54 protein-coding genes (2 of these 54 cut by a window edge) are annotated in these 56,477 nt (G+C 66.0%); 13 read left to right on the plus strand and 41 right to left on the minus strand.

Annotated features, from left to right (window positions below; genetic code table 11):
• Positions 1–95: the final stretch of an asparaginase gene (locus tag CIMIT_RS07965; protein WP_038591450.1), read on the plus strand. The gene continues 832 nt to the left of window position 1, outside the view; 95 of the gene's 927 nt are visible here — the last part of the coding sequence; its start codon lies beyond the left edge, outside the window; the stop codon is at positions 93–95.
• Here the strand turns inward: CIMIT_RS07965 and CIMIT_RS07970 are convergent.
• The 22 genes from CIMIT_RS07970 to CIMIT_RS08075 all read right to left on the minus strand — a co-directional run bounded on the left by CIMIT_RS07970 (position 92) and on the right by CIMIT_RS08075 (position 26,739).
• Complete coding sequence (locus tag CIMIT_RS07970) at positions 92–1,480, minus strand: DNA polymerase IV (RefSeq protein WP_038591452.1); 1,389 nt, start codon at positions 1,478–1,480, stop codon at positions 92–94. The two genes, CIMIT_RS07965 and CIMIT_RS07970, sit on opposite strands and share 4 nt — an antisense overlap.
• A gap of 30 nt (positions 1,481–1,510) precedes the next feature.
• A complete protein-coding gene (gene ileS / locus CIMIT_RS07975) occupies positions 1,511–4,696 on the minus strand; it encodes an isoleucine--tRNA ligase (protein ID WP_038591455.1) in 3,186 nt (1,061 codons plus the stop codon).
• Positions 4,697–5,024: 328 nt separating this feature from the next.
• Complete coding sequence (locus tag CIMIT_RS07980) at positions 5,025–6,074, minus strand: DivIVA domain-containing protein (protein WP_038591458.1); 1,050 nt, start codon at positions 6,072–6,074, stop codon at positions 5,025–5,027.
• Positions 6,075–6,338: 264 nt separating this feature from the next.
• A complete protein-coding gene (locus CIMIT_RS07985; RefSeq protein ID WP_284838689.1) occupies positions 6,339–6,602 on the minus strand; it encodes a YggT family protein in 264 nt (87 codons plus the stop codon).
• Between the two features lie 54 nt (positions 6,603–6,656).
• Complete coding sequence (sepF, locus tag CIMIT_RS07990) at positions 6,657–7,139, minus strand: cell division protein SepF (protein WP_038591464.1); 483 nt, start codon at positions 7,137–7,139, stop codon at positions 6,657–6,659.
• A 144-nt stretch (positions 7,140–7,283) separates the two neighbouring features.
• Positions 7,284–8,006 (minus strand): YggS family pyridoxal phosphate-dependent enzyme, encoded by a 723-nt coding sequence (locus CIMIT_RS07995; protein WP_038591468.1) that lies wholly within the window; start codon positions 8,004–8,006, stop codon positions 7,284–7,286.
• Positions 8,007–8,735: a peptidoglycan editing factor PgeF gene (gene pgeF, locus CIMIT_RS08000; protein ID WP_038591471.1), complete on the minus strand. Its 729-nt coding sequence runs from the start codon at positions 8,733–8,735 to the stop codon at positions 8,007–8,009.
• 23 nt (positions 8,736–8,758) lie between these two features.
• A complete protein-coding gene (ftsZ, locus tag CIMIT_RS08005) occupies positions 8,759–10,009 on the minus strand; it encodes a cell division protein FtsZ (protein WP_038591474.1) in 1,251 nt (416 codons plus the stop codon).
• A gap of 142 nt (positions 10,010–10,151) precedes the next feature.
• Positions 10,152–11,054, minus strand: a complete 903-nt coding sequence (locus tag CIMIT_RS08010; RefSeq protein WP_231910281.1) for a cell division protein FtsQ/DivIB — start codon at positions 11,052–11,054, stop codon at positions 10,152–10,154.
• Between the two features lies 1 nt (position 11,055).
• On the minus strand, positions 11,056–12,528 hold the full coding sequence (gene murC, locus CIMIT_RS08015; protein ID WP_038591477.1) for a UDP-N-acetylmuramate--L-alanine ligase: 1,473 nt from the start codon (positions 12,526–12,528) through the stop codon (positions 11,056–11,058).
• Positions 12,529–12,561: 33 nt separating this feature from the next.
• Entirely contained in the window at positions 12,562–13,656 is a 1,095-nt protein-coding gene (locus CIMIT_RS08020) for a UDP-N-acetylglucosamine--N-acetylmuramyl-(pentapeptide) pyrophosphoryl-undecaprenol N-acetylglucosamine transferase (protein WP_038591480.1), read from the minus strand.
• 16 nt (positions 13,657–13,672) lie between these two features.
• Positions 13,673–15,256: an FtsW/RodA/SpoVE family cell cycle protein gene (locus CIMIT_RS08025; protein WP_051904892.1), complete on the minus strand. Its 1,584-nt coding sequence runs from the start codon at positions 15,254–15,256 to the stop codon at positions 13,673–13,675.
• 102 nt (positions 15,257–15,358) lie between these two features.
• Positions 15,359–16,759 carry a UDP-N-acetylmuramoyl-L-alanine--D-glutamate ligase gene (murD, locus tag CIMIT_RS08030; protein WP_038591483.1) on the minus strand — a complete coding sequence of 467 codons (1,401 nt, stop codon included), beginning with the start codon at positions 16,757–16,759 and terminating at the stop codon, positions 15,359–15,361.
• Complete coding sequence (gene mraY / locus CIMIT_RS08035) at positions 16,759–17,865, minus strand: phospho-N-acetylmuramoyl-pentapeptide-transferase (RefSeq protein ID WP_038591486.1); 1,107 nt, start codon at positions 17,863–17,865, stop codon at positions 16,759–16,761. Before mraY ends, murD begins: the two co-directional genes overlap by 1 nt.
• A 40-nt stretch (positions 17,866–17,905) precedes the next feature.
• Positions 17,906–19,459 (minus strand): UDP-N-acetylmuramoyl-tripeptide--D-alanyl-D-alanine ligase, encoded by a 1,554-nt coding sequence (locus CIMIT_RS08040; RefSeq protein ID WP_038591488.1) that lies wholly within the window; start codon positions 19,457–19,459, stop codon positions 17,906–17,908.
• Between the two features lie 3 nt (positions 19,460–19,462).
• Positions 19,463–20,989: a UDP-N-acetylmuramoyl-L-alanyl-D-glutamate--2,6-diaminopimelate ligase gene (locus CIMIT_RS08045; RefSeq protein ID WP_038591491.1), complete on the minus strand. Its 1,527-nt coding sequence runs from the start codon at positions 20,987–20,989 to the stop codon at positions 19,463–19,465.
• A gap of 29 nt (positions 20,990–21,018) precedes the next feature.
• Positions 21,019–23,049: a peptidoglycan D,D-transpeptidase FtsI family protein gene (locus tag CIMIT_RS08050; protein WP_407919545.1), complete on the minus strand. Its 2,031-nt coding sequence runs from the start codon at positions 23,047–23,049 to the stop codon at positions 21,019–21,021.
• Positions 23,050–23,106: 57 nt separating this feature from the next.
• Positions 23,107–23,787 carry a hypothetical protein gene (locus CIMIT_RS08055; RefSeq protein ID WP_141757833.1) on the minus strand — a complete coding sequence of 227 codons (681 nt, stop codon included), beginning with the start codon at positions 23,785–23,787 and terminating at the stop codon, positions 23,107–23,109.
• A gap of 30 nt (positions 23,788–23,817) precedes the next feature.
• Complete coding sequence (gene rsmH, locus CIMIT_RS08060) at positions 23,818–24,795, minus strand: 16S rRNA (cytosine(1402)-N(4))-methyltransferase RsmH (protein ID WP_038591494.1); 978 nt, start codon at positions 24,793–24,795, stop codon at positions 23,818–23,820.
• 181 nt (positions 24,796–24,976) lie between these two features.
• Entirely contained in the window at positions 24,977–25,411 is a 435-nt protein-coding gene (gene mraZ, locus CIMIT_RS08065; RefSeq protein WP_038591497.1) for a division/cell wall cluster transcriptional repressor MraZ, read from the minus strand.
• A gap of 390 nt (positions 25,412–25,801) precedes the next feature.
• Complete coding sequence (locus tag CIMIT_RS08070) at positions 25,802–26,191, minus strand: DUF3040 domain-containing protein (RefSeq protein ID WP_038591500.1); 390 nt, start codon at positions 26,189–26,191, stop codon at positions 25,802–25,804.
• A 104-nt stretch (positions 26,192–26,295) separates the two neighbouring features.
• Entirely contained in the window at positions 26,296–26,739 is a 444-nt protein-coding gene (locus tag CIMIT_RS08075; RefSeq protein ID WP_038591504.1) for an SAV_6107 family HEPN domain-containing protein, read from the minus strand.
• Positions 26,740–26,868: 129 nt separating this feature from the next.
• Here CIMIT_RS08075 and CIMIT_RS08080 point away from each other — a divergent pair, with 129 nt between their 5' ends.
• From CIMIT_RS08080 to CIMIT_RS08095, 4 genes are all read left to right on the plus strand, one after another.
• Positions 26,869–27,435 carry a GNAT family N-acetyltransferase gene (locus CIMIT_RS08080; protein ID WP_275433117.1) on the plus strand — a complete coding sequence of 189 codons (567 nt, stop codon included), beginning with the start codon at positions 26,869–26,871 and terminating at the stop codon, positions 27,433–27,435.
• A 39-nt stretch (positions 27,436–27,474) separates the two neighbouring features.
• The gene (locus tag CIMIT_RS08085; protein ID WP_038591511.1) at positions 27,475–28,566 is read left to right on the plus strand and encodes a polyprenyl synthetase family protein; all 1,092 of its coding nucleotides are present in this window, start codon (positions 27,475–27,477) and stop codon (positions 28,564–28,566) included.
• Complete coding sequence (locus CIMIT_RS08090; protein ID WP_051904894.1) at positions 28,566–30,023, plus strand: alpha-(1->6)-mannopyranosyltransferase A; 1,458 nt, start codon at positions 28,566–28,568, stop codon at positions 30,021–30,023. Before CIMIT_RS08085 ends, CIMIT_RS08090 begins: the two co-directional genes overlap by 1 nt.
• Positions 30,024–30,103: 80 nt before the next feature.
• Positions 30,104–31,144 carry an HNH endonuclease signature motif containing protein gene (locus CIMIT_RS08095; protein WP_051904895.1) on the plus strand — a complete coding sequence of 347 codons (1,041 nt, stop codon included), beginning with the start codon at positions 30,104–30,106 and terminating at the stop codon, positions 31,142–31,144.
• Here CIMIT_RS08095 and CIMIT_RS08100 read toward each other — a convergent pair.
• A complete protein-coding gene (locus CIMIT_RS08100) occupies positions 31,141–31,524 on the minus strand; it encodes an Rv2175c family DNA-binding protein (protein WP_038594537.1) in 384 nt (127 codons plus the stop codon). The genes CIMIT_RS08095 and CIMIT_RS08100 overlap by 4 nt on opposite strands.
• Positions 31,525–31,543: 19 nt before the next feature.
• Here CIMIT_RS08100 and CIMIT_RS08105 point away from each other — a divergent pair, with 19 nt between their 5' ends.
• Positions 31,544–32,764: a protein kinase domain-containing protein gene (locus CIMIT_RS08105; protein ID WP_038591514.1), complete on the plus strand. Its 1,221-nt coding sequence runs from the start codon at positions 31,544–31,546 to the stop codon at positions 32,762–32,764.
• Here CIMIT_RS08105 and CIMIT_RS08110 read toward each other — a convergent pair.
• The 14 genes from CIMIT_RS08110 to ctaC all read right to left on the minus strand — a co-directional run bounded on the left by CIMIT_RS08110 (position 32,761) and on the right by ctaC (position 46,605).
• Positions 32,761–34,149 carry a class II 3-deoxy-7-phosphoheptulonate synthase gene (locus tag CIMIT_RS08110; protein ID WP_038591517.1) on the minus strand — a complete coding sequence of 463 codons (1,389 nt, stop codon included), beginning with the start codon at positions 34,147–34,149 and terminating at the stop codon, positions 32,761–32,763. The two genes, CIMIT_RS08105 and CIMIT_RS08110, sit on opposite strands and share 4 nt — an antisense overlap.
• 63 nt (positions 34,150–34,212) lie before the next feature.
• Entirely contained in the window at positions 34,213–34,731 is a 519-nt protein-coding gene (locus tag CIMIT_RS08115; protein WP_038591520.1) for a polyadenylate-specific 3'-exoribonuclease AS, read from the minus strand.
• A gap of 1 nt (position 34,732) precedes the next feature.
• A complete protein-coding gene (locus CIMIT_RS08120; RefSeq protein WP_038591523.1) occupies positions 34,733–34,936 on the minus strand; it encodes a hypothetical protein in 204 nt (67 codons plus the stop codon).
• A 4-nt stretch (positions 34,937–34,940) separates the two neighbouring features.
• Positions 34,941–35,678: a lysophospholipid acyltransferase family protein gene (locus CIMIT_RS08125; protein ID WP_038591526.1), complete on the minus strand. Its 738-nt coding sequence runs from the start codon at positions 35,676–35,678 to the stop codon at positions 34,941–34,943.
• A 13-nt stretch (positions 35,679–35,691) separates the two neighbouring features.
• Positions 35,692–36,660: an ROK family protein gene (locus CIMIT_RS08130; protein WP_038591529.1), complete on the minus strand. Its 969-nt coding sequence runs from the start codon at positions 36,658–36,660 to the stop codon at positions 35,692–35,694.
• An 11-nt stretch (positions 36,661–36,671) separates the two neighbouring features.
• On the minus strand, positions 36,672–37,772 hold the full coding sequence (locus tag CIMIT_RS08135) for a glycosyltransferase family 4 protein (RefSeq protein WP_038591532.1): 1,101 nt from the start codon (positions 37,770–37,772) through the stop codon (positions 36,672–36,674).
• 12 nt (positions 37,773–37,784) lie between these two features.
• Positions 37,785–38,801 carry a C40 family peptidase gene (locus tag CIMIT_RS08140; RefSeq protein ID WP_038591535.1) on the minus strand — a complete coding sequence of 339 codons (1,017 nt, stop codon included), beginning with the start codon at positions 38,799–38,801 and terminating at the stop codon, positions 37,785–37,787.
• Positions 38,802–38,960: 159 nt separating this feature from the next.
• Positions 38,961–39,716 (minus strand): C40 family peptidase, encoded by a 756-nt coding sequence (locus CIMIT_RS08145; protein ID WP_038591538.1) that lies wholly within the window; start codon positions 39,714–39,716, stop codon positions 38,961–38,963.
• 555 nt (positions 39,717–40,271) lie between these two features.
• Complete coding sequence (qcrB, locus tag CIMIT_RS08150) at positions 40,272–41,903, minus strand: cytochrome bc1 complex cytochrome b subunit (RefSeq protein ID WP_038591541.1); 1,632 nt, start codon at positions 41,901–41,903, stop codon at positions 40,272–40,274.
• Positions 41,903–43,123 (minus strand): cytochrome bc1 complex Rieske iron-sulfur subunit, encoded by a 1,221-nt coding sequence (qcrA, locus tag CIMIT_RS08155; protein ID WP_038591544.1) that lies wholly within the window; start codon positions 43,121–43,123, stop codon positions 41,903–41,905. Before qcrA ends, qcrB begins: the two co-directional genes overlap by 1 nt.
• Positions 43,120–43,968: a cytochrome bc1 complex diheme cytochrome c subunit gene (gene qcrC, locus CIMIT_RS08160; protein WP_038591547.1), complete on the minus strand. Its 849-nt coding sequence runs from the start codon at positions 43,966–43,968 to the stop codon at positions 43,120–43,122. The genes qcrA and qcrC overlap by 4 nt, the downstream gene beginning before the upstream one ends.
• Before the next feature lie 45 nt (positions 43,969–44,013).
• On the minus strand, positions 44,014–44,634 hold the full coding sequence (ctaE, locus tag CIMIT_RS08165; protein WP_197697005.1) for an aa3-type cytochrome oxidase subunit III: 621 nt from the start codon (positions 44,632–44,634) through the stop codon (positions 44,014–44,016).
• A 426-nt stretch (positions 44,635–45,060) separates the two neighbouring features.
• The gene (ctaF, locus tag CIMIT_RS08170; protein WP_038591554.1) at positions 45,061–45,492 is read right to left on the minus strand and encodes an aa3-type cytochrome oxidase subunit IV; all 432 of its coding nucleotides are present in this window, start codon (positions 45,490–45,492) and stop codon (positions 45,061–45,063) included.
• Positions 45,493–45,513: 21 nt separating this feature from the next.
• Positions 45,514–46,605, minus strand: a complete 1,092-nt coding sequence (ctaC, locus tag CIMIT_RS08175; RefSeq protein ID WP_038591557.1) for an aa3-type cytochrome oxidase subunit II — start codon at positions 46,603–46,605, stop codon at positions 45,514–45,516.
• Positions 46,606–47,010: 405 nt separating this feature from the next.
• On the opposite strand from ctaC, the gene asnB reads away from it, so the two are divergent.
• Together asnB and CIMIT_RS08185 are read left to right on the plus strand one after the other, a co-directional pair.
• Positions 47,011–48,948 carry an asparagine synthase (glutamine-hydrolyzing) gene (gene asnB, locus CIMIT_RS08180; RefSeq protein WP_038591560.1) on the plus strand — a complete coding sequence of 646 codons (1,938 nt, stop codon included), beginning with the start codon at positions 47,011–47,013 and terminating at the stop codon, positions 48,946–48,948.
• Positions 48,949–49,226: 278 nt separating this feature from the next.
• Positions 49,227–50,228 (plus strand): S41 family peptidase, encoded by a 1,002-nt coding sequence (locus CIMIT_RS08185; RefSeq protein ID WP_038591562.1) that lies wholly within the window; start codon positions 49,227–49,229, stop codon positions 50,226–50,228.
• A 320-nt stretch (positions 50,229–50,548) separates the two neighbouring features.
• Here CIMIT_RS08185 and CIMIT_RS12805 read toward each other — a convergent pair whose 3' ends face one another.
• On the minus strand, positions 50,549–50,689 hold the full coding sequence (locus tag CIMIT_RS12805; protein ID WP_236620828.1) for a hypothetical protein: 141 nt from the start codon (positions 50,687–50,689) through the stop codon (positions 50,549–50,551).
• Here CIMIT_RS12805 and CIMIT_RS13125 point away from each other — a divergent pair.
• The gene (locus CIMIT_RS13125) at positions 50,668–50,862 is read left to right on the plus strand and encodes an excalibur calcium-binding domain-containing protein (RefSeq protein WP_169713230.1); all 195 of its coding nucleotides are present in this window, start codon (positions 50,668–50,670) and stop codon (positions 50,860–50,862) included. The genes CIMIT_RS12805 and CIMIT_RS13125 overlap by 22 nt on opposite strands.
• A 90-nt stretch (positions 50,863–50,952) precedes the next feature.
• Here the strand turns inward: CIMIT_RS13125 and CIMIT_RS08190 are convergent, their stop codons facing one another.
• Complete coding sequence (locus tag CIMIT_RS08190) at positions 50,953–51,297, minus strand: HesB/IscA family protein (protein ID WP_038591565.1); 345 nt, start codon at positions 51,295–51,297, stop codon at positions 50,953–50,955.
• A gap of 162 nt (positions 51,298–51,459) precedes the next feature.
• Here CIMIT_RS08190 and CIMIT_RS08195 point away from each other — a divergent pair, with 162 nt between their 5' ends.
• Entirely contained in the window at positions 51,460–52,167 is a 708-nt protein-coding gene (locus CIMIT_RS08195; protein ID WP_038591568.1) for a DUF3043 domain-containing protein, read from the plus strand.
• 3 nt (positions 52,168–52,170) lie between these two features.
• Complete coding sequence (locus tag CIMIT_RS08200) at positions 52,171–53,163, plus strand: nicotinate-nucleotide--dimethylbenzimidazole phosphoribosyltransferase (RefSeq protein ID WP_038591571.1); 993 nt, start codon at positions 52,171–52,173, stop codon at positions 53,161–53,163.
• A gap of 6 nt (positions 53,164–53,169) precedes the next feature.
• On the opposite strand, the gene CIMIT_RS08205 is transcribed toward CIMIT_RS08200, so the two are convergent.
• Entirely contained in the window at positions 53,170–54,276 is a 1,107-nt protein-coding gene (locus CIMIT_RS08205) for a branched-chain amino acid aminotransferase (protein ID WP_038591574.1), read from the minus strand.
• A 95-nt stretch (positions 54,277–54,371) separates the two neighbouring features.
• Here CIMIT_RS08205 and CIMIT_RS08210 point away from each other — a divergent pair, with 95 nt between their 5' ends.
• Positions 54,372–55,835, plus strand: coding sequence for a leucyl aminopeptidase (locus tag CIMIT_RS08210; RefSeq protein ID WP_038591577.1), 1,464 nt, complete (start codon positions 54,372–54,374; stop codon positions 55,833–55,835).
• On the opposite strand, the gene CIMIT_RS08215 is transcribed toward CIMIT_RS08210, so the two are convergent.
• On the minus strand, positions 55,832–56,227 hold the full coding sequence (locus CIMIT_RS08215) for a hypothetical protein (RefSeq protein ID WP_038591580.1): 396 nt from the start codon (positions 56,225–56,227) through the stop codon (positions 55,832–55,834). The two genes, CIMIT_RS08210 and CIMIT_RS08215, sit on opposite strands and share 4 nt — an antisense overlap.
• 123 nt (positions 56,228–56,350) lie before the next feature.
• On the opposite strand from CIMIT_RS08215, the gene sucB reads away from it, so the two are divergent.
• Positions 56,351–56,477, plus strand: the 5' portion of a protein-coding gene (sucB, locus tag CIMIT_RS08220; RefSeq protein ID WP_038591583.1) for a 2-oxoglutarate dehydrogenase, E2 component, dihydrolipoamide succinyltransferase. Its footprint extends 1,958 nt past the window's final position; only the first 127 of its 2,085 coding nucleotides appear in the window; its start codon is at positions 56,351–56,353; the stop codon falls past the right edge of the window.

The raw sequence follows: 56,477 nt of genomic DNA on the forward strand, positions 1-56,477 counted from the left end.
GCTCCGCGGGTTTCCTACGCCCGGGGCAGGCACGCATGGCACTGGCTACTGCGCTCGCCTCTGGTGCAGACCCGGCGCGACTTTTGGGTTCCTAGTCTCCGCGCCCGTCGAGCCAGTCGCCCCAATCCAGCGAGTCGAGCGGATCCGCGGGTACGAGATCCGGGTCATCCTCGCGCAGGCTCTTGATCCGGCCGGGCCCGGTCGCGCGCGTTTCAAAACGCACCGTCACCCAACCCTTGCCCGCGCCCTGGACCCAGCCGTGGCCGAACTCCGGGTGGTAGACATCCTGGGTGGCCTGCCACTTGCCTTTAACCGGCCCCTGCTCGGTCGCGACCTCGATCTCGGTGTCTGCGTCGTGGTCGCTCACGCCTGTCTCGTAGTCCGTGTTCGCAGGCACCGGCTTGACGATCGCCTGGTCGAGCTCCGGGAACAGCACATCCTGCAGGCTGTCTTCCAGCCCGGAGTAAGACACGCCCACGAGCCGGACGGGGCCGACCTCGTCCGGGTAGCGCACCAGCTTGAAGGCGGTGGCGAGTAGCGTGTCGGCATCGTCGGTGGCGTAAGGCAAGGTCGCCGAGCGCGACTCAATGCGAAAATCCGCCATGCGGAGCTTCACCGTCACCGTGCGCGCGCCGCGCCCGGCACGGGTCAGCCGCCGGTGCGAGTCGGCGGCCGCCCGCTTCAACGCGGCGTCTACCTCCGGCTCGGTGGTGAGGTCTTGCGGATACGTGTGCTCGGAGGATATCTGCTTGGCCTCCGCGCGCGGGGCGACGGGCCGTTCATCGATACCGCGGGCCAGTTCCCACAGCTGCCTGCCCACGACTCCCCCAAGCGAGATGTCAACTTCCTTCTCGCTGAGCGCGGCGAAGTCCCCAATCGTGGTGATCCCGGCTGCGGCGAGCTTCGCCTCGGTCACCGGGCCCACACCCCACAGCTCGTTGACGGGTAGGGGGTGCAGGATGTCGAGCTGCTCCGCGTGCGGGATGACAAACACACCGTCGGGTTTCGCCAGGCCGGAGCCGATCTTGGCGTACTGCTTGCCGCTGCCCGCACCAATTGAGCTCGGCAGCCCGGTCTCCGCTTTGATCTCCGCGCGCAGCTCGTTGGCCCATTCGCGGACGAGGTCTGGCGTGGCGTCGACAAGCGCGGCGGGCTCCATGAACGCCTCATCGATAGATAGCTGCTCCACCACATCCACGTGACGGGCGATGACCTCGAACACGCGGTGCGACGCCGCCTTGTACACGGCGCGGCGCGGGGCAACGAGCACCGCCTGCGGACCCACCAGGCGCGCGGCGCGGTGCGTGGGCATGGCGGAGCGCACCCCGAACTTGCGGGCCTCGTAGCTTGCGCCGGCGACCACCCCGCGCCCGCTGACCCCGGCGACCAGCACCGGGCGGCCCTTGAGCGTGGGGCGGGTGAGCTGCTCGCAGGACGCGTAGAAGGCGTCCATGTCGATGTGCAGCACCCAGCGTGTCATGTGCTCAAGGTACCAACCCGGTGTAGCCGACTAGTTCTTGCTCACCTTCGCGGTCACGCCGTCGATGACGTCGTGGCCCTCGACCGGCTCGGTGACCACGTCGAAGGAGGTCGCCAGGGTCTCGGCCGCGATGTGCTCGGCGTGGCGCTTCGCCCACTCCTCCTTCTCGGCCGGCACCGCGAGGGTGACCGAGATGCGGTCGGAGACCTCGAAGCCCTCGCGCTTACGGGCGTCCTGCAGGCCGCGGATGACGTCGGCAGCCCAGCCCTCGGCTTCGAGCTCCTCGGTGACCTCGGTGTCTAGGACGACCAGGCCAACGACGCCGCCGTCAGCGTCGACGCGCGCGGTGCTGTCCGGGTCCTCCGCAACCAAACGCTCGGTGTAGAGCTCCGGGGTGAGCACGATGTCGCCGTCGACCACCACGTCATCGCCGCGGCGTTCGTAGTTACCGGCCTTGACGTTCTTGATGGCGCGCTGCACGTCGCGGCCCAGCTTGGGGCCTGCGACCTTCGCGTTGACGACCACCTCGAAGGACCCGGCCGAGTCGACATCCTCGGTCAACTCAACTTCCTTGACGTTGACCTCGTCGCGGATGACAGCGGAGAAGTCCGACAGGTCGCCCGCGTTCGGCAGCGCGACCGTCAGCTTCGGCAGCGGCAGGCGGTTACGCAGCTTGCGAGCCTTGCGCACCGAGGAAGCCGCCGAGCACACCGCGCGGGTGGCGTCCATGGTGGCGACCAGCTGCGCGTCCGCCGGGATCTCATCCGCCTTGGGGTAGTCCGTCAGGTGGACGGAACGCTCGCCGGTCAGGCCACGCCAGATCACCTCGGAGATGTACGGCAGCAGCGGCGCGGTGACGCGAGTGAGGATCTCCAGCACCGTGTACAGGGTGTTAAAGGCCTCCGGGTGCGCCTCCTGCCCCTCCCAGAAGCGGTCGCGGGAACGGCGCACGTACCAGTTGGTCAAGGTGTCGGCGAAGCGGCGAACCTCGTCGCAGGCATCCGCGATGCGAGTGTCCGCCAGCGCGGCGTCGACAGCCGCGACCAGATCGTGCGTCTTCGCCAGGATGTAGCGGTCCAGCACGTCGGTGGAATCCACCGACCAGGTCGCCTCGTGCGAGCTGTAGAGCTGCAGGAAGGTATACGCGTTCCAGATCGGCAGCAGCGCCTGGCGCACGCCATCGCGGATGCCCTGCTCGGTGACGATCAGGTTGCCGCCGCGCAGGATCGGGCTAGACATGAGGAACCAGCGCATCGCGTCCGAGCCGTCGCGGTCGAAGACCTCGTTGACGTCCGGGTAGTTGCCCTTGGACTTGGACATCTTCAGACCGTCATTGCCCAACACGATGCCGTGGGCGACGACCTTCTTAAACGCCGGGCGGTCAAACAGGGCGGTGGCCAGCACGTGCTGCACGTAGAACCAGCCGCGGGCCTGCCCGGAGTACTCCACGATGAAGTCCGCGGGCTGGCGGGCGTCGTGCTCTTCGACGTTCTCAAACGGATAGTGGTACTGCGCGAACGGCATCGAGCCGGACTCGAACCAGCAGTCCAACACGTCCGGCACGCGGCGCATCATAGATTTGCCCGTCGGGTCGTCCGGGTTGGGGCGCACCAGCTCGTCGATGTGCGGGCGGTGCAGCGACTCCGGGCGGCGGCCGAAGTCGCGCTCCAATTCGTCCAGCGAGCCGTAGACGTCAACGCGCGGGTACTCAGGGTTATCGGAGACCCAGGCGGGTACCGGGGAGCCCCAGTAGCGGGTACGCGAGATGTTCCAGTCGCGGGCACCCTCGAGCCACTTGCCGAACTGGCCGTCGCGGATGTGCGAGGGGATCCAGTCGATCTGCTGGTTCAGCTCCACCATGCGGTCGCGGAAGTCGGTGACCTTGACAAACCAGGCCGGCAGCGCCATGTAGATCAGCGGCTCGCCGGAGCGCCAGGAGTGCGGGTAGGAGTGCACGATCGTCTGGTCGCGCACCACGCGGCCGGCGGCCTTGAGGTCGCGGATGATGTCGCGGTTGGCGTCGAAAACCAGCTTGCCGGCGTACTCGGGCACCTGGCTGGTGAACTTGCCATCCGCATCGACCGGGATGACCAAGTCGATGTCGTACTTTTCGGTGGTGAGCATATCGTCCTCACCAAAGGCGGGTGCCTGGTGGACGACACCAGTACCGTCCTCGGTGGTGACGTAGTCCGCCAGCAGGATCATAAACGCGTTCTTCGTGTCCTTGAAGTGCTCGAAGACCGGCTGGTACTCAAGGCCCTCCAGCTGCGCGCCGTCAAAGGTGGCAACAACCTCCGGTTCGGTGCCCAGCTCCTTGGCGTAGGCACCCATCAGGTCGGTGGCCAAAAGCAGCTTTGTGCCCGCAAAGCCCTCGACGCCGTCCTCGGCGACGCGGACCAGCGAGTACTCCACCTCCGGGTGGACCGCCAGCGCGAGGTTGGACGGCAGGGTCCAGGGGGTGGTGGTCCAGGCGATCGCGGCGGCGTCGTGAAGCTCGGGGTGTGCCTCCCACGTCTTCGCTGCAGCGAAGCCCTCGCGCCCGCCGGTAAACGGCAGGGTCACCGTCACGGTGGGGTCCTGGCGCTCGCGGTAGGAATCGTCCAGGCGGGTCTCCTGGTTCGACAGCGGGGTGTGCTCCGCCCACGAGTACGGCAGCACGCGGAAGCCCTGGTAGATCAGGCCCTTGTCGTAGAGCTCTTTGAACGCCCACATGACGGACTCCATGTACTCCGGGTCCATCGTCTTGTAGCCGTTTTCAAAATCCACCCAGCGAGCCTGGCGGGTGACGTAGTCCTCCCACTCGTCGGCGTAGTGCATGACGGACTTGGCGCAGTACTCGTTGAAGCGCTCGAGGCCCATGTCCTCGATCTCTGCCTTGTCCTTGATGCCAAGCTGCTTCTCTGCCTCCAGCTCGGCGGGCAGCCCGTGGCAGTCCCAGCCGAACACGCGCGGCACGTAGTAGCCGGCCTGCGTGCGGTAGCGCGGCACAATGTCCTTGACGTAGCCGGTCAGCAGGTGCCCGTAGTGCGGCAGGCCGTTGGCAAAAGGCGGGCCGTCGTTGAACACGTACTCTTCCGCGTCCTTGCGGTTGTCCAGCGAAGCCTGGAACGTGTCATCTTCGCTCCAATAGTCCAGCACGACGCGTTCCATATCCGGGAAACGGTGGCTACCGCCGGTCATGTCTACCTTGGGGTAGACGCCACCAACCTCACTCATATGCATCCTCCACACACTGCTCGTGCAGGGACGCAGGTTCACCCGCGCGGTACCACCCTGCTTGGAGCTGGCCTTCTGCCTGCTCCCGCTTCATTTGTGGTGAAGGAAGTAACGTCTTCCCCTTTAGGCTGAAACGTCCGGTTCTACTTGCCGCGCGCTGTACAGGCCCGCGGGGTTCTTCCGGAAACGCTCCCCGGTGATGGCCGGATCAACGCGTGCGCTTTTCAAAGTGCCCCGCCAGTATAACCCACAGCCGCAACACAACAACGCCCCGCCACCGCCTGCGCGCAAAACGCAGGTAGTGGCGGGGCGTGAAAGCCGTGCGGTGTTACTTGTTGCCAGCGTCGCCGCTCGGGGCGGAGGTGCCGCGGGTCTCCAGCTCCTCCAGCTGGGACTGCAGCAGCGTCTTCAGGCGAGTACGGTACTCGCGCTCGAAGGTACGCAGCTCCGCAATACGGTTCTCCAGCGCGGTCTGCTGCTGCTTCACCGTGTTCATGATCTCGGTGTGCTTGCGCTCCGCGTCGGACTGCAGCTTCTGCGCCTGCTCCTCAGCCTGGCGGATCTGCGCCTCGGCGCGGGAGTTGGCCTCGTTGGTGGTCTCCTCGGCCTTACGCTGCGCCTCCGACACCAACTGCTGTGCGCGAGCCTCCGCGGAGCTCGTGGTCTCCGTCGCCTTCTTCTTCGCCTCTTCCAGCTGGGTGCGGGAGCGGGTCTCGGCGTCTGCCAGCTGCTTCTTCGCCTTGCTGTCTGCGTCAGACAGCTGGCGCTCCGCAGCGCCACGGGCCTCATCCAGCATGGAGCGGGCCTCCGCCTGTGCGTCGTTGGTCAAGCGGTCCGCCATCTCTTGTGCCAGGCCAAGCACCTTAGCTGCCTGCACGTGGGTGTCGGCGGATGCGGCTTCTGCGGCCGGGGCGGCGGCAGCGTTTGCAGCAACGGTGGAGCCCTGCGACTGCTCCGCAGCCTTCTGCGCCTCTGCGACGCGCTTGTCTGCGTCCTGGGAAGCGGCCTCAGCCTGCTTGCGGGCCTTCTCTGCCTCGCTCTTGGCGGTGCGCGCCTCGGCCTCAGCCTTGTCCACGGACTGCTTCGCCTCACGCAGCTTCTGCTCGTACTCAGCGCGCAGCTCCTGCTCGACCTGCTTGCGCACGGCCGCCTCATCAGCGCCGGAGGAAGCAGCCGGTGCCGCTGCTGCCGGAGCGCCGGCACCGGAAGAGAGCTCGTCTACGCGGGCGCGGAGATCATCGTTCTCGTCCTGCAGTTGCGCCAACGTATCCTCGACGAGGTCCAGGAACTGGTCAACCTCATCCTCGTTGTAGCCACGCTTGCCAATCGGCGGCTTACTGAATGCGACATTGTGCACGTCTGCTGGAGTCAGCGGCATGGGCGTTCCCTTCGAAGTCAGTGACGTACCCGAACCTCGGGCACAGGATTGCTCTCCACGTTACGGGAAAGTAATCCGTGTTTCTAATAATTTGTAACGCTTTTACTGGACGATTCTAGCCGATACGGCGAAGCTCGCCATGTCCGGCCAAATCTATTTATACACACCCGGGCACTTCGCAGGGGCGAACGCACCACCAAAACCCCCAAAAAGATATGAATAAAGCCCCTCGCCATTGAGGGGCTCAATTTCGCTTTTCGACGCCTACGACAACATCGTTTTCGCGATAATCATCTGAATAATCATCAGCGCGATAAAGAGCACGATCACACTGATGTCAATGCCAATGCCGTTGCCCGCGCGCAGCGGCGGGATCAAGCGACGCACCGCTTTGACCGGCGGGTCCGTGAGCCGGAAGCAGAATTCGCCGGCCACCATAAACCAGTGCGGCGGGGTGAATCGCCGGGAGAAGGACTCGATCATCTCGATGATCAGGCGAATGATCAGTACGAGGGAATAGAGTCCCACGAGTGCGTAGAGTATTGCTCCAAAAAGTGCCACGCAGCTACCCTAACCTACCTGTTAGATCAGGTGCGCTTCGCGCTGCAGCTCGCGCACCGTCACGTCGGCACCCTGCGGCACGATGGCGAACACGCGGCGGTCAACGTCCAGACCACGAGACAGGTTGTGCATCTGGCCGAACAGCGCCATGCACATGCCGGACGCGAAGTCGATGTAGGCCTTCGCGTCCAGCTTCTTCATGTTGGTCAGGTCCATGATGACGATGTCGCCGTTGCGGAAGGGCTCGCCTACCTGCTTCGCGTCGCGGTAGGAGTGCAAAAGCGGCACGACCACGCTCGGGTTCGGGCGGGCTGCCGGTGCCTGTGCGTAGTCGGCGGCGCGCGCCGAGGAGTAACGCTCGCCGCGGGCGTCGTGGCGGGCGCGGTTGTGCTCGCCGCGGGTGGCACGCTCGTCCACGTCGTTGTCGTACTCGTCGTCGTAGTACGCGTCGTTCTCGTAGGGGCCGAAGCCGAGGAATTCGCGCGCGCTTTCAAAGATGGACATGAGTCGTGCTCCTTTAAACAGGGGTGTACAAGTGCTGGTTATGCTGCCGTAGAGGTCAACCGCAAGTACTGCCATTTCCCCTGCTCTCGGTGCGTGAATACCGGGAGCAGGAGAATACAGAGCATGTAATTTACGGGTTCGCGCCTAGCCTACGGGGCGCGGTCCGCACACCGCGGTTCCGACACGCACCACATCGGAGCCGTGTGCAATTGCCAGCTCGAAATCGCCGGACATACCGGCAGAGAATCGCAAGCGGCGGCCCAGCTGCGCGGCGAGGCGGTCGGTGTGCTCACGGACTTCGGCGAAGACGGCCGCGGGGTCGGCGTCGAGCGGCGGGACCACCATGAGGCCGTCGAGGACGAGGTGGGTGGCCTGCTCGGTCGCGTCGACAAGCGCAGCGAGCTCAGTAAGCGATACCCCACCGCGGCTGGTATCGCCGTCGGCCGAGACCTGGATGAGGCACGGCAGGCGATCGCTGACCCGGTCCCCGCGCTCGAGCGCGAGCGCCATCCCGCGGTCGAGGCCGTTCGCGAGCTTCACCGAGTCGAGCGAGTGCACCTCAGCAGCCCAGCGGGCCACGGCGTTGGCCTTCTTGGACTGGATCTGGCCGATCATGACGATGCCGCAATCGACGCCGTCGGCGGTGAGCGCCTCGGCCTTGGCGCGGGCCTCCTGCTCGCGATTCTCCCCCACCAGGCGCACCCCGTTTTCGGCGAGTGCGCGAATCACGGCGACGTCGTGGAACTTCGTCACCGGCAGCAGCTGCACGCTGCCCGCCTCGCGCCCTGCGGCGCTCTCAGCGGCTTCGATGCGTGCATGCACGGCCGCGAGGTTCTCCTGCAGCTGGGCAGTGGTCAGTTCCGTCATTTACTTTGCTCCCGTCAACCAGATCACTCCCGCCTGGCGGCCAGTGGTGCCCTCGCGGCGGTGTGAGAAAAATGCGTCGTCACTAATGGTGTCGCGCGGATCCGCGTCAATGTGGGTCACGCCGACCGACATGAGTTGGCGCACGATACCGGCACGGATGTCCAGGCCCGGGGTGCCCTTCGCAGTGGTGGTGGTCGAGCCGGGAAGGTGCGCCTCGACGTCCGCGGCCATCGCTGCCGGCACTTCGTAGGACTCGCCTGCCGCGGCAGGACCGAGCAGCGCCTGGATGTTCGCCGGCTTCGCGCCGAGTTCCACCATCTTCTCGACTGTGCGCTTGACGATCCCGTTGCGCGCGCCCATCCGGCCCGCGTGGACCGCGCCGATCACGCCCGCGGCGTGGTCAGAGAGCAGCACCGGCGTGCAGTCGGCCACCAGCACACACAGGGCGAGACCAACCTGGGTGGTCACCAGCGCGTCGGTGGCGGGCACCGGTTCCTCCTGCGGCCCATCAACGACGGTCACCGTGTTGGTGTGCAGCTGCTCCATCCACACGAAGTCCTGTGCAGGCAGGCCGAGGATCCCGGCCAGGCGCTCGCGGTTGGCGCGCACCGCCTCCGGGTCGTCGCCGACGTGCTCGGCCAGGTTGAAAGAGTCGTACGGGGACGCCGAAGCCCCGCCCGCACGGGAGGTAAACACCATGCGGACGGGGCGCGAAGCAAGATTTTCCATGCCCCTCAGGCTAGCGCGTCTGCCTAGCGGAGGAAGTCAGGCACGTCGATATCAAAGTCGTCGTCGCCGCCATCACGCTCGTCGCGGCGCTCTTCCTGGCGCCCGAAGTTCGAGCGCTCAGTGCTGGTGAACAGGCCGCCGCGCTGCGAGTCGTAGCTGTGGCGCGGGGCGCGCTCCTCACGCGGGGCGTGCTCTTCGCGCGGGGCGGGCTCGCGCTCGGGTGCAGCGGTGGCGGGCTGGGACGCGCGATCGTCGAAAAGCGAGGCGCGCGGCGCGGATTCAACCTGTGCCTGCTCGGTGGCCTGCGCGGCGTCCGGACGCACGTTGGCTGCTTCGTCGAAGCCGGTGGCGATGATGGTCACGCGGACCTCGTCGCCCAGATTGTCGTCGATAATCGTGCCGAAGATGATGTTGGCGTCCTCGTCGGCCTTCTCCTGCACGATCGAGGCGGCGGTGTTGACCTCCATAATGCCCAGATCGGAGCCACCGGCGACCGAGAGCAGCACGCCCTTCGCGCCCTCCATGGTGGCCTCGAGCAGCGGCGAATTTATTGCCTGCTCGGTCGCCGACATCACGCGGCCCTCGCCGCTGGCGGAGCCCACGCCCATCAGCGCGGAGCCGGCATCGGCCATGACGGAGCGCACGTCGGCGAAGTCGACGTTGATCACGCCCGGGATGGTGATCAGGTTGGTAATGCCCTGGACACCGTTGTAGAGCACCTCGTCGGCAGCGCGGAAGGCGTCCATCATGGACAGCTCCGCATCGCCCAGCTGCAGCAGGCGGTCGTTCGGGATGACGATGACGGTGTCGCAGACCTGCTTAAGCTGCTCAATGCCCTCAAGTGCCTGGCGGGTGCGGCGCTTGCCCTCGAAGGTGAACGGGCGGGTGACCACGCCAATGGTCAGCGCACCCATCTTCTTCGCAATGCCCGCGACGACCGGGGCCGCACCAGTACCGGTGCCGCCGCCCTCGCCGGCGGTGACGAAGACCATGTCGGAGCCCTTGAGCGATTCCTCAATCTCCTGCTTGTGATCCTCAGCAGAGGTGCGGCCTACCTCGGGGTTCGCGCCCGCACCGAGGCCACGGGTGGCCTCGCGGCCGATATCGAGCTTGGTGTCTGCATCGGTAAACAGCAGCGCCTGGGAGTCGGTGTTGATAGCGACGAATTCGACGCCCTTCAACCCTTCTTCAATCATGCGGTTGACGGCGTTTACGCCACCGCCGCCGACACCGACGACGCGGATCATGGCGAGGTAGTTCGCGGGAGAGGTCATGATGTGAGGTCTCGCCTTTCAGAGAGTCAAGTGGTTTAAGTCAGTAACGCCATCCATCATGAATGACACGCGCGAAATTTTTGTGTTCTCCCCCGGCGTGTCACTACCCTCAACCTCTACTTTAGACTTTTGACCTGGGCTTTTAGCGGGACGTGACCAACTCCGGGTTCGAAATATTAAACTCCGTGCCCTCCATCTGCAGCACCGACTCCAGCGCGAGCGCCTTGTTCGCGTTGTCCTCCGCCGCGCCCCAGACCACGGTGCGCCCCTCGCGCAGCCGCAGCACGTACTCGTAGGGGCCGCGCGCGTCCAGCGCCTCGACTTGACCGCGCGCCTTTTCGCTTATCGACGCCGCGATCTCCACCGCAGCCCGCTTCCCCTCCTCATCCTCAATCCCAGGACCGACGAGCTCCATCGCGCCCGGCGGCGGGTCCGCCACCAGGAAGTCCTTGCCCTCGGCATCAATCAGGTGTGCGCCATCCTCAAGCGCCACAAACGCGACCGCGGTGTACTCCTCCACGTCCACCTGGATGGAGCTCGGCCAGTCGCGCTTAACCGTCGCCGATTTGACCCACGGGTTCGCCGCCACACCTTCGGCCGCGGCTCGCACATCGACGCGCCCCATCGGCGTCTCCGGCACAATCCCGGTCAGCTCCTCGACCTGTTCCGGTGTCAGCGCAGCGTTGCCGTCCACGTTCACGCCGTGCACAGGCATCATCGGCGTAAACGGCATCGCCGCAGCAATGCCCGCCAGCACCAGCAGCGACACGCCGACCGAGGCGATCGTGCGCCGCCGCGTGCGCTTGCGCTCCTCCGGGTCGGGCTCGGGCTCGGGTGCTTCTCGACGCTCCGCCGCTGGCTCGGGCTCAGGGGCCGGCTCCGGCGCAGGCTCCGGCTCTTCGGGCTCCTCGGGCTCTTCGGATTCCGGCTCCGGCTCTGACTCGACGGGCTCTTCTTCGGTGTCCGGCTCAGTGTCCGGTTCGGGCTCCTGCTCCGGCGTATCTTTCGGGGTCTCGTCGTCTGGGTTGCCAATAACCGTGGACATCTTAAGCCTCCGGCTGCTCGCGCAGCTGCGACAGGATCTCCGGGGCGAGCAGGGTCACCGTGCCCGCGCCCATGGTGAGTACGAGGTCACCCGGCTTGGTCACCGCGGCGACCGTTCGGGGTGCGGCGGAGAAGTCCGGCTCGAGGCGTACCACGGTGTCCTCGTTGATGCGGTCAGTGATGATGCGCGAAGTCACGCCCTCGACGGGGGTTTCGCGGGCGCCGTAGATGTCGAGGATGACGCAGGCGTCGGCAAGCGAAAGGGCCCGGGCGAACTCCTCGGCAAACGCCTCGGTGCGGGAGAACAGGTGCGGCTGGAAGCACACCACGACGCGGGCACCGTTGCCCTCGGAGACCACCTTGTCGCGGGCGGCGGTGAGCACGGCGGCGACCTCGGTCGGGTGGTGCGCGTAATCGTCGTAGACACGCACGCCGGTGAAGGGGCCGGATTCGACCTGGCCGGTGAACTCGAAGCGGCGGCGTACGCCGGTGAAGTCGCTCAGGCCGTCGGCCAGCTTCGCCGGGTCAGCGCCCACGAGTGCGCCGGCGAGCGTCGCGGCAGCGGAGTTGAGCACCATGTGGCGACCCGGCACGGTGAGACGGTAGTGCACCTCCTGCGGATCTTTGCCGGGCAGGCGCAGCTCGACAGTGGTGTTGACGTACGAGCCGTCCGCCTCTTCGGCGGTGATCACGGCACCGGCGGGGATCTCCGGGTGACGCGCGGCGGCCTCTGCGGTGCCGTAGCCGAGCACGTTTATGCCGCGCTCGATCGCTCGCTCGCCGCAGCGGGCAGCAAACTCATCGTCCAGGCACACCACGAGGTGGCCGCCAGGCTGGATGCGGTCGGCGAAGTCGTCGAAGACCTTGAAGTAGGCCTCGTGGGTGCCGAAGAAGTCCAGGTGATCCGGCTCGATGTTGGTGATCACCGCGACATTCGGCTTGTAGCGCAACAGCGAGGCGTCCGACTCATCGGCCTCCGCCACGAAGACCTTGCCAGCGCCGTGATGAGCGTTCGTGCCCGCGCGGTTGAGCTGGCCGCCGATGGCGAAGGAGGGATCCAGGCCTGCCGCCTGCAGGGCGACAACAGCCATCGAGGTTGTCGACGTCTTGCCGTGAGTGCCCGCGAGCAGCAGCTGCGTGTAGCCTTCCATGAGCTCGCCGAGCAGGTCCGAGCGGCGGATCACGGGGATGCCGGCCTCGGTGGCCGCGACCAGCTCAGGGTTGTCCTTCGGGATCGCAGCGAAGCTGGTCACCACTACGGTGGGCAACTGGCCGGAGAGCTCGAGGTTCTCCTTCGCGTGCCCGATAGCGACCTGGGCGCCCTGCGTGCGCAGCGCGCGCACCGGGCGCGAGTCCTTCACATCCGAGCCGGTGACCACCGCGCCGCGGTCGAGCAGGATGTGGGCGACGCCCGACATGCCGGAGCCGCCGATGCCGATGAGGTGGACACGCGAGAGATCAATAGTCTGCGTCATGATTGTGCTCCTTGCTCCAAGGCGGGGGTGAAACTACTTGTGGTGGCTGTGGGCGGCTGCGGCGACCACGCGGCGGGCCAGTTCCTCGGCGACGTTGCCTGCGCCCGAGGTCGCCAGCGCGTCGCGCATCTTTGCGTAGCGCGCCTCGTCGCCCAAAATGGCGGTGACTTCGGCGGCAAGCGTATCGGGGGTCAGTTGCGCGTCGTCGATGCGCACGGCGGCACCCGTGGCCACGAGGTGGGCGGAGTTTAAGCCCTGCTCCCCGTTGCCGTGCGGCAACGGCACGTAAATGGCGGGCAGGCCTGCCGAGGAATTCTCCGCGACCGTCATCGCGCCCGAACGGCACACCACGAGGTCGGCTACGGCGTAGGCGGCCTCCATATCGTCGATATACGGCACTGCGGTGTAGCCGTCGTGCGGCGCCGGGGCGTCGTTTTTGCGCCCGTATGCGTGCAGGACCTGGAACCCGGCCGCGGTGATCGGCCCGACCGCGCCGGCGAGCGCGGTATTAATGCTCACCGCGCCCTGCGAGCCGCCGGTCACCAGTACCGTCTTTGTGGCCGGGTCGAGGTTCCACATCTTGTAGCCGCGCTCAGCCTTCGCCCCGTCCGGGTCCACGCCCACGCCGGGGCGCACCGGGATGCCGACGACATCGCCGGCCATTCCTGAGTTCGGCACCGCGTTAAGACCCACGCCGCCAAGGCGCACGCCCAACTTGTTCGCCATACCGGCCAGCGCGTTGGTCTCCAGCACGAAGAACGGCAAGCCAAGCTGCTTTGCCGCCAGGTAGGCGGGCGCGGCGACGTAGCCGCCGGTGCCGAAGACCACGTCCGCGTTCGCTTCGCGCATCGCGTCTTTCGCCTGACGCACCGCACGCCGCAAGCGCGTCGGAACTTTCAGCAGCTGCAGCGGCTTCTTTCGCGGAATCGGCACCGGGTCAATCAGCGCAAGCTCGAAGCCGCGGGCCGGGACGATCGTGGTCTCTAGCCCGCGCTCGGTGCCAAGTGCGACGACGTGCGCGCCGTACGTATCGCGCAGCACCTCCCCGACGGCAAGTGCCGGCTCGATGTGCCCGGCGGTGCCTCCGCCAGCGAGAACGACAGACAGCTGCTCGTGTGCCTCACTCATGATCTTTTATGCCTTTCTAGCCCGCGCGGCGGTTGCGCGGTTCATCGTAGCGCGGCCGCTGGCGCGAGCGGGGGGAGCTTGCTTGTCGACGCCCCGCCGTTCGGTCCGGGCGCGCCACCCGCGCATGCCCCGGCGTGCGCCCCATCTGCCGAGTGCGCTCGCCGCGCGCGGTGATCGGGGTGCCGAAGCGTGCTTCACGTTCAGAGGCGTGCACCACCCGGCGTCCGCGCATGACGCGCTGCTTGTGCGGGCGGCGCTCCGGTTGGGGTGCGGCGGCTGCGCGCACCCGGCGTTCCGGCTGCGTGGTCAGGACCGGCTCCGGCTCCGGGATGCGGAAGACGCGGTCGAAGCGCGGGCGGCCGTAGTTCTGCATCGCCGAGACCGCGTCGGGCTCGTGGCGCGCAATCGAGGCGAGCACGCCCATCGCGCCGAAGGTCACCACCGCAGACGAGCCACCGGCAGAGATCATGGGCAGCTGGATGCCGGTCACCGGCAGCAGGCCGACGACGTAGCTGATGTTGATCAGCGCCTGCACCACCACCGCGGCGGTCAGCGAGGCCGCGATCATGCGCTGTTCCTGGGTCGCCGCGCGGCGCGCGGCCCGGAGGCCGAAGTAGCCGAGCGCAGCGAACAGGCCGATAACCAACGCGCCGCCCCACAGGCCGAGTTCCTCGCCGATGATGGCGAAGATGAAGTCATTCTTCGCCTCGGGAAGGTAGAACCACTTGGCGCGGGACTGGCCGAGTCCGACGCCGAAGAGGCCGCCGTCGGCAAGCGATAGGAAGCCCTGATGGGACTGGAAAGCGATGCCGCGGGTGTCGTCGAACTTGCCGAAAAGCGCGTCGAAGTAGACGTGGAAGCGATCCGAGCGGAAGCTGCCGCTGAGGAAGGTGAACAGCAGCATCACCAGGCCGATGAGCCCAAAGCTGAACAGCACGGTGCGCGTCACGCCAGCGAAGAACATGATCAGGCCCATGATCAGCGCAAAGGACAGGGCCATACCCATATCCTTCTGGGCGGCGATCAGGAGGAAGCCCGCGATGCCCACGAGGTAGAAGGCCGCGCCACTGTCCCACTTGAAGCGGATCCCCTTGCGGGCGACCTCTTGCGCGCCCCAGATGGCGAAGGTCAGACGCGCGATCTCCGAGGGCTGCACGCGCAACGGCCCTAGTGCCAGCCAGGACTGCGAACCGACCTCATCCCCGCCCGTGCCGAACGGCAACACCAGGACCAGCAGAACGTAGGAGACGAGCAGCATCACCGCGTTGATACTGCGCAACCACCGCAGCGGCATCTGCAGCGCCGCGAGGAAGGCCGCCAGGCCCATCACTACCATCAGTCCCTGGCGGGCGGCGGTCTTCCACGGTGACGCCGCCTCGAAGTACGACATCGCCATCGACGAGGACAGCACCATCACCAGCCCGAGTCCGGCAAGCACGAAGACGACGCTGCGGATCATCGTGTAGTCGATCAGCGGGCGCGCGTCGAGGAAGTCCTCCACCCGGCGCGAGGCCGCCCCCAGCCGGGACACTGGCCGCTGCGCACGGTCGTTTCGCCGTGCCGTTCGTGCGGCTGGGTGTCCGTCGCGGGTGACCGTCATGGCCTCATCCTTTCGCCAAAGGCTGAACAAAAAGTATCAAGTACCACTTGAGAGTACACGGTGCGTCGCGCCACAAGGCCCGGCCCGCCTCCGTGTCTCCTGTCAATCCGATGGGCACGCGCGCAGCGCCGCCGCGCGGAAGGCCTCACCGCGGGCAGCCATGCCCGGGTACATGTCCAGGCTCGCCGCCGCCGGGGCCAGCAGGACCGTGTCGCCCGGCTGTGCCTGCTCGGCCGCGTAGTCGCAGACCTGCTGCATCGCGTGCTGCGGATCCGTCTCGTCCGTGACGAAGACTGGGAGCTGCGGGGCAAGCCGCGCGCAGGCCTCGCGGATGAGCTCCCGGTCCTGGCCGAGCAGCGCGACGGCGCGCAACTGCCCGGCGTGCTCGCGCACGAGTTCGTCCACGCTGGCGCCCTTGAGCTGGCCGCCGGCGATCCACACGACTGCACCTTCGCTGCCCGCGAGCGCGGAGTGCGCCGCGTGCGGGTTCGTCGCCTTCGAGTTATCCACCCAGCTCACGCCTTGTGCGGCATGCACGAGCGCGCCGCGGTGGTCCGCCACCTGGTACGAGGCAAGTCCCGCCTGAATCTGCGCAGGCGTTGCGCCCTGGGTCAGTGCGACAGCCGTTGCCGCCAGCGCGTCGAGTACGCCCGCCGCACCGGGTGGCTGGATGCCTGTGGCGGAGGCGACGTCGACACGCTCCCCGCCGAGGCGAGCGACGATCCGCTCTTCCTCGACGCCGACCTCGCCCTCGCGAGGTTTCGCCTGGGTAAAACCGATGATGCCTTGATAGGCCGCGGCTAGCTCGCGCACGTGCGCATCGTCGATGCCGGCCACCGCGAATCGTGCGCGAAGCACTTTGCTTTTCGACGCCGCGTAGCCCGCAAACGACCCATGCCAATCAAGGTGATCATCAGCCAGGTTGAGCAGCACACCCGCGTCGGGCACAAGTTGGCTCGACCAATACAGCTGGAAGCTGGACAGCTCCGCGACGAGTACGTCCACGCGCGGTTCGGCGACCAGCGCGTCCGCGACCGCCAGCCCGATGTTGCCGCAGGCCTGCGCCCGCTTCCCCGTGGCTTGGCCTACCTGCGCCATGATCGCGGCGAGCATGCCGGTGGTGGTGGTCTTGCCGTTGGTTCCGGTGACTACCAGCCAGTCGCGCGGGGCACCGAAGATGCCGACGCGGTCGAGGCGGAAACACAGCTCCACGTCGCCGATGACCTCGAGCCCGGCCGCGGCTGCAGCTACGAGCAGCGGGCTGTCCGGCCGCCAGCCCGGCGAAGTCACCACGCTGGCGAACTCGCCGAGGCGCGCGGCGGCCTCAGCGGTAGTGAGCGTGGGAGAGCCGGTCATCTCGTGGAGGTTCGCACGGCCGGTGGCGTTGTCGTCGGCAACTGCGTGCGCGACGCCGAGCTGTGTGAGCAGCTTCGCCGCGCCCAGGCCGGACACGCCCGCGCCGGTGACCAGGACGGGTTCGGCGACCGGAAGGTGCGTGGCCATTAGAGGCTCACCCCGTTTTGCGTGAGCCACTCGCCGTAGAACAGGGCGAGGCCGAGGGCGACCGACATGGCGGCGATGATCCAGAAGCGGACCACCACCGAGGTCTCGGCCCACCCGCCGTTTTCAAAGTGGTGGTGGAAAGGTGCCATGCGGAACACGCGCTTGCCGGTGGCCTTGAAGGAGGCAACCTGGATGACCACGGAGGCGGCCTCGATGACGAAGAGCGCGCCGACAACCACCATGAGCAGCTCGGTGCGCGAGGTCACCGACAGCCCGGCGACCAGGCCGCCGAGCGCGAGCGAGCCGGTGTCGCCCATGAAGATCTTCGCCGGTGCCGCGTTCCACCACAAGAAACCGATGCAGGCACCGAAGCCGGCGGCGGCCAGGATCGCCAGGTCGAGCGGGTCGCGCACCGAGTAGCAGCCCGGGGTGGCCTCCAGCGAGCAGGAGTTGCGGAACTGCCAGAACGTAATGGTGACGTAGGCCGACATGACCAGCGCGGTGGTGCCCGCAGCCAGGCCGTCGAGGCCGTCGGTGAGGTTGACCGCGTTCGACCACGCGGCCAACAGGATGTAGATGAAGACGAGGAAGACAATGGTGCCGATAATGCCCCCGCCAACCGCGATGTCGAGGGTATCGATATCGCGCACAAAGCTCAGCGCGGTCGAGCCGGGAGTCAGCCCGTTATCATCCGGGAACTGCAGCACCAGGATGCCGAAGGCCAGCGCGATCGCCAGCTGCGCGACAAGCTTGGCGGTCTTGTTCAGGCCGAGGTTGCGCTTCATGAAGAGCTTGATGCCGTCGTCGGCAAAGCCAACCAGCCCGAGCGCCAAGGTGAGGCCAAGCACGATCAGGCCCGTGGCCGTGAACGCCTCGTGGCCGGTCACCAGCGCGATCACCGAGCTCGCGATGTAGCTCACCGTAATCGCCACCAAAATGGCAATACCGCCCATCGTGGGCGTACCGCGCTTGCGCGCGTGGGACTGCGGGCCATCCTCGCGAATCTCCTGCCCCATCTCCCGCCGGTGGAAGTACCGGATAAGCACGGGGGTGGTAAAGATTGCGACGAGGAAGCTGATAATCCCTGCGCTGATGACTTGAATCATGACACTGCTTCCTTGCTTAAAGTTCTCAAAGGTATTTCCTCTATGTACGAGGATAATTCCGCGCATCCTCGCGCAGACGATGCCCCGCCAACAGCGACTCCGCCACCGTCCACAGCTTGCCCGCATTCGATGCCTTGACCAGGACGACGTCGCGATCCTCGCGCGCCTCCCAGCCGGTCTCGCCGTGCGGTGCCGACGCCAACAGGTGGCGCACGTGCTCGGCCGCCTCCTGCGCGTCCGCGACGTGGGCGGTATGAATGCCGGCCGCGTGCGCACCGGCCAGCAGCGCGTCCATCGACGGGTTATGCCCGACCGCCACCAAGTGCGTGACCCGGTAGCGGACGAGTTCTTCGGCGAGTGCGGCGTGGGCGTGCGGGGCGTCGTCGCCAAGCTCGCCCATCTCCCCGAGCACGGCGATCGAGCGCACCCCGGGGCGCGCCGCGGCGGTATAGCCCAGTGCCGCGATCGCCGCGCGCATGGACTCCGGATTCGCGTTGTACGCGTCGTTGATCACGGTCACGCCGTCCTCGCGGGTATTGACATCCATGCGGTTGACGGAGACGGAACGCGCAGCGCTGAGCGCCTCGGCCACCTCCGCGCACGAGAGGCCGGCCTCGATCCCGACGGCCGCGGCCGCCAGCGCGTTGCCCACCTGGTGCGCGCCGAATACGCCGAGCGACACCCGCTGCGGTTCGCCTTGCGGGCAGTGCATGGTAAACGTAGCGCGAGCAACCGCGTCCAAGGAGATATCCGTGGCGTAGAAGTCGCCGCCGCGCGGACGCGTGGAAAAGGTGACTACACGGGCTCGTGTGCGCGCGGCCATCGCGGCGACCAAGTCGTCGTCGGCATTGAGAACGGCCACGCCGCCGTCGCTCGCCGCGGGCAGCGCCTCAACCAGCTCGCCTTTCGCCTGGGCGATGTTGGCGCGGGAGCCGAATTCGCCCAGGTGGGCGGAGCCGACGTTGAGCACCACGCCGATGCGCGGCGGGGCGATCTGCGCCAAGTGCGCGATGTGCCCGATGCCGCGCGCCGACATCTCGGCGACAAGGAAATCCGTCGACTCGGTGCACCGCAGCGCGGTATACGGGTGGCCGATCTCGTTGTTAAAGGAGCCGGGTGGGGCGACCGTCTCACCCGCGCGCGCAAGCAGCGTAGCCATCAGATCCTTGGTGGACGTCTTGCCCGCCGAGCCCGTCACCCCGGCGATAGTCAGCCCGTGGTGAGCCGCGAGCTCGCGGGCGACGTGCGCGGCCAACGCGCTCATGCCCGCGACCACGCCCGCGGTCGAGCCGTCCGGGTCGCCCGCGGCCAAGTCGGAATTATCGCCGGGGCGACGCGGCACCTTCGGCACGATGACGGCGGGCACGCCGACCTCGCGCACGGTCAGCGCCGCGACCGCCCCGTCGCGCACGGCGGCGGCCGCGAAGTCGTGGCCGTCCACGCGCGCGCCGCGCAGGGCGACGAACAGGCCGCCTGCGGCGAGCTTGCGGGAATCGAACTCCACGTTGCCGGTCACCACCGCGTCCGGGTCGGCCTCCGGGCTGAGCCGGCCGCCGGTGATCTCGGCAATCTGGGCCAATGTCAGCGGGATCATGCCTTACTCCTTGTCGCTCGTTGCTGTGTAGCCTTGCTCCGCGAGCGCACGGCGCATCTCTTCGCGATCATCGAAGTGGTGGGTCGTCGTGCCGACGATCTGGCCAACCTCGTGGCCCTTGCCCACCACGACGATCGCATCGCCCGGCTTCGCCCAGGCCACCAGCTGGTCGATCGCGCCGGCGCGGCTTGCATCCTCGCGGATCTCTACTCCCTCACCGGCCGCTTCCTCGGCACCGGCGCGCACGGCGGCGCGGATGGCGGCCGGGTCCTCGGTGCGCGGGTTATCGTCCGCCACCACCACGAAATCGGCACTGCGGGCGGCCTCCGCACCCATGATGGCGCGCTTGGAAGCGTCACGGTCGCCGCCTGCACCAACGACGATGCCGACGCGCCCGGCAACCTGCGAGCGCAGCGTAGCCAGCACCGCGGCGATCGCGGCCGGCTTGTGGGCGTAGTCCACCACGGCGACGAAGTCCTGCCCGGCGTCGATGCGCTCCATGCGCCCCGGCACCGCAGCCTGTGACAGGCCGTGTACGAAGGCAGCCACGTCCACGCCCACGCGGTGCGCCAGGCCGGCCGCGAGCGCGGCGTTGGCCACGTTGAACTCGCCCGGCAGCGGCAGCCGGAACGTAAAGCTTTCCCCTCCGAGCTCGAGTGTGATCTCCTGCGCCCCGGAGTCCTCCACCGACAGCTGCGACGCTGCGATATCAACGCCGCCCTGCCCCCGCGTGCCGACCTGAAGCGAGTCTCCGGCCAGCGCCGCCATGCGCTCGCCCCACGCATCGTCCACGCAAATCACGCTCAAACGCGCGGCCAGCGGCGAAGCGGGGTCGAAGAACAGGGCCTTGGCCTGGAAGTAATCCTCCATCGTTGGGTGAAAATCCAGGTGGTCCTGGCTCAGGTTGGTAAAGCCGGCGACGTCGAAGTCCGTGCCGCCGACCCGGCCGAGCATGAGCGCGTGCGAGGAGACCTCCATGACCACGTGGGTCACCCCCTCGTCGCGCATCTGCGCAAAGAGGCGCTGCAGGTCGGGTGCCTCCGGGGTGGTCAGCTTGCTCGGCACATCCTTGCCCGCGATCCGGGTGCCGGTCGTACCGATCAGCCCCACGGTGCAGCCCGCCGCCGCCAGCCCGCGCTCCAGCAGGTAGGTGGTTGTGGTCTTGCCCGAGGTGCCGGTGACCCCGATCAGCGTCATGTCGCGCGAGGGGTGGCCGTAGACCGCGGCGGACACCTCGCCAAGGATGGCGCGCACGTCGTCGACAACCAGCACGGGGCGGGTGTCGCCGGTGGCGGTGATGATGTCCAGGCCGGCGGCGTCGGTAAGCATTGCCCGCGCCTTGCTTTCAGCAGCGAAGGAAGCGCCGTGCACCCGCGTGCCCGGCAGCGCGGCGAACAGCCCGCCCGGGGCAAGCGCCGCGGAATCGAGGCCGATGGAGCGCACGGGCGCGGGTGTGGCCGGCGGGTTGACCACGCGCGCCCCCGCGAGCTCAGCGAGCTGCAACAGTGTGGGTGCCTCGTGGGAAGTCATTGGTTCTCCTTCGTTGTGATTCATTGTCGCTACTGCGCCTGCAGCACAAACGGTTTCGCTTCCGGGCTCGGCGGAATGTTCTCGCGATTGAGCAGCCACGCCGCGATCTCTTTAAACACCGGGGCCGCGGACTGGCCGCCCCCGCCGCCCTCGAGCGGGCCGCGCTGGGGCTCATCCAGCATGATGGCGACGACGAAACGCGGATCGTCCGCAGGCGCCACACCCGCAAACGTAATCCAATACCGGCTCTGCGAGTACGCACCAGTGTCCTCGTCGACCTTCTGCGCCGTGCCCGTCTTGCCGGACAGCTGGTAGCCCTCGATGCTGTTGCCCTGCGCGGTGCCGTTCTGGATCCCGTTCGGGTCCTCCTGGAAGGTCGCGCGGAACATATCGACAGTCGTGCGCGCCGTCTCCGGGCTGACCACCCGGGTCGTCGCCGGCTCCTGCTGGTCGAGCTCCTCGCCGTCCGGGCCGGTGATGCGAGAGATGATGCGCGGTTCGATGCGTTCGCCGTCGTTAGCCAGCGTCTGGAACACGCTCGCCATCTGCAGCGCCGTCCAGCTCATCCCCTGCCCGATCGGCAGGTTGGCGAAGGTGCCGCCCGACCACTGCTCAAGCACCGGCAGGATGCCCGCCGACTCGTTCGGCAGCTCAAGGCCGGTGGTTTTGCCCAGGCCGAAGCGCTGCAGGTAGTCCCAGAAGCGCTCCTCGCCAAGCCGCTGCGCCAGCTGCAGGGTGCCCACGTTCGAGGACTTACCGAAGATGCCGGCCGTGGTGTACGGCAGATCGCCGTGCTCCCAGGCATCGGCGACGGTCACGCCCGCCATGTCGATGGAGCCGGGCACGTTGTGCACCTCCTCCGGGTTCGTCGTCCCCTCCTCGATGGAGGCGGCCGCCGTGATGACCTTGGCCACCGAACCAGGCTCGAAGGGGTGCGAGATGGCGTTGTTTTCAAAGTCGCGGCCTTCCGCGAGCTGCTTCTCGACGTCACCGTTCGGGTCAATCGTGCCCGTATTCGCCATCGCCAGCACTTCCCCGGTGCGTGCGTCGAGCACCACTGCCTCAGCACCCTTGGCCTGCGAATTCGCCTTCGCCTGCTCAATTGTCTGCTGCACGTAGGTCTGCAGGTCCAAATCGATGGTCAGCTCCACTTCCGAGCCGTCGACGGCGGGCACCACGTCGCGCAGCGTCCCGGGGATAGACATGCCCAGGCCGGAGACGTCTTCGGTGGAGCGGCCGTTAATGCCGGTGAGTACTGCGTCGCTCGAGGCCTCCAAGCCGAACTGCCCCTGGCCGTCCATGGAGACCTTGCCCACGATGTTCTCCCCGACCGCACCGTTGGGGTACTTGCGGATGTCCTGGTGATCCGCCGCCAGGCCCTGGAACGTCCGGGCCAGCCCCATCGCCACATCCGGGTCGACGTTGCGCACCAGCACCTCGTAGTTGGTATCCGCGTGCAACTTCTCGTAGATGTCCTTCGAGCTGACCGCGCCGATCCTGCGCTCCTCGTTGTCTTTCGCGTCGGTGACCTTCGCACCGGAGCCGCCGTCGGCGTCGATCTCGGCAAGGGCCCGGTCGAGGACCTCCATGCGGGTCTCGTCCTCACCCGCCTCCGGCAGCACGTAGTCATTGCCGATGATCACGGGGATGGAATTGGCCATCTTGCGCAGGTAGTCCTCCACGCGCGCGTCGAGCTGCGCTTCGATGCTCCCATCGGAAACACCGTCGTTACGCATCTGGCTCGTCACCAGGTCCGCGACCTCGCCGCGCAGCATCTTCGGCGACACAGTCAGCGAGCGCGCCTGCATGGTGTAGGCGAGCTGGTTGCCCTCTCGGTCGACCACCTGGCCGCGGCGGGCCGGATCGACGTAGACGCGCGTGCGCTGGGTCTGTGCCTGCTCGCGCAGCTCCGGCCCCCACACCACCTGGACCCACGCGAGCCGCCCGATGAGTATCACGGCCACCACGATCACCGCGGTCACCACGATGCCCACCCGCGAGTTGGTGATCTGACGCTTGGACCGCGCCTTCTCACGTGGCCCTCGCGACCCCAAATCCACCACGTGTACTCCTTCTATGTGTGCTGTGTCCGCTCCTGCGGATGCAGGTACCTCATCTTAGAAGTTCGAGGCGACATTTGGTTGGTACGGCGCGACATTATCGAGCCGCTGCGCGGGTGCCGGCCGGCGGTCGTTGCCGCCCGGCGTTGCGGTAAGCGAATCGCCGATCTCGTCGGTGGCTTCCCTATCGCTTGACGCGCGTCCGGCGTCAGCCTGCGCGCTGTTGACGTCGATGACCTTCGCGTTGGCCTCCGGGTTGAACTCGCGGCGGATGTGCGTCGCCCCGTTGTCGGTCACGTCCACGATGCCGGGCTGCGAAGCCACGAGCATGCCCTGCTCGGAAGCGCGCTGCGCCAGCTCCGCCGAGGACCGGCGCTGCTCTAAGTCGCGGTTGAGCGTCTCCACCTCGGCCGCTAGCTGCCGCTCCTGCTTCTGCAGGTCCTGGATACTAAACGACTGCGACGTCGCCAGCCCCGACAGCCCCATCGCGGTAAGCACACCGGCGATCAGCAGCGGCACGCCAATCGACGACACCTTAGAAAAGCGGTGCGGTGCATCAGTCACCCGCGCCTCGGCCACGCGCCTCCCGCGGACCGAAACAACCTGGCTCGAGCCGAGCCGCCCGCGCGCCTTCTCGTGCGGCACATGCGGTCGCGCCACCCGCGTGCGCTCAGGGTGCCGGCGGGGGCGGGTGAGCGTGCTTGTCGACGCCACCGCGTTAAAGTCTCGTGCTCCCATAGTTTCTTGCGTCCTTTTCGGCCAGGTGTGTTATGCGGACAGTTTCTTGATTCCCCGCACCCTGACGGGCGCGGCGCGCGGGTTGCGCTCAATTTCTTCTTTCGACGCCTGCTCCGCCCCGTGCGTAATCAGAGCGAACTTCGCTTCGGTACCGGGCAAGTCCATCGGCAGCCCCGGCGGCGTTTTCGAGGTAGTCAGCTCGCGCAGCGCGGACTTGATGATCTTGTCCTCGTGCGACTGGTAGCTCATGAACACCACCCGCCCGCCGACGGCAAGCAGGTCCGTGATCACCGGGACCACGTTCCGGATCGCATCCAACTCGCCGTTGACCTCTACGCGCAGCGCCTGGAACGTACGCTTCGCGGGGTGCCCGCCGGTGCGCCGTGTGGCGGCCGGGATCGTGTCGTAGAGCAGCTCGACCAGGCGCGCGCTCGTCGTAAATGGCTCCCGCTCCCGCTCCTTGATAACCGCTGCAGCAATCTTGCCCGCGAACCGCTCATCCCCGTAAGTCTTGAGCACATGCGCGAGCTCGCCGTGGCTGTAGGTGTTTAACACCTCCGCCGCGGTGATCCCGTGGGTGGGGTCCATCCGCATATCCAGCGGCGCGTCCACGCGGTATGCAAACCCGCGCTCAGCCTGATCCAGCTGCATCGACGACACGCCAAGATCAAACAGCGCCCCGGCCACGCCATTGGCACGGACCAGGTCAAAGGCCTCCCCCTCGGCGGCGGCGATGGCTTCGCCCATCTCGTCGAAGCGCGCCTGCACCGCGGCGAAACGGTCGCCAAACGGCGCGAGCCGCTCGGTCGCCTCCGCGAGCGCATTCGGATCACGGTCGACGCCGATCACCCGTGCGCCAGGGAACGTGGTGAGGAAGTGCTCGGTGTGTCCGCCGGCGCCGAGTGTGGCGTCGATAAGCACAGCATCAGTGCCCACCGCCGGGGCGAGCAACTCGGCCATCCGCTCACGCATCACCGGGACATGCCCATGCACCTGCTGATTCGTCACCCGAGGAACCTCCCTCCGTCACACTTGCCGCTTCCTTCACACTCACACAAGGGGAGCGCATAGAGCCCTGCCCGGGGCGGCTGTTCTGATGTCGGGGAAGTACACCAGAACGCTCCACGCCCCAGACAGAGTCCGTACACGCTCTCCGTCAGTAGTCACGCCCACTGCCGGGGAGTCAGCCCTACAGCAGACCGGAGAGAATGTCGTCATCATCCGCCGCCGAGAAAGCGGCTTCAGTCTCTTCTTGGTACTGAGCCCACGACTCAGCGTCCCAAATCTCGAGAAAATCCACCGACCCAATCACCACGCACTCCTTAGTCAGGGAGGCGTACTCCCGGTGCGCCGGCGACAACGTAATACGGCCGGACCCATCCAACGTTTGCTCATCCGCACTGGCAGCCAGGTTACGAATAAACGCGCGCGCCTTCGGGTTCGTCCGGGACGCCGCCGCAGCCTTTCTGGCCCTAGCGGTGAACTCCTCCCGCGGGTACACCGCGAGCGAATGATCCTGCCCCTTCGTCACCATCAGCCCGTCCGCAAGCCCCTCACGGAACTTTGCGGGCAGCGTCAAGCGACCCTTGTCGTCCAGCTTGGGAGTGTAGGTTCCCAGAAACATCCGGCGACCCACCTTCCCTTCACCTTCGGAATCGGCTCTGAAATTTTCTCTACGACGATTCGCGCCGCACACGTAGTCAAGATGTGCGCCACTGCTCGCCGCTATGCCCCACCTTAACCCACTTTGCCCCACAAACGCCACACTACGGGCAAACTTTCCGCGTTTGATTTGTGTTTGCGCAGGTAAACTGCGTGTTTTTCGGTGGGGAGAAATCCCCGGAACCCGGGCATTGAGCGCGGTTTTCGACGGCACACGGGGCGGGTTCCGGGGCGCGCACACGCCGGATCACACGCCCCAGGGGGCATGAGTGGGTGAAAGTGGGGAATTTCGGGCGGGCACGAAAAAGCGCACCCCCTACGCGGGGATGCGCTGCGATTTACAAGAAAGGCGCTACTGGCGGTCCTCGAAACGGCGCCGGAAGCTCTCCTCCAACGAGGCGCCGCGCTGCGAGCGCTGCTTCGCGCCGCGCTGCGGCTGCACGTGCGCGGTCGGCGTCGACGGAGTGCGCAACGCCATGACGCCACCCGCCATCATCACACCGAAGCCGACGATGCTCAGCGCCACCATCCACACGCTCACCGAGGCGAGCGCCACTCCGCCCAGCAGCAGCACGAGACCGAGCACCATGAGCGCCACGCTGCGGAGCGTGAGCTTGCCCGCTGGGCGCTCGCCGCCAAAGCTCACCTCTTGCGCTACGGAGCTGCCGAACTTCGGATCCTCGGCGAGGAGCGATTGCTCAATCTCGCGGAGTGCGCGCTGTTCCTGTTCAGAAAGAGACAATGGTTCACTCTCCAGCTACCCGACGGACATTGTTACTTATACAACGGTCATCCTACCCAGTTTGTTCCCGCCGCTGAATTCTTTTACGCAAAACCTTTCCCAACCTACGCAACCAGCGGGGCACCGGTGCCGAAATCGGGTCGCGCAAACTCGTAGAAGCGCTCAGTCTCACCCAGCAGTTCCGCGACACGCGCCGCCGGAACCTCGCGCTGGATTCCCGAGACGACGCGCCCCCGCAGCGCCGAATACTGCCGAAACGTTCCCGCCCAGCGCTTGCCGTCCGCACCCGTAATGGCGAGCTTGTCCCACGCACTGGTGGGCAGCCGCTTCCTTTTACGTATCGTCGGAGAAGTCGCGCACACCGCGCCCGCGATCCGCAGCGCGGCGAGGTAGGCCTGCTCTAACGCGACGTCTTCGCGGCCTGCCTCGAGTTCCTCGTGCGCCTGGGCAAGAAATCCGTCGGCGGCGGCGAGGAAGCGGTCCCGCTTGCCTTCCGCCGAGCTGGCGCGGGAGACGGTGGCAGAGACGACGCTGGTGTTGGTGTGCATGGTTGTACTCCTTTTTGTAGTTTGTGTTGCCCCAAACTTTAGGAAGCCGATCGAACATCACCCCGCGCACGTTCGCTCACGTGTTCTAACTTAGTGATTCTCCCCCGCCCCGCGCGCAGCCGTGGTTCCATGGAAAGCGTGACCGTCACTATCCGCCGCCTCAGCGCCGCCGAGTTCAGCCAGCTCGCGCCACAGTTCGTGGACATCTACCTCGACGCCATGGACTACCCGCGCACCATCCGCTCCGAGCGGATCCGTGTGTGGCGCCGCGACGTGACCACCCCGGGCTTCGAAGCCTTCGCGGCGATCGAGGGCACGCGCATCCTCGGCGTCGCCTACGGCTTCCTCGGCCAGCGGGAGCGCTGGTGGGACCGCCAGCTCATCCGCGCGCTGACCGAGAACAACCGCCTCGACGACACCGCTCGCGAGATGCTGCGCAGCTACTTCGAGATCGCCGAGGTCCATGTCTCCCCCGCCGCACAGGCCCGCGGTGTTGGCACGCTACTTCTGCGCTCGCTTCTCGACGCCGCGCCCGCCCACTGGGCGCTCCTGTCCACCCCCGAAGCGCCCGGGGAAGCCAACGGGGCCTTCCGCCTCTACCGCGCCTTCGGCTTTGCAGACCTCGCCCGCAACTTCTACTACTCCGGCGACCCGCGCCCCTTTGCCATCTTGGGACGCCGCCTGCCCTGTGGGTAACCTGGGGCAGAAGATCTACCTCAGCAAAGGAGCCCCACCGTGGCCACAAGGCACACCTCACTCGAGACGATCCCGGCAGCAGTCGAAGCGCAGCTGCGCGAGTTCTTTGCCGCCCAGCGCGACACCGTCGGCCGCATCGGGGCACCCGTGTCCAACTCCGTGGGCTACCTGGAGCGCTTCGTACTCGGCGGCGGCAAGCGCATCCGCCCGCTCTACGGCTGGGCAGGCTTCGTCGGCGGGGGCGGTCTCGAGCGCACCGACGAGGACCCGGACGCCGTGCTGCGCGCCGTCAGTTCGCTCGAGTTCATCCAGGCCTGCGCGCTTATCCACGACGACATCATCGACGCCTCCGATACCCGCCGCGGCAACCCCACCGTCCACCGCGCCGTCGAGGCCGCGCACCGTAAGGCGGGCCGGCGCGGCGACGCCGCCGAGTTCGGCCAAAACGCCGCCATCCTCATCGGCGACCTCGCACTGGTCTGGGCCGAAGACATGTGGCGCTACTCGGGTGTCAGCGCCGCCGCCTTGGAGCGCGCCGCCGAGGCCTGGCGCGGCATGCGCACCGAGGTCATCGGCGGCCAGCTCCTCGACATCATGCTGGAGGGCGAGGGCAGCGAGTCGATCGAACTGGCCGATCGAGTCAACCGCTTCAAGACCGCCGCCTACACAATCGAGCGCCCCCTCCACTTAGGTGCCGCGCTCGCCGACGCACCCCAGGCCACGATCGACGCCTTCCGCGGCTACGGGCGCGACATCGGCATCGCCTACCAGTTGCGTGACGACATCCTCGGTGTCTTCGGCGACTCCGCGATTACCGGCAAGCCCGCCGGCGACGACATCCGCGAGGGCAAGCGGACCGTGCTCTACGCCACCGCGCTCGAACTCCTCGACGACTCCGACCCTGCCGCCGCCGCAGAACTACGCGCCGGCATCGGGACCGCAACCGCACCGCAGGAGCTCACGCGACTGGCGGAGGTGATTGCGGAAAGTGGGGCGCGGGAGGGCGTCGAGAAGCGAATCGAAGCACTGACTGCCTCGGGCCTTGCGCACCTCGAGCAAGCGGACATCGACGCCGAGGTCGCCGACACGCTGCGCCAGCTCGCGATCCGCTCCACCGAACGGCGCGCCTAATGCGGCGAGTACTCGCCCTCGGCACCGCCGCCGCCACCTGCATCGCGCTCGGCTCGTACGGCGCCGGTGCCACCCGCAATCGCAGCGGCATCATGCGCGAGCTCGGCCTCGACCCGCTCATGTACGGCCACGGCCGCGGGCTCATGGAGGCGCTTTTAACGATCGGCATCCTCGGGCTCGTCGCCGCCTGGCTGCTGCTCGGCCGCGCCCGCCCGGACTTGCGCACCACGCGCCTGGCCGCCTGGGCGTGGACCGCGCCGCTCGTGCTCAGTGCGCCCATCCTCTCGCGCGACGTCTACTCCTACCTCATGCAAGGCGCGATGCTTCGCGACGGCTACGACCCCTACACCGAAGGCGCCGCCGTCAACCCCGGGCCGTATCTGTGGGAGGTCAGCCACGACTGGCGCAACACGACCACCCCCTACGGACCCGCGCACCTCGGGCTAGGCAAGGCGATCACCACGGCAGTTGGCGACGACGTCACCGCAGGGCTGATCGTATATAAGCTCGTCTCGCTGTTGGGGTTCGCGATGATCATCTGGGCGGTACCCCGGATTGCCGCAGCGCTCGGTGGCAACCCCGCGTTCGCGCTGTGGATCGGGGCGGCGAACCCGCTCATGCTGCTGCACATGGTCGGCGGCATGCACAACGAATCCATCATGGTCGGCCTCGTCTCCGTCGGGCTGCTCGCCTGTGTGGTGCCGACGCGCCGCTACTTTGCGTGGGCGAGCGGCGGGATCGCGCTCATCGCGCTGGCGGTCTCGCTCAAAGCGACCGCCGCGATCGCGCTGCCGTTCGTTGTGTGGATCATGCACGCGCGCTTTGCGACGGGCAACTGGCCGCGCCGACTCGGCGTATTCGCCGGCTGTGGTGCGTGGGCGCTTGCGTTAACGCTCGCGGTCGTGGACCTGGTCACCGTGGTCTCCGGGGCGTCTTGGGGGTGGGTGGCGGAGATCTCCGGCAACTCCAAAGTGGTCAACCCCCTCGCCGGGCCGACGCTTTTGGCGGAGCTCATCACCCCCGTCGCCCAGCTTGTCAACGAGAACTTCCACTACAACACCGCCCTTGCTGCCACCCGCGCAGCCAGCGGGGTGGTCATGCTCGCGGGCCTGGTTGTGGCGTGGTGGTACTTCCGGCCGAGCCGGGGCGGCTACCCCGCCCGCGCGATCGCCGGGACCTGCGCCGCCTACGTCGTCGCCTTCGTGGCCAACGCGGTCACCCTGCCGTGGTACTACGCCTCGCTGGTGTCCTTGGTGGGCACGTTCCGCGCACCGGCGTGGGTGCAGCGGATCGCCGTGGGGGCCTCGGTCGTGGTCTCGCTCGCGTTTACGGGCAGCGGCAACCACCGGTTTTACGACCCCTGGTTCCTTATCCTCGCTCCCTTCGTCGCGCTTGCCGCCGTGGCGTTCGTGTGGCCGCGCAAGGTTCCTGTTGCGGAGGCCCAGGGCCTGCGCTAGGTTGTGGGCCTATGGGGGATCAACAACAATTACGGGCCTTTTTGGCCTTTAAAGCAGGGGGAATCGCCACACTACGGCTCGTGCATGAGGCAGGCCTGGACGAGGCAGACCTGGCCGGGATGGGCGCGGCCGACGACTACGCGCACACGCTCGTGCGCCTTGCCCGCCGGTTTTTCCGGCCCACGAGCCACTCGCGCTATCAAACCGAAGCACGCGCTGCGGCCGAGGCCAACCGGCACTGCATCGAAACCCTAGAACTCATCGAACGCACCGCCAGGCGCATCACCAACCCCACCAAACGCTGGGAGTACACCACGCAGTTGTGCGCCACCGAGGGGGATACTACCACCATCTCGAAGAAGGCTGCCCGGCTGCGCAAAACCTTCCTGCCGCCGCGCCCGCCACAAGACGGGGTGCGCATCCAACGCAGCGAACAACACGACAAATTCATCATTCGGCTCACCGGACCGACCAACGATCTCCAAGACCTGGTCACCACCTTTGAAACCCCCGGCGAGGATGGAAAACCGATTGATCCGATCGACTGGCTGGTCAACAACCGCAACATCGTCCAAGCACCGGTAGCAATACACGCGATTATCACCGACAAGGACATCGACCACGTCCTTTCCGGCACCGACGATAAACCCGACGAAGAACCGGTCGTGGTGACCAATACCGGGGTGAAAATGACCACCAGCCAGGTGCTGCGCCGGCATATCCTGCCTGATGGCTACATCACGCTTACCGCACCACACTTAGGTCCCATTAACACCCACCGGGCACGCCTTGCCTCGCCGGTGCAGCGCCTGGCGATCGAGGCGGACTCGCCAACCTGTTGCTGGCCGGACTGCACCACCCCGATTAGCAAGTGCCAGGCGCACCACCTGACCGACTACGCCCAAGGTGGCGAGACGCACCCGTCGAATATGTGCTGGCTGTGCCCGCACCACAACGCGGTCAACGGGCAACCAGACCGGGGCCGGATGGCACGCATCGACGGCCGGATCGCCTGGATCGGCCCAAAATACGGCACACCGAGATTTACCGGCCGCGACTACATTGATGCCGAAACCATCATCGGCGGACCCGCCCAAGGCGCACCGGTCTCGCCCGGTTAGAACGCCATCGCCTGCGCGCGCCGAATCACCTCGCGCGCCCCGTGGCCGTGCAGCGCGTCGATCGGACGGCCCGGCAGCGAATCGTCTTCGGTGAAGAGATAGGAAAGGATTTCTTCTTCGGAGAAGCCGCCGTCGAAAAGCACGGTAATGGCCCCCGTAATGAACTTGCTCATCTCGCCATCGGCGAAGAGCAGGGCGGGCACCGCTTTGCGTCCATCCTTGCGGTAGAGCACGAGCTTGCGCGCGTTGACCAGGTCGTGGACTTTCGTTACCGGGACGCCGAGCATTTCGGCGACCGCGGGCAGGGACAGCAGTTCTTCGCCAGCGAGGAGATCATCAAGAGTATTCACGGCCCCGTAGTTTAGCGCCGCGGGGCACATGTGCACCATACTGGTCTGCATGGATGTGGGAGACTACCTGGATCACCGATACGTCATCGACCGGCCGATCGCGCGCGGCGGCATGGCGACGGTCTACCGCTGCGTCGATACCCGGCTCGGGCGCGAGGTCGCCGCCAAGGTCATGCACCAGCAGTACGTCGACGACCCGGTCTTCCTCGAGCGCTTCCGCCGCGAAGCCCGCGCGATGGCGCAACTGTCCCACCCGAACCTGGTCAATGTCTACGATTTCTCCGCCCAGGGCGACGAGATTTTCCTCATCATGGAGCTGATCACCGGCGGCACTCTGCGCGAGCTGCTCGCCGAGCGCGGGCCGATGCCGCCGCACGCCGCCACCGCCGTGATGCGGGGCGTGCTCACCGGCCTTGCGGTGGCGCATGGCAAGGGGCTGGTCCACCGCGACATCAAGCCGGATAACGTGTTAATTAACGGCGACCACCAGGTCAAGCTCGCCGACTTCGGCCTGGTGCGGGCGGCCGCCGACGCCTCGCACTCCACGGACCAGATCGTCGGCACCGTCAGCTACCTCTCGCCCGAGCAGGTAGACGGCTCGGCGATCACCCCGGCCTCCGACGTGTATTCGGCCGGCATCGTCCTTTTCGAGCTGCTCACCGGCAGCACCCCATTTCGCGGCGACACCCCACTCGCCCACGCGTACGCGCGGCTGAACGAGGAGGTGCCGCCGCCATCGCAGTCAATCGACGGGGTGCCCATGCTTTTCGACGAGCTCGTCACCACCGCCACCGCCACCGACCCCACCCAGCGCTTCCACACCGCCGGCGAATTCCTCGACGCGCTTGTCGACGTCGCCCGCGAGCTCGACCTGCCCGACTACACCGTGCCGGTCCCCCGGAATTCGGCGGCAAACCGCGCGGCGGCGCACCCGACGCGCTTCGGTCGAGACAGTCGCGAGACAGAGACAGCAGTGCCGCAGCGAGAGCGGCGCCTCTTCCCCGATCCGCCGGCCGCTGAGCCGCAGACGCGTATTGATGTACCCCCAGTCGTCCCCGCCCCACCGCCCCCCGCTCCCCCGCCGGCCAAGCCCGCGCCGGCCCCGCGCGTGCGGCGCATTTCCAACCGCTCCGGGGCGGCGCTGGCAGCGTATGTGGTCTTCGCCGCGCTGGTTGCCGGCGCGGTCGGCGTCGGCGGGTGGTGGTTCGGCTCCGGCATGTACGGCGAGATCCCGCCGCTGGTCAGCCAGGCCGTATCAGGTGCGTTCTAGTAGCGCAGCATCTCGGCGACCAGGAAGGCCAGCTCGAGGGCCTGCTCGGTGTTCAGGCGCGGGTCGCAGGCGGACTCGTAGCGGCCCGGCAGGTCGACATCCAAAATGTCCTGCGCGCCGCCGAGGCACTCGGTGACATTTTCGCCGGTGAGCTCGATGTGCACGCCGCCGGGATGGGTGCCCAGCTCGCGGTGGACCTCGAAGAAGCCCTGGACCTCGTCGATGATCTTGTCGAAGTGGCGCGTCTTGTAGCCGTTCGATGAGGTGAACGTGTTGCCGTGCATCGGGTCCGACTGCCAGACCACCTTGTGCCCAGATGCCTCGACCGCTTTGACGATTCCCGGCAGCACAGAGCGCACGTTCTCGTGCCCCATGCGGATGACCATCGTCAGTCGGCCCGGCTCGCGGTTCGGGTCGAGCTTGTCGGCGTAGGCCACGGCCTCCTCAGGTGTGACCTTCGGGCCGAGCTTGATGCCGACCGGGTTGTCGATCATCGCGGCGAAGTTGACGTGGAAGTCGTCAATACCGCGGGTGCGCTCGCCGATCCACAGCTGGTGGGCCGACAGGTCGTAGAGACGCTGCTTACCGCGCTCGTCCTCGGCCAGGCGCAGCATGGCGCGCTCGTAGTCCACCAGCAGCGCCTCGTGGGAGGCGAAGATCTCTGAGGTGCGCAGGTTGTAGTCGTTGACCCCGCAGGCATCCATGAACGCGAGCGAGCGGGAGATCTCGCGGGCAAGCGCCTCGTAGCGCGCGCCAGCCGGAGAATTCTTCACGAACTCCCGGTTCCAATCGTTGATGTGGTGCAGGTCCGCAGTCCCGGAGGCAACCAGAGCGCGCACCAGGTTCATCGCGGCCGAGGCGTTCGCGTAGGCGCGGATCATGCGGGCCGGGTCGTGACGGCGGGACTCCTCGGTCGGCTCCACACCGTTGACGATGTCGCCGCGGTAGTTGGGCAGCCCGTTCGCATCCAGATCGGAGGAGCGGGGCTTGGCGTACTGGCCGGCGATGCGGCCGAGCTTGACCACCGGCATCGACGCCCCGTAGGTCAGCACCGCCGCCATCTGCAAAAGCGTGCGCACGTTCGCGCGGATGTGCGGCTCGGTATTCGACTCGAAAGTCTCGGCGCAGTCGCCGCCCTGCAGCAGGAAGGCCTTACCGAGCGCCACGTCCTTCAGGTGGTCCTTGAGCTCCTCGATCTCCGGGGCGAGTACCACCGGCGGCACCGACTCCAGGATCTTGCGCACATATCGTGCCTGGTCCTCATCCCAGCTCGGCTGCTGCTTCGCGTCGCGCTTCAGGACGTCCTGGAACTGCTCGTTCAGGTCCCCCGGCAGCGGCGGGAGATCGGGCAGTACGTCTTTCGGGATATCAATTGTCCAACTCACGCCTTTATTCTTAGCACACCGGCTGTGTGCCCAGGACCGATTCCCGTGTACACCTGTCCGCCGCTAGGTGTTCGGCGCGGTGGCGCGGCCGGTGGCATCCAGCGGCAGTATTTCCGCACATACGCGGTACTTTTTGACGTTGTGGCGGGCGTCGATTAGCGCATCGTGGTTGCCCTGCGGAGCTTTCGGCAGCTTCGGCCGACCCGCCATCTCCCAGTACTGTTTTAATTCATGCGTGAACCGCGGCATCCTCCGCGGCAGGCCCGTCATGTCGCCCCACAGCTGGGCGAACAGCACGTGGTCGTAGCCGCCGACCCACGCCCAGAGCTCAGGGCTTGTCGACGCCGCCGTGAGGAACGCGTACACCTCATCGCGAATCACCCGCCGCGGCTTCCACGCCGGATCGCTCGCCGGCGGCAGCTTGTTTAACACGTTGGCGCGCACCCACTCGCTGGCGTCGCGCGGGTCGAACTCCGTCGACACGGCGTAGTACTCGCGCCCATCCTCCGCCACGATGCCGATGGAGACGAGCTCGATGGTCGAACCGTCCTCGATAAACTCCGTGTCGTAGAAGTACTTCATCCTATTTCTCGCCCTGCTCTCCCAGCTGGATGGGCAGGCGCTTCTCGCGCTCCTCGCGCGGGCGCGGCCAGAACATCACCAGTGCCACGATCGCCACCGCGATCGGCGCGGCGATCGTCGGGTGGAAGCCCACCTCAGAGGCGACGAGGTACAACGCGACGGTGACCACAACGAGGACGACGCGCGTAATGAGATCCTTATCCATGTGCTTACTCCTTGCGCGGCTCGGTGCCTTCCGGGTACTCGCCGGTGGCTTCGAGCGATTCTTTGACTTCACTGGCGTAGACGTCGACATAGTCGTACCCAGTCAGTTCGGCGAGCCGGTGCATGAGGTAGTCGGTGAATGGGCGCGCGACCTCCCGCGAGGCAGGGTCGAAGCCGTGCTCTTTAGCCCAGGCGTGCGGGTCGATCTGCTCGCTGATCTCGATGTGGACCTTCGCCGGCCGCGGGAAGGTCGTGCCGATCGGGTTGGCGTTGCGGGTGCCAACCATGCCGGTGAGCACGACCGGCACCCCCTCGGCCATGGCGATGCGGGCAACACCTGTGCGTCCCTTGTAGATGCGGCCGTCCGGGGAACGGGTGCCCTCTGGGTAGATGCCGAAGAGCTCGCCGTTGTCCAGAACCCGGCTGGCCGCCTGCTGCAGCGCGTCGCCGGCGTCCTTGCTCTGGCGGTCCAGCGGCACCTGGCCGACGGCGGTGAAAAACCACTTCTGGATCGCGCCTTTGATACCCGGGGTGGTGAAGTACTCGCTCTTCGCGGGGAAGGTCAGCTGGCGGCGCACCATCAGCGGCAGGTAGAAGGAGTCCATCACGGCCTGGTGGTTGGACACCATCAGCGCGGGGCCGGTGTCGGGGATATGCTCCGCGCCGTTGATCGTCGGCCGGTTCCACACTATGAGGAACGGGCCGAGGACGGCCTTGAACACCGAATACCACCTGTTTGTCATCGCCGTGCGCTTCCTATTGTTGTTCGTGCACCATCGTGCGGGCCAAATCAGCTACACCGATCATACCGGCCTGGGGGCCGAGCTCCGCGCACTGGATGTCTGCCACCGGCCGGTAGCCGGCACCGACCATGGTGGCGGCCATGGTCTCGCGCGCGGTATCGATGAACATGCTGGCGTCGGCGGCCACTCCCCCGCCCAGCACGATCAGCGCCGGGTCGAGCACGTCGGCGACGATCGCGAGCCCGCGGCCCAGCCAGGTGGCGAAGCTGTCGAGCGCGGCGAGCCCGAGCTCGTCGCCGGCGCGCGCCGCCTCCATCACGTCGCGGCCCGTGGCGTGCTTGCCCACCACCTTGCGGTAGAGCCCGCAGCGCTTGTAGCCGCCGCGCGTCGCGATCTCGACCGCACAATCCACCAGAGAGGAGCCGGAGGCGTAGCGCTCGAGACAGCCCTGTTTGCCGCAGGAGCAGGCGCGCCCGCCGGGCACCACGGTGAGGTGGCCGAACTCGGGAGCGGTGCCGAACGAGCCGCGGTAGATCTCGCCGCGGTGCATGAGCGTTGCCCCGATGCCGGTGCCAACGGCGAAGAGCACCCACGTCTCCGCATCGCGGGCCGCGCCGAAGCGGTATTCGCCCCAGGCGGCGGAGTTGGCGTCGTGTTCGAGGCGGACGGGCAGTCCCAGCTCGTCGGCAAGCTTTTTGCGCAGCGGGTAGTCGTCGCGCCACGGCAGGTGCGGTGCGAAGCGGACGATTTCGCAGTCGGGGTCGAGGAAGCCGGCGACGGCAAGACCGACTGCTGCGATGTCGTGCGAGGCGCGCAGTTGGTGCGCGAGCTCGACGATCGCGGCGGTCATTTCGCTCCCGGTTTGGGGGGTGGAGGTGGACGCGGCGTCGAGAATCTGCCCGTTGGCGTCGACGACGGCGGCGCGCAGGTTGGTGCCGCCGATGTCGAAGCCGATGGTGAGGGGGCCTGGGTGAAGTGACATAGGGGACGATTCTACTGCAAGTGTGCTGCCAGTCTTTCGGTGAGCACGTCCCACGCGAAATGCTTCTCGACGTGCACACGCCCCGCCTGACCCATCGCTCGGGCCCTTTCCGGGTCTCGCAGGATCTCGCAGGCGGCGGCTGCAAGCCCGGTGGTGTCGCGGCCGTCGACGACGATGCCGGTCTCCCGGGTGACGGTTTCCGGCGCGCCGCCAGAGTTGCCCGCGATGACAGGCACGCCGCAGGCCTGGGCCTCGAGGTAGACGATGCCGAGGCCCTCGACGTCTAAGCCTCCCCCGCGGGTGCGGGCGGGCATGGCGAAGAGGTCGGCGGTGGCGATGGCGTCGCGAAGCTGGGTGCGGGAAACCGCGCCGTGGAAGTGCACGCCTTCCGTGTTGCGGGCAAGCCGGCGCAGGCGGCGCTCGTCGGGCCCGGCACCGATGAGGTGCAGCTCGGTGCCCGGCACAGCGGCTCGAATCAGCGGGAGCGCTCGGATGAGCTGATCCTGGCCCTTGCGGGCGACAAGGCGGGAGGCGCAGACGATCGCGGGGTTGGGTGCATCCGGGCGCGGCTGGGGGCGGAAGAAGTCGGTGTCCACACCGGAAGGCAGCGCCAGGAACTCCGGGTGGGGCCCGAAGGCGGATGCGAAGCGCCGGCGGGTGTACTCGGAGACGTAGGTGACCGTATCGGCGCTGTTGCCAATCACGCGGAGCGCCTGGCGAGCACCGGGAAGCATCGACCAGCCGACCTCGTGGCCGTGAGTCGTGGCCACGACTTTGCGCGCGCCCGCCTGCTTCGCCGCGATCCCCATCACGGCGAGCGGGGCGGCCGCGCCGAACCAGACGGTGTGTATGTCGTGGGCGCGGATGAGCTCCTGCATCCGGCGGCGTGCCCCCGGGGCCGGCAGCATGACGCGGGCTGGCCAGCGCACGACGGGAAAGGGCTGGGCGGCGTCCCACTCGCGAGCGGCGTCCGTGTCCTGGGTGGAGGCGAACACGACCAGCGAGTCTGGGCCGTTTCGTGCGGCGAGGTGGGAGGCGAAATCGCGCAGGTAAGACTGAATCCCGCCGACTGTTGGCGGGAAATCATTGGTGACCAGCAGCGTGCGCGACATCAGCCTGCGGGGCTAGTAGCGCACCGCGCCCTGCACCGGCATGGAGTTGACCGGCACAACCTGGACCGGGATGCCGTAGTCGGAGGCGTGGACGACCATGCCGTCGCCGATGTACATGCCGACGTGGGTTACCCCCGGGTAGTAGCCGATGATGTCGCCCGGCTGCAGCTCGCCCATGGACACCGGGGTGCCGCCCGCAAGCTGTGCCTGCGAGGTGCGCGGGATGCCGATGCCGTTCTGGCCGTAGGCCCAGACCATCAGACCGGAGCAGTCAAAGGCGTCCGGGCCGGCAGCGCCCCAGCCGTAGGGCTTGCCGAGCTGCGCCATCGCGGCGGCGACGACGCCGGAGTCGGCGGCGGGCAGGTTCGCGCCAAGGCTGACGGGGCCGTCCTTTTCGATCCAGCGCTGGCGGTCCTCCTCGCTCAAGCCATCGACCTTAGTTTCGATGTCGCGGATCTGGTCGTCGAGCTCGTCGCGCTCGCGGTTGAGCGTGTCGAGCTGAGCAGCGAGCTGGTTGCGGTTGTACTGCGCTTCCGCCTTGGCGATGTTGGCGGTGCGGGCGCGGGAGGCGGCGAGCTCGTTGGCGTCGTTAAGCTCGGCGAGTGTGCGCTCCGCCTTGCGAGAGAGCGAGCCGAGGTAGGCGGCGCGGTCGATCGCGGCTTGCGGGCTGCCGGACTCGAGCGTCGTCAGGAAGACCTCGGAGTCCGTGTTGCGGTACTTGGACTGGGCAAGGTCGTTGACGTTGCGCTGGAAGCCCGTCTTGGCCCCGCGAGCTTTTTCGGCCTCGGCGCGAGCGGTGGCGGCGCGCTGATCGGCGTCAGCAATTTTGCGCTCGGACTCCGCGACCTCGTCCTCGAGGGCCTTGATCTCCTCCGACTTCGCGGTGGCCTGGTGGGAAACCTCCTCGAGCTGCTTGATCAGCGCGTCAACGTCGTCGGCACCCGCGATCGGCGCGCACGTGCCCGCGGCGATGGCGACGATGCCGCTTGCTGCAAGTACCCGGCGAGAAGAAAGAGAGTGTGAACCCACGACAGTTCCCCTTAGAAAGATCCGCAGCCGTGACCAAAGCGTGCTGCGTTGTGTATAAAGCCGTTACTACTATAGCCAGCTCACCCCGCTCACAAAAGCACACCCGCCCGGTTCGATACGAGCTGGTACGGGTGTGAAAGGTGGGGCGTCGAAAAGCTTTTAGAAGCGAACGACGGAGTGCACCGGCATCATGTGCAGCGGGCGCTCGCCAACCGGCACACCACTGTTGAGCGCGTCGATGATGGTGCCGTTGCCAGCGTAGATGCCGACGTGGGACGCGCCACCGTAGTAGACCACGATGTCGCCCGGCTGGATGTTATCCAGGGAGACCGGGGTGCCGGCGGAAGCCTGTGCCTGGGAGGTACGCGGGATGGACTTGCCAGCCTGTGCGTAGACCCAGGAGGTGAAGCCGGAGCAGTCGAAGGCGTTCGGACCGGCAGCGCCGTAGACGTACGGGGAACCAATCTTGGTGCGGGCGATCTCGACGATGCGCTCGCCCTGGGTCTTCTGCGGGGCCGGTGCCGGAGCAGCGACAGGTGCGGAGTACTGCTTGGCGACAGCCTGCGCCGGCTGCTGCGGCAGCACCTGCGCCTCGACGTTAGCGATGAACTGGCTGAAGCCCGGGACGTTGTTGATGCCCGGCAGCGCCTTCACCTGAGCGATGGCCTGCTGGTACTGGCCGCCATCGGCCTTGCCAGCCAGGGACGGGACCCAAGCCTCGATGCCCGGAATGTTGGCGATACCCGGGATGTTCTCAATGCCCGGGATCTGCGCGGAGACCGGGGAGTTCGGGACGCGGACCTCGGCGGCCTGCGCGGTGGTCGGTACCATCAGGGTAGCGCCTGCGACGACGGCGGTTGCGGCAGCCGCGGTGCGGACTGCGGTGTTCGTGGTCTGGCGACGGTGCTTTGCCATTGTAAGTTTCTCCATATCTTCTCTTCGCCTACCGGGTAGCCATACGGGCTGGGCCGTGAGAATCTGCCCTGGCGCGCCTTGCTGCGCGCCATCCGCCCTCAATCAGTCAAGTGCGGTTCCCCGGTTCCACGACACTGAAGTCGTGGTGTGCGGCTCATATGTTCTGTTTTCGTACCTTGCAAGCAACGGCTGTTGTCGCAATGTCTCGAACAGATTACGAAACGGCAACAAGTTTGTCCAACCCTTAGGTTGTTACAAATCCGTTATTGAACTGTTTCCTTGTGTTTGCCAGAATTTTCCAGAAAATTCGCACGGCCCCACGCGCGCACTCCGCTCCAAAATACCCGCTACTACCTGGCGCTTTTCCGGCCATCGGCTGGCTCCGCAAAGTGTTGCCAATGTACCGTGCTTCATAAAAACTGGTTATGTGTTCTCCGTCACACCGGCGAAAAGCGGGCATTCTGCGTCGTTATAAAGCGTGACTTTCTGGCATAGAAAAAGGGCCCATCCCCTTTCGGGACGGGCCCTTCTGCGACCGCTATTTCTTACAGCGTATTAGTGGCTGTTCTCGTGGGTCGCGTCGCGATCGTCGAGGTGCTTGGTCTCCTCGAGCTTGCGCAGCGTCTCCACCTCTTCGTGGTGCTTCTGCGCCTCGGAGTCGCGGACACGCTCGGTGACGCCGAGCTCAGCCGGCTTGAAAGCACCGATGGTCTCGGAGTCTGCGAAGCCAAGCTGGTTGAGCTGCTTCGGCACGCGAGCACCTGCGTACTCGAGCGGGATCGGGTGACCGTTCTCGTCGACCGGGCCGAGCGGCTGGTGGATCTCCACAAAGGCACCGTTCGGCAGCTTCTTGATCACACCGGTCTCGATGCCGTGCTCCAGGACCTCGCGGTCGGAGCGCTGCAGGCCGATGCACAGGCGGTAGGTGATGAAGTACGCCAGCGGCGGCAGCACGATCACGCCGATGCGGCCGAACCAGGTCATCGCGTTCAGCGAGATCTGGAAGAAATGCGCCACGTGGTCGTTACCACCGGAGATGGTCATCAGCATGAAGAACACGATGCCCATAACACCGATGGAGGTACGTACTGGGACGTCGCGCGGACGCTGCAGGAGGTTGTGGTGAGCGTCGTCGCCGGTGATCTTCTTCTCAATGAAGGGGTAGGTCAGCAGCAGGACGACCATCAGGCCACAGAGCAGGGCCACCCAGAACGCGCCCGGGATGGTGTAGTTGCCCAGGTAGAGCTCCCACGCCGGCATGACACGTGCGGCACCATCCGTCCAGAGCATGTACACGTCCGGCTGCGAACCGGCGGAAACCTGCGACGGGTTATAGGGGCCAATGTTCCAAATGCCGTTAATGGTGGTCAGACCAGCCATGGCAGCGAGGACGCCGAAGACGAACATCATGAAGCCGATTGCCTTGACGGCGAACACCGGCATGATGCGGATGCCAACAACGTTGTTCTCGGTGCGGCCCGGGCCCGGGAACTGGGTGTGCTTCTGGAACCAGACGAGCAGCAGGTGCGCGGCGATCAGCGCGAGGATGATGCCCGGCAGGATCAGCACGTGCAGGATGTAGAAGCGGTCCAGCATCAGGTCGGACGGGAAGTCGCCGCCGAAGATGGCCCAGTGCATCCAGGTACCGATGATCGGGATGCCCACCACGATGGCGGACATGATGCGCAGGCCGACGCCGGAGAGCAGGTCGTCCGGGAGGGAGTAGCCCATGAAGCCCTCGATCATGCCGAGCAGGATCAGGGTGACACCGATAATCCAGTTCGCCTCACGCGGGCGACGGAACGCACCGGTGAAGAAGATACGCATCATGTGCGCGAACATGGCCATCATGAACATCAGGGCGGCCCAGTGGTGCATCTGGCGCACGAAGAGTCCGCCGCGGACATCAAAGGAGATGTTCAGTGCGGTGGCGTAGGCGCGGGACATTTCCACGCCATTGAGCGGCAAGTAGCCGCCGTCGTAGATCACTTTGGTGATCGACGGGTCGAAGAACAGCGCCAGGTAGACGCCGGTCAGCAGCAGGATGATGAAGCTGTACAGGGCCATCTCGCCGAGCATGAAGGACCAGTGGCTCGGGAAGACCTTGTTCAGCTGGGGGCGCAGGACCCCCGCGATCGTGTACCGCGAGTCAACGTTGTCCGCGGCTTGTGCAAGTTTTGTACTCATTAGGACTTACGCTCCCAGAATGCCGGGCCGACGGGCTCGATGAAGTTGCCGTTGGCGATGAGGTAACCTTCTTCGTCAACAGTCACAGGAAGCTGCGGCAGCGCACGTGCGGCGGGGCCGAAGATCGGCTTGCCGTAGTGCAGCGCGTCGAACTGCGACTGGTGGCACGGACACAGGATGCGGTTGGTCTGCGCCTCGTACAGCGAGGTCGGGCAACCGATGTGCGTGCAGATCTTGGAGTAGGCGTAGTAGTCGCCGTAGTGGAAGTCCTCCTGGCCCTCACGCTCGATGACGCGCTTGGCGTCTGCGGAGCGCAGGCGGATCAGCATGACAGCGTTACGCGGGCCGTGCAGCGAGTGCATGTGCTGCTCGTACACGTCGCGCTTCGGGTCGTACTCCTTGCCGTCGTTGACGTCCTCTGCGTACAGCGGGAAGACAGTCTCCATGGACGCTGCAGCCAGGTCCTCCGGGCGCATGCGCACCAGGCGGGAAACACCCGCGGTGGTGTAGTGCGAACCGGTCTCGCCCTCGTGCAGCTCGGCGATCGCGCCGGTGTCGCGGCCGAGGTAGACCTTGACGCCCTTCTCCTGGATCGTCCAGCCGTGGGTCCACAGCGTGCCATCGCCCAGGTAGTTGAGCTCGTGGCGCTCGCGCCACGGGTTCTTGATCATGCCGCCGAGCGGGGCAATGACCATAAGGCCGGCGAGGACGCCGGCGCCACCGAGGAGGCCCTGCATCGCCTTACGACGACCAAAGGTGGAGGTCTCCCACGCGTCGTTCAGCAGCGCGGTGGTGGTGCGACGGTCGAGTTCGCTGGAGCGACCGTCGTGGCGGCGCTGCACCGAAATCTCTTCCGGGATGAACTTCTTCACGTACTGGATAATCGCGATACCCAGTGCGACGAAGCCAAGACCGGAGGTCAGGCCGAGTAGCGGGGTGTAGATCGTGTAGATCCACAGGCCTTCGTCGCCGTGGAACTTCGGCTCCCACGGCCAGAACAGGTAGACGCCCAAAAAGGCGATGCCGCAGAGGATGGAGATCAGCAGCCAGATGTTGATGCCAGTGGCTGCGGCCTTCTCACGCGGGTCGCCCTCGACTGGGAAGCGCTCCTTGCGGTAGGCCACCGTGACGTCGTCAAGCTCGGTGCCGAGCGCGGCGAGCTCCGCATTGCTCATGCGGTCCAGCTCTTCTTTGGTGTAATTCTTCTTCACTTCACTCATGAGCGCGATCCAATCCAGATAGCAGCGGCAGCGACCAGGGTCACGCCAATGATCCACATAGCCATACCCTCAGAAACCGGGCCGAGGCCGCCGAGCGACCAGCCACCCGGGCTCGGGGTTTCCTTCGCGGACTTGATGAAGGCGATGATGTCCTTCTTCTCGTCAGCGGTGAGCTGGCGGTCGGAGAACTTCGGCATGTTCTGCGGGCCGGTGAGCATCGCCTGGTAGATCTCCTGCTCGTTGGCGGGATCAAGCACCGGGGCGTACTTACCGGAAGACAGCGCGCCACCACGGCCGGTGAAGCTGTGGCAGGAGGCGCAGTTGAGGCGGAACAGCTCGGAGCCGCGGGCTACGTCGGCGGCTTGAATCTGGCCGTCGTAGTTCTTGCCGCGCAGGGACTCCTTGGCCACTTCGCCGTTGTCGTCGTAGACGAGCTCAGGGCCGCCACCGTTGGCTGCGACGTACGCAGCCAGGGCGAGCGCCTGGGACTCGGTGTAGCGCGGGCGCTTACGCTCAGCCTGCGCGTCGTTCGACATCATCGGCATGCGGCCGGAGTTGACCTGGAAGTACACGGCACCCTCGCCGGTACCAATCAGCGAAGGGCCGCGATCCTCGACGCCCTCCAGGTTCGCGCCGTGGCACGTAATGCAGGCCACGTCGTAGATGTCCTTGCCCTCCTGGACCAGGGCCTGCTCATCGCGCTCGGCGGTGGCAACCTGAGCGTTCGGGGTCAGCGCGGAGGCCAGAAGGCCCGCACCGGTAAGCCCGAGCGTCAGCGCAGCGGCACCAGCGACGGTGCGTTGGGTCTTGCGACCGCGACGCTTCTTCTTAGGTGTGTTTTCCATCTTGCTTCCTTTTAGCGACTATTCAAGCTTTATCTGTTCCCTGGACTACTGCACCAGGTAGAGGGTGATGAACACGCCGATCCACACCACGTCAACGAAGTGCCAGTAGTAGGAGGTCACCATCGCAGCCGTTGCCTGCGCCGGGGTGAACTTCGACTTGGAAACACGAAGCAGCACCACGATGAAGGCAAGAATGCCGGCAGTTACGTGCGCCATGTGGAAGCCGGTGATGATGTAGAACACCGAGCCATACACGCTGGACTGCACACTTACACCGTGCATGACCATCTCGGTCCACTCGTATGCCACGAGACCCAGGAAGATCACGCCGAGCAGCACAGTGACAGCAAACCACTTACGCAGGCCGTATACGTCACCCCTTTCTGCAGCGAACACGCCGAACTGAGAGGTCACAGAGGAAGCAACCAGAACGATGGTGATGATCAAGCCGAACATCACGTTCAGGTGTGCCGTCTGGTTCTCCCAGTCACCGGCAGCCAAGCCGTTTGCACGCGACGTGAAGTACATCGCGAACAAGCCAGCAAAGAACATCAACTCTTGGGCGAGGAACGCGATCGTGCCCACGCTGACCATGTTCGGTCGGTTCAGCGAGGGGACACGATTCTGCGGTGTCGCCATGCCTTGGTTAGAAATTGCGGTCGTCACGCATGTGATTATGGCCTGTTTTCGTCTGAAAGTCATCTCAGATACCCCCGAAATTCTTCTGCCAATTCCGCCCCAACCAGCTATTTTCCCTGCTATGCGATTCTGGAAAAAACTTTTTTGAAAACCCGGGAACTTTTTCAAACGACTATCCGACGCACATCCCCGCAGGTCACGGCAGCGCCAGTTCCACACCCCCGCTTTTCGCAACGTTTCGCCGATCGGTGGGCAAATATTTGCCCGCCGATTCGGCTTGGCACTAAGTTCCCGATTGTGACGCTTCTCATACCCGCTAAGCGTAGAAAGCGGGTGGAAAACCTACTTTCGGTTGACCCCTGTGCGGGTGGGCGTCGACAAGCATAAAGCCCCGACACCACAAGGTGCCGGGGCTTAAGACTTCCCGCGAAGGCGTGCGGGAGATGAAGGCGCTTAGTGCTTCTCGCGCGGGATACCGTACTGCAGGTTGAGCTGCGTGGTGGTCCAGATGAGGAAGACCGCGCCAAAAGCGATCAGCCACAGCTGGTAGAAGGCGATACCCAGGCCGAGGAAGAAGATCGCGCCGGACATTGCGAACGGCCAGATCGAGTGCGGGGAGAAGAAGCCCAGCACGCCAGCGCCGTCTTCGATCTCCGCTTCTTCCCAGTCCTCGGGGAGGACGTCCATGCGGCGCTCGGTGAAGTTGAGGTAGACCGCCATCATGAAGCACAGCGCCGTGGCGAGCACGAGCGCGACACCACCGACCCACTCGAGGCCGAAGAGGTAAGCATCCTCACCGATCCAGCTCGTGGAGACGATGTAGGCCACTGCCATCAGGGCCAAGAAGGTGCCGATTGCGTAGAAAACTTTTGAGCCAGCTCCCATTGTTCTGCACTCCTTCTTTCTTTAAACGGTGGTGGGGACGTTGGCGTTGTTACCGTCGCGGGTACCCAGACGGTCGGTAACAAACGGGTGGGTGGAGGTTGCGTACGGTTCCTCACCAATCGCCTTCAGTGCGTCCGAGTTCGGAGCCTGCGGGTTCTCGATGCGGAAGTCCATGTACTGCTTGAACTTCTCCGGGGAGACCGCGCGAATCTCAAAGTTCATCATGGCGTGGTAGGTACCGCACATCTCGGCACAGCGGCCGACGAACGCGCCTTCCTCATCGATGCGCTCGATCTGGAAGCTGCGCTGCTGCTGGTTGGACTCGGGGTGCGCGTAGACGTCGCGCTTGAACAGGAACTCCGGGACCCAGAACGCGTGGTTGACGTCACCGGAAGCGAGACGGAACTCGATCGCCGTGTCGGTCGGGACCACGAGCACCGGGATCTCCTCGGAGGAGCCGATGGTCTCGATCTGGTTGAAGTTCAGGTACGACTGGTCACCCATGGACATGCCGTGGATGGGGTTCGGGTTGGGCACACCCTCCGGGTCGTACTTCGACTCCTCAGCAGCGGCCTGACGCTCCTCGTCGCGGCCCTCGTACTTCTGGCCGTTCGGGATGAACTCGCCGTCGACCTCTGCGTAGCCGAACTTCCAGTTCCACTGGTAGCCGGTGACGTCAACGGTGACCTTCGGATCCTTGTCCAGTGCAGTGGTCTTCGTCTGTGCCTGGACGGTGAAGAAGAACAGCACCATGACGATCAGAATCGGCACGATGGTCAGTGCCAGCTCAAGCGGCACGTTGTACTGCAGCTGCTTCGGGAACTCGCCCTCGCCCTTCTTCTCCTTGGCCTTGCGGTTCCACTTGAAGATGGCGGTGAGGAACAGGCCCCACATCACGATGCCGATAATCCAGGCAGCGAGCCAAACCCAGACCCAGAAGTTGTACATCTGTACACCCTCCGGAGTGACCGGGTCGGGCCAGCCCATGTCGAGCACCTTGGCCACAGCCTCCGGCGGGGCTACTTCACAGCCCGCGAGCGCGAAGCCGCCGAGCAGGAGCGAACCGGCCACGCCAAGCTTCTTGGCGAAGCTGCGCTTTGTTTCCTTTTCCACGTGTGTCTGCCTTCCTGTCCACACTTCATTTAAAACACTGAACGTCCATAGGTATGCCAGAGCATTCCTACCCATTCCTACCCAGTTAGATTAGTTCATCCCAAGCCCGTCCACGGAATTCTCACTCTCGCCCCCGAAGTGCAGTACTTTCGCTTCCCGACGCCCACCCGCCACCCTTGGCTTTTCCTGCCAGGCCCCAGCAATTGTGGCCTACAGCACACAAAATCCGGAGATTCGGCCAAAATATTCATCCGAAAGTTGGCCCCCTTTCGGGGACGGGCTAAAGGTTGAAGCGCCACACCGGCGGCCGGTTCGCCGATCGAGGCGCGCGAACTCTATCCTTGGAAGGCATACCCGCGCGCACCCGTTGCGCACCATATATATAAGGAGAAGGTTCAACTTACGATGTGTGGCCTGCTTGCACTGCTTACCGCCGGTTCCAACGCCAGCACCTTCGTCCCCGCCATGGACGAGGCGCTGCCCTGCATGTACCACCGCGGCCCCGACGCCGCCGGCACGTGGCACGACGCAGACGCAGTCTTCGGCTTTAACCGCCTGGCCATCATCGACCTGGAGCACTCCCACCAGCCACTGCGCTGGGGCCCGGAGGACAACCCGACCCGCTACGCCATGACCTTCAACGGCGAGATCTACAACTACCTCGAGCTGCGCGAGGAGCTGCAGGCCGCGGGCTACACCTTTAATACTTCCGGCGACGGCGAGCCGATCGTGGTGGGCTACCACCACTGGGGCAAGGACGTGGTCAACCACCTGCGCGGCATGTTCGGCATCGTCATCTGGGACAGCGAGACGAAAACTATGTTTGCCGCCCGCGACCAGTTCGGCATCAAGCCGCTGTTTTACGCCACCACGGAGGCCGGTACCGTGTTCGCCTCCGAGAAGAAATCTATCCTTGCGATGGCGGAACCCCTTGGGCTCGACCTCGGTGGTCAAGACAACGGCCTAGACCGACGCGCGATCGAGCACTATGTCGACCTGCAGTACGTTCCCGAACCGGAGACGCTGCACACCGCTATTCGACGCGTGGAGTCCGGCTGCACCGTCACCCTGAGCCCCGGCGGCAAGGTCGTCAGCGAGCGGTATTTCACCCCGCACTTTAAGTCCCAGCCGGTCCCCAAGGCCAAGGAGCAGGACCTCTACGACCGGATCGCCGCAGCCCTCGAGGATTCGGTGGCCAAGCACATGCGCGCCGACGTGACCGTCGGTTCCTTCCTCTCCGGCGGCATCGATTCCACCGCCATCGCGGCGTTGGCAAAGCGCCACAACCCGGACCTTTTGACCTTCACCACCGGCTTCGAGCGCGAGGGCTACTCCGAGGTCGACGTGGCTGCCGAGTCGGCTGAAGCGATTGGCGTCGAGCACATCGTCAAGATCGTCTCGCCCGAGGAGTATGCGAACGCGATCCCGAAGATCATGTGGTACTTGGACGACCCGGTCGCCGACCCTTCGCTCGTCCCGCTCTTCTTCGTCGCGCAAGAAGCCCGCAAGCACGTCAAGGTCGTGCTCTCCGGCGAGGGTGCCGACGAGCTGTTCGGCGGCTACACCATCTACAAGGAGCCTCTTTCGCTCGCGCCCTTTGAAAAGCTGCCCTCTCCCCTGCTGCGCGGGCTGAACAAGCTCGGCCAGGTCCTTCCCGAGGGCATGAAGGGCAAGAGCCTGCTGCTGCGTGGCACCACCCCGATGGAGGAGCGCTACTACGGCAACGCCCGCTCCTTTAACTTCGAGCAGCTCAACCGGGTGCTGCCCTGGGCCAAGCGCGAGTGGGATCACCGGGAGGTGACGGCACCGATTTACGCGGCGTCGACAAGCATGGACCCGGTCGCGCGCATGCAGAACCTCGACCTGTTCACCTGGATGCGCGGCGACATCCTGGTCAAGGCCGACAAGATGAACATGGCGAACTCGCTCGAGCTGCGCGTCCCCTTCCTGGACAAGGAGGTCTTCGAGGTGGCGCAGACAATTCCTTACGAGCAGAAGATCGCGAACGGGACGACGAAGTACGCGCTGCGCCGCGCGATGGAGCAGATCGTGCCCGCACACGTGCTCAACCGCCGCAAGCTCGGCTTCCCCGTGCCGATGCGCCACTGGCTCGCGGGTGACGAGCTGTACGGCTGGGCGCAGGACACGATCAACGAATCGCAGACCGAGCACATCTTTAACAAGAAGGAGGTGCTCGAGATGCTCAAGGAGCACCGCGACGGCATCTCTGACCACTCCCGCCGCCTGTGGACCGTACTGGCATTTATGGTTTGGCACGGCATCTTCGTCGAGCAGCGCATCGACCCGGAGATCGAGCACAAGGACTACCCGGTCAAGCTGTAAGGGGGCGACCTGGGGAGTTTGCCGCTTCCGTGCTCCGATCGACCTGGCGTTTTGACGCCGGGCTTGTGTCTTTGAGGCTGGTCCAAATGGAGCTAGCTCCGTTTAGCAATCACGGTTCCGCGCGACCTGGGATTTTCCGGCCGGGGTGAGCCCAAATGGAGCTAGCTCTACTTAGGCGTCCAGCACTCCGCACACGCCACAAGGTAGTGCTAGCTCTACCCAAAGACTCCCGCTGCCACCATTGCCGACAACCTCCTCGCACAGCGAAAATTAAAGGCATGAGTACAACAAAGAAAGTCCTTCGTATCCTCGGCGGCGTTGTCGTCGCCCTTCTACTGCTCATCGCGGCCGCCGGCTACGTCTGGGGCCCGACGCTGACCGCGCAGATGACCGGCCAGGCCCGCTTCTTCGGCACGGACACGCCGAAACGTTATGCCAACACCGTGCTGGATCTGTCCGAATCGATGGGCATCTACGGCGACTCGGAGGAGTTCGCAGCAGCCCGCGCCGAGGTCGAGGAGGCGACCGAGTATGCGCGCCACAAGTACGAACTGATCGAGCCGCTCAACGCCGCGGTCCACGCCGCCGGCGGCAAGCATTCCAAGCTCTTCTACGAAGAAGCGAACCAAGACGACGACGCCCCGTCCGCCCAGGTCGGCGTCGAAACGACCGACGGCATCGCGCTTGCCATCGTGCCCGGCATCGGCCGCCACGACGACGTGCAGAGCTACGCCGACACACTCTCCCGCGGGCTGATCGAGGCGCGCGACGCCGGTGCCTGCGGCGCGATCGTCGACCTGCGCGGCAACGACGGCGGCGACATGGGCCCCATGGTCGCGGGCTTAAGCCCACTTCTCCCCGACGGCACCGCGCTCGAGTTCGTCAGCCGCATGAGCACCACGGCGGTCACCGTCGAGGGCAACGCGGTTCGCGGCGGCGGCACCCCGCTGGAAACCGCCGGCGGCAAGTGGGAGGCTCCCACTGCCGTGCTTGTCGACGACACCACCGCTTCCTCTGGCGAAGCCACCATGCTCGCCTTCCGCGGTCTCGATAATTCCCGCTCCTTTGGCACCCCCACGGCCGGTTTCGCCTCGGCGAATACGGTCTATGACTTCCCGGACGGCAGCGTGCTCATGCTTACCATCGCCAAGGACAAGGCCCGCACCGGCGAGGAGTTCGCCGAAGATCCGATCCAGCCCGACTCCCCCACCGCCACCGCTGACGAGGCCCTCGACGAGGCGAGGGCGTGGCTGCGCGAGCAGCACGGCTGCGGTGCGTAGACGAGGTTCAGAAAGTGCGCAACATCACGTCATCCAAGCCACAAGGCATTTCACAGCATGCTGCTATTCTTTAGTTATGAAAAAGTCAATTCTGGCGCTAGGGCTGGCTGGCGCATGCATGTTTTCCCTAACGTCTGTACCGAATGCGCAAGCTAACGAGGTTACCTCGCAAGAGGCTGCTCAAGCAGAAGACAATGAGCTCTCCACAGGCGCAGCCGCCGCCATCACGATTGCCGCCATTCTTGCGGTCGTTGGCTTGGGAGCTGGCGCCACAGTTTGGGCAGTCCAGCAGCGACTTATCCCTAACCCCCTTCCGGGAGTTATTCCTGGGCCCCGCCCCCGAGCAAAAGCACCGGCGCCGAAGCCAGCGCCCCGCCCGAACACAGCACCAGCGAAGGCTCCGCGGCAAGCACCCAAGCCTGCTCCGTCCCCTCGGTCTGTGCCCAAACCAGCTCCAGCACGAGCACCCCAAGCGCGCCCCGCACCTGCTAACCAGAACGGGAAGCGGCCTGCAAACGGCTACTACCGCAATTGTGCTGCAGCCCGCGAGGCCGGTGTAAATCCCATCTACGACTATGAGCCTGGCTACCGCTCCGCCCTGGACCGCGACGGCGATGGCGTCGCCTGCGAATAGCGCAAAAACAATCGGCCTGTGAGAAATGAATCCCGCCCACTACACAGCTTGTCGCCTGTGTGGAGGGCGGGATTCTTTCGCGCGCGAGACCTAGTTGAAGGAGTCGCCGCAAGCGCAGGAGCCGCCAGCGTTCGGGTTGTCGATGGTGAAGCCCTGCTGCTCGATCGTGTCGGCGAAGTCGATGGTGGCACCGGCCAGGTACGGCACGCTCATCTTGTCCACCACGAGACGTACGCCGCCGACCTCGTCGGCCTTGTCGCCGTCCAGGTCACGGTCGTCGAAGTAGAGCTGGTAGCGCAGGCCCGCGCAGCCACCCGGCTGCACGGCGATACGCAGCGACAGGTCGGTGCGACCCTCTTGGTCCAGCAGTGCCTTCGCCTTCGCGGCGGCGGCGTCGGTCAGGTTCACCCCAGTGGCAGAGGTAGGTGCAGTCATGGAAATCTCTCCTTAAATATGTTGCCGGAGTTGGCCCCATCATAGTGCCCACCCGGAAGCGGCGCGCAACCGTCGCCGCCCAGGTGCCGGGCTCTTCATCTGTAACGCACCACCCCGGTGGCGTATTCCTACTTTCCTACGCCTGCTTGTAGCCTAGAGGGCGTGAAATTCCCCTGGCAGAAATCTGAGCAGAACACCGAGCAGCAGGCTGAGGCGGGCGCTGTGGACGACGGAGCGTCGATAAGCGGGGCCCAGCCGGAGCCCACCTACCCCAAGGGCTACACCCCGCCGAAGGGCCGCCCGACGCCCAAGCGGCACGAGCAGGAGATCAAGCGCGGGGTGATCCGCGACCCGGATGCACTGACGCCGGCGCAGCGCTCGCAGCGCAACAAAGATCTGAAAGCCTCCATGACGAAGGAGGAATGGAAGGCGTATAAGAAGGAGCAGCGCGCGGAGAATCGCCGCGCGAACCGCGAGATCCAGGCCCGCATCGACGCTGGCGACGAGCGCTACCTCATGGACCGCGACAAGGGCGAGATCCGCCGCTACGTGCGCGACTGGGTCGACGCCCGCCGCTTCTTCAACAACTACGTCATGCCGGTCGCGCTCGTGCTGCTGCTAGTCATGCTGATCGGCACTTGGATGCCGCGCGTGGCCACGGTGCTGTCCGGGCTGACCATGGTGTTTATCCTGGCGATCTTCATCGAGGCCTTCATCATCGGCATCCGTGCCAACAAGGCGGTACGCGCGAAGTTCCCGGAGACCACCGAAACCGGCTTCGGGCTGGGCATGTACGCGTTCTCCCGCGCCTCCCAGCCGCGCAACTGGCGCTCGCCGAAGCCGCAGGTCGCCATCGGTGCGAAGGTGTAAGCGATGACCGATCCCGCACCACGCTTTCCGGCCGTCGAGCCGCCGGACACGGGCCGCGCCCGCACGGTGTCGCGCCTGCTCGCGCGCAGCGTTCCGGGCCGCGCGCTTGGCCGGCTCGGCGATCTCGGCGCGCAGCTAGCCGGTGTGCAGGCAGGCGCAGACCCGGCTCCCTTTGCTCGTCCCCGCGCCGTGGTGGTGGCCGCGCGCCACGGCATCGCAGCCCGCGGGCTGTCCGCGTGGGACGAAAGTGCGACCGAGCGCCTGCTCGCCCAGCTCGCCGCGGGTGGAGGCCCCGCACATAGCGCGGCGCGCGCGGCGGGAGCGACGGTGCGCGTGGTCGACGAGTTCGACGAGCCCACCGGCGCGATCGATACTTCCCCCGCGATGACTGCCGCCGCCTGCGCGGACGCGATTGCCCGCGGCATGCAGGTCGCCGACGAAGAGGTCGACTCCGGCACGGACCTCATCATCCCCGGCAACGTCGGCGTCGGCGACACCACGATCGCCGCCGCCGTCTACGGCACGCTCACCCGCACCGAGCCGGTGCTCGCAATCGGCCGCGGCTCCGGCATCGACGACGAGGTATGGAAGATCAAGGTCGCCGCGATCCGTGACGCGATGTTCCACGCCCGCGGATTCGCCGACGACGTCGAGCGCGTACTCGCAGAGATCTCCGGGCCGGACATGGCCTTCCTCGTAGGGCTGATCGCCCAGTCCGCGGTGCGCCGCACGCCAGTGCTTCTCGACGGCGCGCTGCCCACCGTCGCCGCCTACGTCGCCGAGCGACTCGCCCCCGGCACCAAGCGTTGGATAATCGCCGCAGGCCTCAGCCCGGAGCCCGCCCACATCGGCTGCTTGCAGGCGCTCGAGCTGACCCCCGTGCTCGCACTCGACATCACTGCTGGCCAGGCCACAGGCGCGCTCGCCGCCCTCCCGCAGCTCAACATGGCTGCGGAGATGGTCGGCGAGGTGCTCGATTTACTGCGCGCAGAGTAGGCGGTCTTAAGCCTCGACGAGCGTGGTGTTCCACCCGTGGGTGTCCTCCACGCTGCCGTCCTGGATGCCACGGAGGCGCTCGCGCAGCGCCATGGTGATCTCGCCGGCCTCGTTGTTGTTGATGGTGAACTCGCCGTCGGCGCTCTTCACGCGCCCGACCGGGGTGAGCACGGCGGCAGTGCCGCAGGCAAGCGTTTCGGTGATCGTGCCGTTTTCCACGCCCTCGCGCCAATCCGCGACGGTGATCTTGCGCTCCTCAACGTCCAGGCCCATATCCTTGGCGACCTGCAGCAGCGACTTGCGGGTAATGCCCGCCAGCAGCGATCCGGACAGCGCCGGGGTGACCAGCTTGGCGTTGTCACCGGAGCCCTCGACGAACATGAGGTTCATGCCGCCCATTTCCTCGATGTACTTGCGCTCGATGGCGTCCAGCCAGACGACCTGGTCGCAGCCCTTCTCCTCCGCCTCGGCCTGGGCGAGCAGGGAGCCTGCGTAGTTGCCGGCGAACTTCGCATCCCCGGTGCCGCCCGGCGCGGCGCGAACGTACTCCTTGGATACCCAGACGGAGACCGGCTTGACCCCGCCGGAGAAGTATGCGCCCGCCGGCGAGGCGATGACGTAGTAGGTAAAGGAGTGCGAGGGCTTCACGCCCAGGGTCTTCTCCGTGCCGATCATAAACGGGCGCAGATAGAGCGCGGCCTCCCCGCCGGCGGCAGGCACCCACGCCTTATCCACGTTGACCAGCTGGCGCAGGGACTCGATAAACAGGTCCTCGGGCAGCTCCGGCATGGCCAGGCGGTGCGCGGAGTGCTGCATTCGGGCCGCGTTCTGCTCGGGGCGGAAGGTGGTGATGCTCCCGTCGGCGTGACGGTAGGCCTTCAGGCCCTCGAAGATGGCCTGCCCGTAGTGGAAGACGTTGGTCGCCGGGTCCAGGGTAATCGGCGCGTACGGGCGCACCTGGGCGTCGTGCCAGCCTTTCTCCTCGGTCCACTCGATGGAGACCATGTGGTCGGTGAACTCCTGGCCGAAGGCCGGATTGGCCAAAATGGCTTCGCGCTCGGCGTCTGTTGCGGGGTGAGGGTTTTGGGCAATAGCGAAATCAAGCGATGTCATGGGCACTACCCTACTCGCGGCCGTGGCCCCGTTTACCCAGGTACGCTGAAATAGCACTGGAATTTATTCAGGCTTGTAAAGAAAGGTGACTTTTTATGGCTTTTGATTGCTCACTCCCCGTCAGTGGCACGGCGGCGTCGGTAACCCTCGCGGAAAACGCGCCTGCTGAGGCCGCGCGCCTCGTCCCGGTCGCGGCCGGCGAGTCCGGCCCTGAGCTGCCGGTGACCTCGCTTGTGACCGACGGCCTGCTCAACGCGCTGAGCAAGGTGGGTGCCAAGGGCAAGGTCGGCGAGTGCCACCGCCTGCTTGTCGACGGCACGTTGTTCATCGCCTTCGGCATCGGCCCGGCCTCGGACATCGACGACGAAGCGGTGCGCGGCGGCGTCGGCACCGCGGCCCGCTCGCTCGCTGGGGTAGAGAAAGCAGCGATCAGCGCCGAGTTCGGCGTGGGCCCGGTCGTGGAGGGCATCGTACTTGGCAGCTACTCCTACCAGGGCTTCAAGGCCGCTGACGCTGCAGAGCCTGCGCAGGTGACGACCGAGGTCGCCGTCGTTGACGCCGACGCGGAGGCCTTCGAGGCAGCGCGCATCATCGCCGAGTCCGTCAACCTGGCGCGCGACCTGGTCAACACCCCGTCGAACTACCTCTACCCCGCCTCCTACGCCAAGATCATGGAAGAAATCGGCGCGCAGGTGGGCCTTAAAGTCGAGGTCTTCGACGAGGACTACCTCGCCGAGCACGGCTTTGGCGGCATCACCGCCGTCGGTGGCGGCTCGCAGCGCCCGCCGCGCCTGGTCCACCTCGCCTTGAACCCGGAAGCCACCGGCACGCACACCGCGCTGGTGGGCAAGGGCATCACCTTCGATACCGGCGGCATCTCGCTGAAGCCGGGCGCGAAGATGGAGGACATGATCAGCGACATGGGTGGGTCTGCCGCCCAGTTCGCCGCGATTGTCGCCGCCGCGCGCCTGGGCATCGACATGCGCATCGACGCCTGGCTGCCGCTGGCCGAAAACATGCCGTCCGGCGCGGCCACCCGCCCGGGCGATGTCATCACCCACTACGGGGGCCTGACGTCGGAAGTCCTGAACACTGATGCCGAGGGCCGCCTCGTGCTTGCCGACGCCATCGCACGCGCCTCCCAAGACAAGCCCGACTTCCTCATCGAGACGGCCACGCTCACCGGCGCGCAGATGGTCGCGCTCGGCGCACGCACTTCTGCGGTAATGGGCTCGGACGACTTCCGCGATGCAATCGCCGAAACCGGCCGCAGCCTCGGCGAGCCCGCCTGGGCCATGCCGCTTCTGGAGGAGCAGGAGGCGCAGCTGAAGTCCCCGATCGCGGACATCCGGAACATTCACAATTCGCGCAACGGCGGCATGCTCTTTGCCGGGCTCTACCTGTCCAAGTTTGTCAGCGAGGGCACCCAGTGGGCCCACATCGACATCGCCGGACCGTCGTTTAACACCGAGTCCCCCTTCGGCTACACCCCGAAGCGCGCCACCGGCGTGCCGGTGCGCACCATCATCGCCACCCTTTCGGCCCTGGCCGAGCGCTAACTATACGGGTTCTCGCCGCGCTCAAACTTGGCGCGGCGTTCCCGTTGCTCGGCCCTTTTGCGCAGGATTCTCTCCTGCTCCATCTTTTTACGCATGCGGTCTGGGTAACCGGTCTCCTCGACGTCGTAAAGCAAAATGCCCAACAGCTTGGCCACCTCATCGATACCCTTAGGCCCGCCGATGCGGCGGCGGGTGTAGTTGCCCTGCTCATCGACTAACACCACCGACATCTCGTTGACCATCGTCTCCGGCTCGATGTAGCCCTCGACGAACTTCCGGCCGGCGACCCACTGCTGTAAGTACTGCGCATCATCGGGGCGGATGGTCTCGCCGGGCGCGCGCGGGGGCTTGAAGGTGGAGGACTGCTTCCGTTTGCCGAAAAGGTTAAACACGCCCAACATCTTAGCGAGCGTACAAATCGCGCCCCCAAACGCGACGAGGCGGACGGAATACAGGTAGCCTGTTGACTGTATAGCTTCCGTTACAACGTTGAACTGCGAGGAGACTTAGAAAACATGGCGCACTCTGTAGAGATGCCCGAGCTGGGCGAGTCTGTCACCGAAGGCACGATTACCACGTGGCTGAAGGAAGTCGGCGATACCGTCGAGGTCGATGAGCCGTTGCTCGAGGTCTCCACCGATA

This window comes from Corynebacterium imitans (genome assembly GCF_000739455.1).
GTDB classification, from domain to species: Bacteria; Actinomycetota; Actinomycetes; order Mycobacteriales; family Mycobacteriaceae; genus Corynebacterium; species Corynebacterium imitans.

What these genes read in the sequence shown, in the direction of transcription:
- CIMIT_RS07970 (WP_038591452.1), bottom strand. Translation starts at nt 1,480, where the DNA reads ATGACACGCTGGGTGCTGCACATCGACATGGACGCCTTCTACGCGTCC.
- ileS (WP_038591455.1), bottom strand. Translation starts at nt 4,696, where the DNA reads ATGAGTGAGGTTGGTGGCGTCTACCCCAAGGTAGACATGACCGGCGGT.
- CIMIT_RS07980 (WP_038591458.1), bottom strand. Translation starts at nt 6,074, where the DNA reads ATGCCGCTGACTCCAGCAGACGTGCACAATGTCGCATTCAGTAAGCCG.
- sepF (WP_038591464.1), bottom strand. Translation starts at nt 7,139, where the DNA reads ATGTCCATCTTTGAAAGCGCGCGCGAATTCCTCGGCTTCGGCCCCTAC.
- CIMIT_RS07995 (WP_038591468.1), bottom strand. Translation starts at nt 8,006, where the DNA reads ATGACGGAACTGACCACTGCCCAGCTGCAGGAGAACCTCGCGGCCGTG.
- pgeF (WP_038591471.1), bottom strand. Translation starts at nt 8,735, where the DNA reads ATGGAAAATCTTGCTTCGCGCCCCGTCCGCATGGTGTTTACCTCCCGT.
- ftsZ (WP_038591474.1), bottom strand. Translation starts at nt 10,009, where the DNA reads ATGACCTCTCCCGCGAACTACCTCGCCATGATCCGCGTCGTCGGTGTC.
- CIMIT_RS08010 (WP_231910281.1), bottom strand. Translation starts at nt 11,054, where the DNA reads ATGTCCACGGTTATTGGCAACCCAGACGACGAGACCCCGAAAGATACG.
- murC (WP_038591477.1), bottom strand. Translation starts at nt 12,528, where the DNA reads ATGACGCAGACTATTGATCTCTCGCGTGTCCACCTCATCGGCATCGGC.
- CIMIT_RS08020 (WP_038591480.1), bottom strand. Translation starts at nt 13,656, where the DNA reads ATGAGTGAGGCACACGAGCAGCTGTCTGTCGTTCTCGCTGGCGGAGGC.
- CIMIT_RS08025 (WP_051904892.1), bottom strand. Translation starts at nt 15,256, where the DNA reads ATGACGGTCACCCGCGACGGACACCCAGCCGCACGAACGGCACGGCGA.
- murD (WP_038591483.1), bottom strand. Translation starts at nt 16,759, where the DNA reads ATGGCCACGCACCTTCCGGTCGCCGAACCCGTCCTGGTCACCGGCGCG.
- mraY (WP_038591486.1), bottom strand. Translation starts at nt 17,865, where the DNA reads ATGATTCAAGTCATCAGCGCAGGGATTATCAGCTTCCTCGTCGCAATC.
- CIMIT_RS08040 (WP_038591488.1), bottom strand. Translation starts at nt 19,459, where the DNA reads ATGATCCCGCTGACATTGGCCCAGATTGCCGAGATCACCGGCGGCCGG.
- CIMIT_RS08045 (WP_038591491.1), bottom strand. Translation starts at nt 20,989, where the DNA reads ATGACTTCCCACGAGGCACCCACACTGTTGCAGCTCGCTGAGCTCGCG.
- CIMIT_RS08055 (WP_141757833.1), bottom strand. Translation starts at nt 23,787, where the DNA reads ATGGGAGCACGAGACTTTAACGCGGTGGCGTCGACAAGCACGCTCACC.
- mraZ (WP_038591497.1), bottom strand. Translation starts at nt 25,411, where the DNA reads ATGTTTCTGGGAACCTACACTCCCAAGCTGGACGACAAGGGTCGCTTG.
- CIMIT_RS08075 (WP_038591504.1), bottom strand. Translation starts at nt 26,739, where the DNA reads ATGCACACCAACACCAGCGTCGTCTCTGCCACCGTCTCCCGCGCCAGC.
- CIMIT_RS08080 (WP_275433117.1), top strand. Translation starts at nt 26,869, where the DNA reads ATGGAAAGCGTGACCGTCACTATCCGCCGCCTCAGCGCCGCCGAGTTC.
- CIMIT_RS08090 (WP_051904894.1), top strand. Translation starts at nt 28,566, where the DNA reads ATGCGGCGAGTACTCGCCCTCGGCACCGCCGCCGCCACCTGCATCGCG.
- CIMIT_RS08100 (WP_038594537.1), bottom strand. Translation starts at nt 31,524, where the DNA reads ATGTGCCCCGCGGCGCTAAACTACGGGGCCGTGAATACTCTTGATGAT.
- CIMIT_RS08105 (WP_038591514.1), top strand. Translation starts at nt 31,544, where the DNA reads ATGGATGTGGGAGACTACCTGGATCACCGATACGTCATCGACCGGCCG.
- CIMIT_RS08115 (WP_038591520.1), bottom strand. Translation starts at nt 34,731, where the DNA reads ATGAAGTACTTCTACGACACGGAGTTTATCGAGGACGGTTCGACCATC.
- CIMIT_RS08120 (WP_038591523.1), bottom strand. Translation starts at nt 34,936, where the DNA reads ATGGATAAGGATCTCATTACGCGCGTCGTCCTCGTTGTGGTCACCGTC.
- CIMIT_RS08125 (WP_038591526.1), bottom strand. Translation starts at nt 35,678, where the DNA reads ATGACAAACAGGTGGTATTCGGTGTTCAAGGCCGTCCTCGGCCCGTTC.
- CIMIT_RS08130 (WP_038591529.1), bottom strand. Translation starts at nt 36,660, where the DNA reads ATGTCACTTCACCCAGGCCCCCTCACCATCGGCTTCGACATCGGCGGC.
- CIMIT_RS08135 (WP_038591532.1), bottom strand. Translation starts at nt 37,772, where the DNA reads ATGTCGCGCACGCTGCTGGTCACCAATGATTTCCCGCCAACAGTCGGC.
- CIMIT_RS08145 (WP_038591538.1), bottom strand. Translation starts at nt 39,716, where the DNA reads ATGGCAAAGCACCGTCGCCAGACCACGAACACCGCAGTCCGCACCGCG.
- qcrB (WP_038591541.1), bottom strand. Translation starts at nt 41,903, where the DNA reads ATGAGTACAAAACTTGCACAAGCCGCGGACAACGTTGACTCGCGGTAC.
- qcrA (WP_038591544.1), bottom strand. Translation starts at nt 43,123, where the DNA reads ATGAGTGAAGTGAAGAAGAATTACACCAAAGAAGAGCTGGACCGCATG.
- qcrC (WP_038591547.1), bottom strand. Translation starts at nt 43,968, where the DNA reads ATGGAAAACACACCTAAGAAGAAGCGTCGCGGTCGCAAGACCCAACGC.
- ctaF (WP_038591554.1), bottom strand. Translation starts at nt 45,492, where the DNA reads ATGGGAGCTGGCTCAAAAGTTTTCTACGCAATCGGCACCTTCTTGGCC.
- asnB (WP_038591560.1), top strand. Translation starts at nt 47,011, where the DNA reads ATGTGTGGCCTGCTTGCACTGCTTACCGCCGGTTCCAACGCCAGCACC.
- CIMIT_RS08185 (WP_038591562.1), top strand. Translation starts at nt 49,227, where the DNA reads ATGAGTACAACAAAGAAAGTCCTTCGTATCCTCGGCGGCGTTGTCGTC.
- CIMIT_RS08190 (WP_038591565.1), bottom strand. Translation starts at nt 51,297, where the DNA reads ATGACTGCACCTACCTCTGCCACTGGGGTGAACCTGACCGACGCCGCC.
- CIMIT_RS08200 (WP_038591571.1), top strand. Translation starts at nt 52,171, where the DNA reads ATGACCGATCCCGCACCACGCTTTCCGGCCGTCGAGCCGCCGGACACG.
- CIMIT_RS08205 (WP_038591574.1), bottom strand. Translation starts at nt 54,276, where the DNA reads ATGACATCGCTTGATTTCGCTATTGCCCAAAACCCTCACCCCGCAACA.
- CIMIT_RS08210 (WP_038591577.1), top strand. Translation starts at nt 54,372, where the DNA reads ATGGCTTTTGATTGCTCACTCCCCGTCAGTGGCACGGCGGCGTCGGTA.